38 protein-coding genes and 5 pseudogenes are annotated in these 50,253 nt (G+C 28.6%); 7 read left to right on the forward strand and 36 right to left on the reverse strand.

Annotated elements, in window-relative coordinates:
- Positions 1–843: 843 nt before the first annotated feature.
- From AC6FXG_RS07885 to AC6FXG_RS07895, 3 genes and pseudogenes are all read right to left on the reverse strand, one after another.
- Positions 844–1,062 (reverse strand): annotated as a pseudogene (locus tag AC6FXG_RS07885) (tyrosine-type recombinase/integrase); the annotation flags it as partial.
- The gene (locus tag AC6FXG_RS07890) at positions 1,053–1,676 is read right to left on the reverse strand and encodes a GNAT family N-acetyltransferase (RefSeq protein WP_075574460.1); all 624 of its coding nucleotides are present in this window, start codon (positions 1,674–1,676) and stop codon (positions 1,053–1,055) included. The pseudogene AC6FXG_RS07885 and the gene AC6FXG_RS07890, both read right to left, overlap by 10 nt.
- Positions 1,677–1,873: 197 nt before the next feature.
- Positions 1,874–2,083 (reverse strand): annotated as a pseudogene (locus AC6FXG_RS07895) (MarR family transcriptional regulator); the annotation flags it as partial.
- Positions 2,084–2,664: 581 nt separating this feature from the next.
- Between AC6FXG_RS07895 and AC6FXG_RS07900 the strand changes: the two are divergent.
- From AC6FXG_RS07900 to AC6FXG_RS07920, 5 genes are all read left to right on the forward strand, one after another.
- Complete coding sequence (locus AC6FXG_RS07900) at positions 2,665–2,880, forward strand: helix-turn-helix domain-containing protein (protein ID WP_500572261.1); 216 nt, start codon at positions 2,665–2,667, stop codon at positions 2,878–2,880.
- Entirely contained in the window at positions 2,861–3,520 is a 660-nt protein-coding gene (locus tag AC6FXG_RS07905; RefSeq protein ID WP_500572262.1) for a response regulator transcription factor, read from the forward strand. The genes AC6FXG_RS07900 and AC6FXG_RS07905 overlap by 20 nt, the downstream gene beginning before the upstream one ends.
- A complete protein-coding gene (locus tag AC6FXG_RS07910) occupies positions 3,513–4,490 on the forward strand; it encodes a sensor histidine kinase (RefSeq protein WP_500572263.1) in 978 nt (325 codons plus the stop codon). Before AC6FXG_RS07905 ends, AC6FXG_RS07910 begins: the two co-directional genes overlap by 8 nt.
- Before the next feature lie 99 nt (positions 4,491–4,589).
- A complete protein-coding gene (locus AC6FXG_RS07915; RefSeq protein WP_500572264.1) occupies positions 4,590–5,279 on the forward strand; it encodes an ABC transporter ATP-binding protein in 690 nt (229 codons plus the stop codon).
- Positions 5,266–7,761 (forward strand): FtsX-like permease family protein, encoded by a 2,496-nt coding sequence (locus AC6FXG_RS07920; RefSeq protein WP_500572265.1) that lies wholly within the window; start codon positions 5,266–5,268, stop codon positions 7,759–7,761. Before AC6FXG_RS07915 ends, AC6FXG_RS07920 begins: the two co-directional genes overlap by 14 nt.
- Positions 7,762–7,794: 33 nt before the next feature.
- Here the strand turns inward: AC6FXG_RS07920 and AC6FXG_RS07925 are convergent.
- The 6 genes and pseudogenes from AC6FXG_RS07925 to AC6FXG_RS07950 form a co-directional block, all read right to left on the reverse strand.
- Positions 7,795–8,025 (reverse strand): annotated as a pseudogene (locus AC6FXG_RS07925) (hypothetical protein); the annotation flags it as partial.
- A gap of 1 nt (position 8,026) precedes the next feature.
- Positions 8,027–8,383, reverse strand: coding sequence for a plasmid mobilization protein (locus AC6FXG_RS07930; protein ID WP_500572266.1), 357 nt, complete (start codon positions 8,381–8,383; stop codon positions 8,027–8,029).
- Positions 8,384–8,719: 336 nt separating this feature from the next.
- A complete protein-coding gene (locus tag AC6FXG_RS07935) occupies positions 8,720–10,201 on the reverse strand; it encodes a VapE domain-containing protein (RefSeq protein WP_500572267.1) in 1,482 nt (493 codons plus the stop codon).
- Between the two features lie 117 nt (positions 10,202–10,318).
- The gene (locus tag AC6FXG_RS07940) at positions 10,319–10,681 is read right to left on the reverse strand and encodes a plasmid mobilization protein (protein WP_070640727.1); all 363 of its coding nucleotides are present in this window, start codon (positions 10,679–10,681) and stop codon (positions 10,319–10,321) included.
- Positions 10,674–11,798 carry a site-specific integrase gene (locus tag AC6FXG_RS07945; protein ID WP_500572268.1) on the reverse strand — a complete coding sequence of 375 codons (1,125 nt, stop codon included), beginning with the start codon at positions 11,796–11,798 and terminating at the stop codon, positions 10,674–10,676. The genes AC6FXG_RS07940 and AC6FXG_RS07945 overlap by 8 nt, the downstream gene beginning before the upstream one ends.
- A 1-nt stretch (position 11,799) precedes the next feature.
- On the reverse strand, positions 11,800–11,994 hold the full coding sequence (locus tag AC6FXG_RS07950; protein ID WP_002839721.1) for a hypothetical protein: 195 nt from the start codon (positions 11,992–11,994) through the stop codon (positions 11,800–11,802).
- A 261-nt stretch (positions 11,995–12,255) separates the two neighbouring features.
- Here AC6FXG_RS07950 and AC6FXG_RS07955 point away from each other — a divergent pair, with 261 nt between their 5' ends.
- Positions 12,256–12,687: a helix-turn-helix domain-containing protein gene (locus AC6FXG_RS07955; RefSeq protein ID WP_500572269.1), complete on the forward strand. Its 432-nt coding sequence runs from the start codon at positions 12,256–12,258 to the stop codon at positions 12,685–12,687.
- 48 nt (positions 12,688–12,735) lie between these two features.
- Here the strand turns inward: AC6FXG_RS07955 and AC6FXG_RS07960 are convergent, their stop codons facing one another.
- From AC6FXG_RS07960 to AC6FXG_RS08000, 9 genes and pseudogenes are all read right to left on the reverse strand, one after another.
- Positions 12,736–13,488: an ABC-2 transporter permease gene (locus AC6FXG_RS07960; protein WP_500572270.1), complete on the reverse strand. Its 753-nt coding sequence runs from the start codon at positions 13,486–13,488 to the stop codon at positions 12,736–12,738.
- Positions 13,488–14,288: pseudogene (locus AC6FXG_RS07965) on the reverse strand (ATP-binding cassette domain-containing protein); the annotation flags it as partial. The gene AC6FXG_RS07960 and the pseudogene AC6FXG_RS07965, both read right to left, overlap by 1 nt.
- A gap of 93 nt (positions 14,289–14,381) precedes the next feature.
- Positions 14,382–14,729, reverse strand: coding sequence for a type II toxin-antitoxin system RnlB family antitoxin (locus tag AC6FXG_RS07970; protein ID WP_110057762.1), 348 nt, complete (start codon positions 14,727–14,729; stop codon positions 14,382–14,384).
- Positions 14,730–14,775: 46 nt separating this feature from the next.
- Positions 14,776–16,275, reverse strand: a complete 1,500-nt coding sequence (locus AC6FXG_RS07975) for a ribonuclease H1 domain-containing protein (RefSeq protein WP_500572271.1) — start codon at positions 16,273–16,275, stop codon at positions 14,776–14,778.
- Positions 16,276–16,438: 163 nt separating this feature from the next.
- Positions 16,439–17,962: a recombinase family protein gene (locus AC6FXG_RS07980; protein ID WP_500572272.1), complete on the reverse strand. Its 1,524-nt coding sequence runs from the start codon at positions 17,960–17,962 to the stop codon at positions 16,439–16,441.
- On the reverse strand, positions 17,955–19,697 hold the full coding sequence (locus AC6FXG_RS07985; protein ID WP_500572273.1) for a recombinase family protein: 1,743 nt from the start codon (positions 19,695–19,697) through the stop codon (positions 17,955–17,957). The genes AC6FXG_RS07980 and AC6FXG_RS07985 overlap by 8 nt, the downstream gene beginning before the upstream one ends.
- Entirely contained in the window at positions 19,690–21,408 is a 1,719-nt protein-coding gene (locus tag AC6FXG_RS07990; RefSeq protein ID WP_500572274.1) for a recombinase family protein, read from the reverse strand. Before AC6FXG_RS07990 ends, AC6FXG_RS07985 begins: the two co-directional genes overlap by 8 nt.
- A 98-nt stretch (positions 21,409–21,506) precedes the next feature.
- On the reverse strand, positions 21,507–21,674 hold the full coding sequence (locus AC6FXG_RS07995; RefSeq protein WP_148466085.1) for an aminoacyl-tRNA hydrolase: 168 nt from the start codon (positions 21,672–21,674) through the stop codon (positions 21,507–21,509).
- A 449-nt stretch (positions 21,675–22,123) separates the two neighbouring features.
- A complete protein-coding gene (locus AC6FXG_RS08000) occupies positions 22,124–22,528 on the reverse strand; it encodes a sigma factor-like helix-turn-helix DNA-binding protein (RefSeq protein WP_262347775.1) in 405 nt (134 codons plus the stop codon).
- 268 nt (positions 22,529–22,796) lie between these two features.
- On the opposite strand from AC6FXG_RS08000, the pseudogene AC6FXG_RS08005 reads away from it, so the two are divergent.
- Positions 22,797–23,009, forward strand: a pseudogene (locus AC6FXG_RS08005) (helix-turn-helix domain-containing protein); the annotation flags it as partial.
- Between the two features lie 264 nt (positions 23,010–23,273).
- Here AC6FXG_RS08005 and AC6FXG_RS08010 read toward each other — a convergent pair.
- From AC6FXG_RS08010 to AC6FXG_RS08095, 18 genes are all read right to left on the reverse strand, one after another.
- Positions 23,274–24,191 (reverse strand): alpha/beta hydrolase family protein, encoded by a 918-nt coding sequence (locus AC6FXG_RS08010; protein ID WP_148466087.1) that lies wholly within the window; start codon positions 24,189–24,191, stop codon positions 23,274–23,276.
- 50 nt (positions 24,192–24,241) lie between these two features.
- Entirely contained in the window at positions 24,242–25,291 is a 1,050-nt protein-coding gene (locus AC6FXG_RS08015) for a saccharopine dehydrogenase NADP-binding domain-containing protein (RefSeq protein WP_500572275.1), read from the reverse strand.
- A 203-nt stretch (positions 25,292–25,494) separates the two neighbouring features.
- Positions 25,495–26,868: an ABC transporter ATP-binding protein gene (locus tag AC6FXG_RS08020; protein ID WP_148466089.1), complete on the reverse strand. Its 1,374-nt coding sequence runs from the start codon at positions 26,866–26,868 to the stop codon at positions 25,495–25,497.
- A gap of 14 nt (positions 26,869–26,882) precedes the next feature.
- Positions 26,883–27,554: an energy-coupling factor transporter transmembrane component T gene (locus AC6FXG_RS08025; protein WP_004830229.1), complete on the reverse strand. Its 672-nt coding sequence runs from the start codon at positions 27,552–27,554 to the stop codon at positions 26,883–26,885.
- A gap of 1 nt (position 27,555) precedes the next feature.
- Complete coding sequence (locus AC6FXG_RS08030; protein ID WP_148466090.1) at positions 27,556–28,143, reverse strand: MptD family putative ECF transporter S component; 588 nt, start codon at positions 28,141–28,143, stop codon at positions 27,556–27,558.
- Between the two features lie 13 nt (positions 28,144–28,156).
- Positions 28,157–28,525: a hypothetical protein gene (locus tag AC6FXG_RS08035; RefSeq protein ID WP_004830224.1), complete on the reverse strand. Its 369-nt coding sequence runs from the start codon at positions 28,523–28,525 to the stop codon at positions 28,157–28,159.
- A gap of 21 nt (positions 28,526–28,546) precedes the next feature.
- Positions 28,547–28,822 carry a cyclase family protein gene (locus AC6FXG_RS08040; RefSeq protein WP_148466091.1) on the reverse strand — a complete coding sequence of 92 codons (276 nt, stop codon included), beginning with the start codon at positions 28,820–28,822 and terminating at the stop codon, positions 28,547–28,549.
- 82 nt (positions 28,823–28,904) lie between these two features.
- Positions 28,905–29,564 (reverse strand): hypothetical protein, encoded by a 660-nt coding sequence (locus AC6FXG_RS08045; RefSeq protein WP_148466092.1) that lies wholly within the window; start codon positions 29,562–29,564, stop codon positions 28,905–28,907.
- An 86-nt stretch (positions 29,565–29,650) separates the two neighbouring features.
- Positions 29,651–31,396 carry an ABC transporter ATP-binding protein gene (locus tag AC6FXG_RS08050; RefSeq protein WP_148466093.1) on the reverse strand — a complete coding sequence of 582 codons (1,746 nt, stop codon included), beginning with the start codon at positions 31,394–31,396 and terminating at the stop codon, positions 29,651–29,653.
- Positions 31,389–33,167, reverse strand: coding sequence for an ABC transporter ATP-binding protein (locus AC6FXG_RS08055; protein ID WP_148466094.1), 1,779 nt, complete (start codon positions 33,165–33,167; stop codon positions 31,389–31,391). The genes AC6FXG_RS08050 and AC6FXG_RS08055 overlap by 8 nt, the downstream gene beginning before the upstream one ends.
- A gap of 103 nt (positions 33,168–33,270) precedes the next feature.
- Positions 33,271–33,903 carry an ATP-binding cassette domain-containing protein gene (locus tag AC6FXG_RS08060; RefSeq protein ID WP_222847459.1) on the reverse strand — a complete coding sequence of 211 codons (633 nt, stop codon included), beginning with the start codon at positions 33,901–33,903 and terminating at the stop codon, positions 33,271–33,273.
- A 452-nt stretch (positions 33,904–34,355) separates the two neighbouring features.
- Entirely contained in the window at positions 34,356–38,309 is a 3,954-nt protein-coding gene (locus tag AC6FXG_RS08065) for a condensation domain-containing protein (RefSeq protein WP_316530769.1), read from the reverse strand.
- Complete coding sequence (locus AC6FXG_RS08070; RefSeq protein WP_500572276.1) at positions 38,293–40,419, reverse strand: bifunctional Gfo/Idh/MocA family oxidoreductase/class I SAM-dependent methyltransferase; 2,127 nt, start codon at positions 40,417–40,419, stop codon at positions 38,293–38,295. Before AC6FXG_RS08070 ends, AC6FXG_RS08065 begins: the two co-directional genes overlap by 17 nt.
- Positions 40,416–46,487, reverse strand: coding sequence for an amino acid adenylation domain-containing protein (locus AC6FXG_RS08075; RefSeq protein WP_500572277.1), 6,072 nt, complete (start codon positions 46,485–46,487; stop codon positions 40,416–40,418). Before AC6FXG_RS08075 ends, AC6FXG_RS08070 begins: the two co-directional genes overlap by 4 nt.
- A 12-nt stretch (positions 46,488–46,499) precedes the next feature.
- On the reverse strand, positions 46,500–48,086 hold the full coding sequence (locus AC6FXG_RS08080; RefSeq protein ID WP_500572278.1) for a (2,3-dihydroxybenzoyl)adenylate synthase: 1,587 nt from the start codon (positions 48,084–48,086) through the stop codon (positions 46,500–46,502).
- On the reverse strand, positions 48,086–48,778 hold the full coding sequence (locus AC6FXG_RS08085; RefSeq protein ID WP_500572279.1) for a 4'-phosphopantetheinyl transferase family protein: 693 nt from the start codon (positions 48,776–48,778) through the stop codon (positions 48,086–48,088). The genes AC6FXG_RS08080 and AC6FXG_RS08085 overlap by 1 nt, the downstream gene beginning before the upstream one ends.
- Complete coding sequence (locus tag AC6FXG_RS08090; RefSeq protein ID WP_196934188.1) at positions 48,768–49,520, reverse strand: thioesterase II family protein; 753 nt, start codon at positions 49,518–49,520, stop codon at positions 48,768–48,770. Before AC6FXG_RS08090 ends, AC6FXG_RS08085 begins: the two co-directional genes overlap by 11 nt.
- 162 nt (positions 49,521–49,682) lie before the next feature.
- Positions 49,683–50,054 carry a metal-dependent transcriptional regulator gene (locus AC6FXG_RS08095; protein ID WP_083316583.1) on the reverse strand — a complete coding sequence of 124 codons (372 nt, stop codon included), beginning with the start codon at positions 50,052–50,054 and terminating at the stop codon, positions 49,683–49,685.
- Positions 50,055–50,253 lie beyond the last annotated feature (199 nt).

The following is a 50,253-nucleotide window of genomic DNA, read 5'->3' on the forward strand; positions in this document are numbered from 1 at the left end:
GACATCGAGTCTCCGTGGCCGAGGTGTCCACAATAAAGCGGACGGTACATGGCTATATGAATATCCGTTGGGTAAATGCATTCGTTTTTTATTATCTCTCTGCCTATTTACATATAATTTGTGAGGAAATTTCGATGAGGACCGTGAGATTCACCAATTGTTAAAAAATTTTTTTGGCCGAGATAAATCGGCCGCTACAGAAAAATTTTTGAACTCTTGGGAATCTCTGACACGAGACCTGCTAGCCAATAATAAAGATAAAACTATGCCAAATATTCCTATTTGAATTTCTCCTTTTCATTATTTAAAAAATCTCAAAAAAAATATTTTTTATAAAAGTAATTATGTTACTAAATCTAAAACTATTTAAAAAAAATATTATAGTAAACGGGTATATTTTTATTAAAAAATACTTAAACGTAATGGTTCCATTTAATACGCGTTTCAAAATAAAGAACAAGTTTAATAAAGATAGCAGAGTAAAGATCGCCAGTAACCATATAAAAATCTTGTTGGTAATTTTTGAAAATGTATTCATCGTTGTTCCCACGTCCCAACCAGTGTATTGGGAGCTATTCAGAATTGCAAAACCATATAACGGTATAAAAAATAATAAAAATAAAATTATTCTATCAATATATTTTTCTGCTGTTTTATATCTCATAATCCCCTCTACTAATAAAATTTTAATAGCCAACGTTTAAAAAAACATCTTCTATTAATTTAATTATTGTATCATAAAAATTTTCACTTTTGCAAAAATATGTAATAAAGTCTCTTGTAATAATTCAAATATATAAAATAGCCTTAATGATAAATATATATAAAAAAGGAAGCACCCTTTAGATCACCTATATAGGGAAGTATTTTTTGATTTACACTTGCTTCTTTTGTCCTCCAAGTATTTTCTCTTATTCTTGGTTATCTATCCCTCTTGTAAAGTTCAAAAAACTACCTAAAGCTCATCTCAATCGATTCAGAATGTTGATTTAAAAATTCTTATTCCCATTTTAAAGCTTCTTTTTTCGTTGAAAATCCACGTTTTTTCTTAGTCAATTTTTCTCTCTAAGAATATGCCATAAAATTTTATCTTCGAAGCCACAGTTTTCATACAATTTATCTGGTTTAGTTTTATTATCTACTCTGCCTGAAACTGTGACAAAATTTGCCTTCTTCCTGAGTCTTCGAAGTAGTTCATAAACAATAGCTTTTCCTAACCCTTGTCCTCTATATTGTTCAGATACTTGAATCCAATCTAAATATCCTTCTTTGATTTTATTATCAAATTCAGCAATACCTGTAGCAGCTATAGCATCGTTTTTCTTATCATATAAGCAGATCCATAGCTCTTCATCGTAAACTGGCTTCTTTTTATAAGATTCCAGTTCACTAACTGTTAATCCCTCTTCCTCATAGCATGAATTTATGTGATTTGCAAAATCAGCAGTGCTAGCTTTAGCAAATATAAAGTCATCAGAAATAAACTGTTTGCCTACATAATTTAGATAATGTACTAACTTAAAGTAGACTTCATCAGTGTGTGTTTCCAATAAGCCAGGGTTAAATTCATTTTCATTCAGGACTTTAATATGAGCAGGAGTTTTAAAGTTACATGCCTTCCAAAATGATAAGGCAGAGGCAGCCGTTGGTTTCTCTAAATATTCTTTTTTATCCATTTTAACCTCATTTAGTTATTATCAGTGTAAGAAGTGAATTATAGAATTGCGTTCGCATAATGAATAGCTCTATTAAAAGCATTTGAATATATTATATCATATTGTTAAAACTTCTTACAGGTCTAATATATTTAAATTAAAGCATATTAAAATCGAGCAGAATTGAATTGCAATACCTTAAACTAAAAATAGGATTCTTACCTTACAACAATCCAATTTCCATCATGCTTTGATCCAATTCTTTCTATCATTTTCTTTTCCTGTAAAGACTTAAATGCCCTTTTAATAGTCCTCTTTGTTACGCCTATTTTTTCTGAAAGTTCAATTGATGTCAAGCTTGGATTTTCTATTAGAAGTTCTATAACCTTCTTCTCAGTCTTGTTCAAACCGACATTCAAACCGACATTTTATTGTCGCATTATTTATTTGTTTGCTAAATTATGTACATTATTACATTCAAAAAGACCGCAGCTTTTAACTACGGTCTAATATTTTATACAAATGTAAACCACTTGGAACTATTATTCGATTTATTTTTTTACTTCCAGTACCATTTTAGTACCAGTAGCCATTTTATAACCTCTTTATTCTTATACACACAATTTACGAGGAAATTTCGATGAGATTCGAAGTGAAATAAATTTTTTAGGACGCAGGTGTACTCAAGAGTACATCGAGTACTAAAAAATTTTCTCACGAGAATATCGCGAAATTAACCGCAAATTGCGATTATTCCCATTCTTCTTTTCCAAACGTCCGATATATCACAAACCATTCAAAATACTAGACTCTATTTTTTTTAGTATCACTAAATCCACCCAATTATAGGACGTTTTCAATTTTTTTGTCCCGTCCCAGTCCCAGTACCGGAGAATATAATGTATTATAAGAATCGACTTATTTAATGTACTTAGATTAAATCACTTATAAACATGGTATAATATTATAGAAATACTGTACGAAGTAGAAGATTAATTTGAGGTGAGTTATGGGATTTTCCTATGATAAATTATGGAAAAAATTAATAGATGAAAAGATGAATAAACTAGATTTACAAAAAGCCATAAACACAACTCCTCATACCATAGCTAAAATGGGACGAGATGAGAATGTTAGTATGGAAATACTGAGTAGAATTTGTAGGTATTTTAAATGTGATATATCGGATATATTGGAGTATAGAATTGAAAATACTAATGATTGAAGATGACAGCACAATTGCTTTTGCTGTTAAAACTTACCTAAACAAACATAATATTGAAACAATTATTTATAACAATCTTTCTCAGACAGAAAATCTTAATTTTAATGATTTTAATATAATTCTACTTGATGCCAATCTTCCAGATGGATCAGGCTTTAATTTTTTAAAGTGGCTGAGGGGATTTTCTGACCTTCCTGTAATAATGCTTACTGTAAAAAATGAAGACGAGTATGTTATCAAAGGTCTTTCTCAAGGAGCAGATGATTATATTACAAAACCTTTTTCTCTTCCTGTCCTAAAGGCGAGAATAGACAATGTTTTTAGTAGAAAAATTAAAAAAGTGAATGAGCTGACTTTTGAAAATTTATCTTTAGATCTTATATCAAAACAAGCTTCAATAGATGGAAAAGATTTAGACCTTAACTTAAAAGAGTTTGCTATATTGGAAATGCTTTTAGAAAACCAAAATATAAATCTACTAAGAGAGCGAATTTTAGATTATGTTTGGGGTTATGATTTTTATGAAGTAAATGACAATACCCTAACTGTCACCATAAAAAGACTCAGATCTAAACTTGGAGATTATGGTAGTCATATAAAAACTCTTAGAGGGATAGGATATAGGTGGGACAATGAATAAAAGCAAAAATATTTTACTTGTCTTAATTTTCAATCTAATAATGTCTTTGTTTGTAATTTATCTGAGTCCAAGATTTGATAATCTAACACTTATTGGTTTTTTACTTATAAATATAATTCTGTTTATAGTTATTTCAAAAATTGAAAAGGAAAAAGAGAAAGCTCTTGAGGATAAGATTAATAATATATTTAAACTACTACATTCACTTGATATAAACTCTGATAATTACGAAATTATAGACGATGAATTTGGCAAACTCAGAGATGAGATTATTAAAATTATTATAGAAAACAAGAGAATAGCTGAAAATGCAGAGAAAAATAAAGAAACTTTGAGAGAATATACCGAAGACATTGCCCATCAAATAAAAACTCCATTAACAGGATCTCTATTACTACTAGATTTATTAGAAGACGAAAATGACAACTTTTCCGAAGAATATATAGAAAGACTTAGAGATAATTTACTTAGGCTCCATAATTTGTCTGATATTTTATTAAAACTTGCAGCCCTTGATTCTGGAACAATAGAAATGGCAAAAGACAGTATATCTGCTCAAGAATTAATTGAAGACATCACACAAAAGCTAAAAGATTATTTTATCAACGATAATATTGAAATTCCTTTTTATGGAGATGATTTTGATCTTATATGCGATCAGAAATGGACTTATGAAGCAGCATTTAATGTGATGAAAAATGGTCTAGAAGCAACAGAAGATAGACATATAGAAATTCATCTAAAAGAAACGAACTTATATAAGAGCATATTAGTGGAAGATTTCTCAGATGGCTTAGATAGAGAAATGTTAGAAAAAGTTTTTAGACGTTTTTATAAAGCGGATCCGAATTCAAAAGGCTATGGGATTGGGCTTCCTATGGCAAAATCTGTTATGGAAAGACAAAATGGAGAGCTTTTATATCATAAGGGGAAGAAATCAAATGCCTTTGAACTGAGATTTTATAATTAAATTTTAAGACTGTGTCTAAAAATAAGACACAGTTTTTTTCTAGTCACTTTCCAGTCACTTAAGCCTAATATTATATAGACAAGTTAAGGAGGATACAATATGAATATAGTAAAAACAGTTGATTTAACAAAAACATATAAGGGCGGGGTAGAAGTAAATGCCCTTTCAAATGTAAACTTTGAACTAGAAAAAGGAGACCTAGTTGCCATCATTGGAGACAGTGGATCTGGCAAATCTACACTACTTCATTTACTTGCAGGAGTAGATACACCAACAAGTGGTGATATATTTATTCAAGATAAAAATATTACCAAGTTTAACAAAGATGAAATGACAGTATTTCGCAGAAGGAATATAGGAGTAGTATATCAATTTTTTAATTTGATTCCAAACATCAACGTTCGAAAAAATATTTTACTTCCTCTTTTGTTAGACAATAAAAAAGTAGATGAAGAATATTTAAAGGAAATTTTATCTATACTAGGAATAGAAGGAAAGCTTGATAGGTATCCAAAACAATTATCAGGTGGCGAGCAACAAAGAGTTGCCATTGCCAGAAGTTTGATTACAAGACCTGCAATAATATTAGCAGATGAGCCTACAGGAAATCTCGATAGAAAAAATTCTGAAGAAATCACAGGACTTTTTAGACTAGTAAATAAGAGATTGAACTCTACGATTATGATTATCACCCACGATGAAAAGGTTGCGAATGCATGTGATAAAGTTTATAAGATGATTGATGGTAGGTTAAGTTTCTTGGGAGATGAGTCTTATGAAAATTATTAACGATCTTGCCAGTGGAGCTGTTAAAAATAATAAAAAAGACACCCTAGCCATTAAAATTTCCATACTTTTGGCAGTAATTTTACTAGGAACTGTTATTTTTATTTTCGACTCAATAAACACTGAACAGTATGAATATGTAAAGAAAACTATTGGAGATTATCATGTAAATATAGGTGAAATTGACGAAAATTTTTATGATAAATTAAAAAACGATACAGACATAGAAAAAGTATCTTTTAATAAAATCATTAATACAGACTTAAATGCAGTTATATATGAAAATGGAGATTCCGAAAGTCTTCTGGGCTATGAAATCAAAAATGGTAGAAAACCGGAAAATTCAAATGAACTTTTAGTGCCAGAGAGATTTTTATTAAAAAATAAGGAGTATGATTTAGGTTCTGAGATAATTGAAAATAAAAAGACATATACCATAGTTGGTGTTTACGATGATTATGGATATTCTTTTGAAGATACTATGCTTATAGGTTTAGCAGATAGCAATAAAAAGGATTATCTATTTGAAAACAATGGTGAAATAGAAGCGCAGATTTGGTATAAAAGCATAAGGGACACCTATACAAAGACTCGAAAAATTTTGTCTGAAATGAATATTGATGAGAAAAAAGCCTTAGATATTGGAAGAGTTTTTTACAACAAAGATATTTTAGAGCATAGTATGGTTTATCCCAAAGGAATTATTCCACCTAAAAGCGTAATCAATTTAGCTATAGAAAAATATGGGATGGCTTTCTTTCTCTGCGTACTTTTTGCCTTTATTATATATGGTGCTTTTAATGTATGGAATAATAGAGATTTAAAAGAAATTGCTCTTTTAAAAAGTACTGGGATGACTAAAAAGCAAGTTAGACAAATGATTCGAAAGAAGGCATCTAAACTTTCAATCTTGCCAATAGCTTTAGGGACAGTCTTATCTTGGGCTTTTGCAAATCTACTCCTATATTTGTTGTGGTTTAACAATTCTATCTCTTACAAAAAAATGTCAAATATTTTAGGCGAAAGTCTAAAATCTCCAGACTTTAATTTAGTAATACCAAGTATTGGATCTATTTTAATAATTATTCTGTTATCCTTATTAATGGTTTATTTTTCAGCATTGATTCCTGCAAAGAAAAGCTCAAAGATAAAGGTTATTGAGGGATTAAATGGTATTACAGAAAAAAATATTAAGTTTGGTAAGTCAAAAATAAATGGACCTATAGAAAAGACTTTAGCAAAAGATTATTATAGGTCCTATCGTTCAACCTATCGAATTATTGTAATTTCAATGGCTCTATCAGCCTTTGTACTTACCACAGTTTTAGTTAGCCAGTCATATAGAACTTTGAATGAAAAATATAATTCATATAAAAGTCCTTACAATTTTAACTCTAGTATTTATACTGACGATTTTTTGAATAAAAATTTTGTGAATGATATGGAAAAAGTTAAAGGTATAGAACAATTACACATCTATCAAAGAGTAGATACAAAATTTTATACTGGTGAAAATGAGGACTTTATTTCTAAAGATTTAAAAAAATCTCTAGATAGTGGTAAAAAATCCAGTGATAAACTTTATGCTAGTATCTATGCACTAACAGAAAAAGATTTTAAAAACCTTTTAGAAGTAAATAATATTACAAATGCGACTTATGTTTTAGTGAACAAAGTATCTAAAGATAATAGTACGCCTTATACCTTTAGAGATTATATAAAAATTTCTGATAAGGAATCTGGAAATATTACTTTAAAATATAATGAAAAGGCAAAGGCTATGAAAATAAGAATTGACGAATCTATAGAAGAGATGCCTTATGGATTAGAGGCATATAAGTCAAATGAAATAGCTATTTACACAAGTGAAAGTAGTCTAAGAAATTTTATAGATGAGTACGGAATAGATGAAGCTAATCCTGTATATTATTATTTTGTAAAAATCAAAGCCGATAAAAATAAAGAAAAAGTATTTGAAAATGCCGAAAAGGTGATTTCGACCTATGTTCCAAAATCAGATCATGGCACTTCTACAGAAATTATAAAAGCTGCTATGAATAAAGAACAAACGAGAAATGAAAAACTTTTAAATCTTGGCATACAAATAATTCTTATAACCATCGCTCTTTCCAATGCCTATAATAGTTTTAAAGGCAACCTTAAAGCAAGAGCCAATGATTTTAAACTTCTATCAACTACTGGAATGACAGAAAAACAGGTTGAAAAGATGGTATTTTCTGAAGTAAAAATATTATTTAAAAATATTTTCTTAGCATATATCTTTATGTTTGCTATAGGCATTGTGTTAAGAGCCTATAGGAGTAACTATGAATTAGGCTTTGGAATAAAAGAACTGCTAATAAATATGAATTATACTCCTATATTAATAGTATTTGTCTTTATAATTGCAGGTGTCTTACTTGCAATAAAAAGTGGTCTTAAAACAATAAATGAAAACTCAGATAATACGTTCAAGAGTATATAAGAAAAAGGCTGTGAGCATTAAACTCATAGCCTTTTTTATAGCCCCAAACTTCCCTATAATAAAAAATCGTATTAGAATCGCATACAAAACTGAACTATTACTATCATTGTCTTCTCCTGTTTTCATAAATTGAATATGTGCAGTAGATAGATGACATTTGAATTAAGATAACAAGATTTTTTCATCAGTTTTTTCACTATTAGTAATATAATCTATTGCCAAATTTAGGGTTGATTTTATAGGATGTATTTTTGTAATTGCCATACTAATTGCCAGAACTTTCTTTTGATTTATTTAGAAGTAGAGAATGGATCTGCCATATCTCTCTTGATAATTTTTCTATCTGTTTATTCATTGATTCGATTTCATTCTTGTAAATAACACCAGTTGTATTAGTAGCTTTTGCAATTTGGTTTATATTATTTGTTGCATTTGAAAGTAGCCATTGGAGATCTCTAAATGGTTCTAGGTCTACAATATAAATTTCTTTTTCTAATACACATTTTCTAAGAAAGTGGGACATTGTTTTGAAGTTTGCAAGTTTCATTTTCTTTTCAAAAATTTCTTTTTCTTCATCTGTTAAATATATTTTTAGTTGATTATTTCTTTTTCTATTATCCATATATTTCTCCTTTTAACTTATCTTTTGGGGTCTTAGGGTTCTCCCTAACAAGGAAAAAATCATAAAATTATATAGCCTTAAAAACTATTGATTTTTTGATTTTTTCGTAAGTGGGTACTCACTTACTGTGCTTGCTACTACTAACGAGTTTTTAATCTATTTTTTAATATTTTTTCAAATAGGAATTAATAAGTGTAACTGTAACTCACAAAATAAAAACTTCCAAAATTAGGCGAGCTTGTTTTAAGAGTCTGTGACAACTCCTTATTATCAAGCCATTAATTTATGTAATCCTAATTTAAGAAGATTTATAACAATAGGTTACAGGTTACAAAGTTACATTTGTATCTTTACTTGATTTGCTGTATCTATTTCTAATTGATTTTCTTTTTGCCATTCTTCTGGCAATAAATTCTTGTCAGCTTCTATAAAGTCAGTTTCGTTTTCTATTTTCTTTTCATAATATAGTTTTACTGGAATTGAGACTCCACTTGGTGATATTCTCTTGGTCTTTGATGACCTAACTGGAATCCATTCTTGAAAATAATTATCCATAATTTCTGAAAAGGATTTTGATTTTATTTGGTAGCCTTGCATGGTTAGTTCTTTGAAACAAGTTATATTTGGATCTGCACTTTTTGGCTTATATTCTTCTAAGAAATATCTAATGTCTTCCACATCTGGGTTTAGATATTTGAATTTTTCTTGTTCCTTATACAAGTCTTTTAAAAGATTTTTTGGTATAGTCCATGCGTGAGTCTTGTTTTTAAAGATTTCATATCCAAAGGCTAGAGCCTGGTTAAAATCATCTCTTATAAGAGATATATATTCTTTATCCGAGAGTTTTTCCTTATTATTTTTATCTGGATATATAGTCCTTACTCTTTTATTTGGGTTGCATTCCACAGGCAAATATCTTCTTTCTCCAGTATGATCATTAAGAAAAGTTCTTTCGTTTAATGTCCCTATGAAGATACAAGTTCTAGGCACATCTGTTGCATATTTTTCGTAGGGTATTCTTATCCTATCACTTAATTTTGATAAAAAAGATTTAGCTTCATTAGCCGATTTTGCATTTCTTAAAGCAACAAATTCTTCGATTTCAACGACAGTTTTACCCATAAGGTTCATGACGGCATCCTTGCCTTGAATGTTTTCAATTGTGCAAAACCAATCATCTGTTATGGACAAGTATCTTGCAAAAGTCGATTTGCCTATACCTTGTCCACCAACTAAAACAATCATCTCATCAAACTTAGCTCCTGGATTGAAAATTCTTTTTATCATGCCCAATATCATATGTTGCATTATCCAATTGTTAAGCTCTGTATCATCTGCTCCCAAATACTTTGGTAAAAGTTTTCTAATGGCATTTTTATCTCCATTCCATTTTAAATTTTGAAGATATTGCTTTGGCGGACTCACTTCATATTGGTGAGCTACAAAACGAATAGCTTCCCACATTTTATTGGCGTTATAATTAATTCCAAAATGTTTTTCTATCTCTAAGCCCAGTCTATTGTTTAAAGAATCATCCCAAAGTCGTATTTGATTTTCCTTTATATTTCTTTCTCCGATAATTTTCCCCTGGAATTTTATTTCATTGGTAAATTTATCAAAGAATATTTGTCCCTCAATTATTTTTTGATTTTGACAATATTTGGGATTTAAAATAGCTGTTACAATATTCCCAGTAATTTGTCTAACCGTCCCCTTATCTGTAGTTTGTAAGTCTAAAAAGGCGTAAGTCTGATCTATTTCTGGGAATTTTAATTTAATATCTGTCATAAGCCTTACTCCTCTTCTTTTTACAACCATCTAATCTCTTTATTGTTTTATATTTATTCTCCATTTTATCCTCCTGTCTGGTATAAATAAGACTCCTGTGGTAAAATGAACTTGTCTAGAGAACACTTCTCACAGGAGTGCATGCCTTTACTCTTTGTAGTAGGGGCTTTTTTCTTTTTTGATTTCTTCATATATTTCTAAAATATAGATTAAAATATCAGTTTCATCGTCATTGAGTTTGCCAAACTTTTTAATAGCTTTTGCTAGTTGAAATATTTCCTTGGCTATATTATCAGAAAGTCTATAATCACTTACTAACTTAACTTCGTGATTTAATAGCATTTGTAGAAAATAATCTTGTTTTTTAAGTCCACTGATTTCAATCTTTTTGTTTATTAGATCATATTCTTCTTCAGATACTCTAAAGTTTAAAATTCGATTTCTTTTTCTATTTTTGTCTTTATTTCTCGTTTTTTTAGAAATTTCATCTAATGAATGTCTTCTAAACATCTTTATCATCCTCTTCTAATAAATCTTTCCAGTTATTTGCCTTATTATTTCTTACTTGTGTTAAAGACAGAGCCATTTCTTTTTGCTTACTAGGGAAAAGATGAGCATACCTATAAGTGATATCAATCGATTCATGTCCAACCCTATCAGCTATTGCAGTTGCAGAAAATCCAAGTTCAATCAAGAGAGAAACATGAGAATGCCTTAAATCATGTATTCTAATTCTTTTTACTTGAGATTTCTTAGATTCCCTATCCATTTCATGGTGTAGATAGCTCTTAGAGAAATTAAATATTAAGTCTTTTGGTTTTAACTTATAAAAACTGTCTATATATTCTTTGATTTCATCAGTTAAAAACTCAGGCATAACTATTGTCCTGACGCTTTTTTTAGTCTTAGGTGCTGTTATTACATTTTTTCCATCAATCCTTTGTAAAGATTCATCAATTTTTAATGTATGCCTTTCAAAATCAAATTTCTCTTTTGTTAAGGCTAATAATTCTCCCATTCTAAGGCCACACCAATACAAAAGTTCAAAAGCATAGAATGATTCAGGTTTATCTTTAATAGCTTCTATAAATCTTTCATATTCATCTTGAGTCCAAAATAGCATTTCATCAGCTTCTTTTTCTCCCATAGAACCAACATCACGAGCAACATTAGTTTTTAAATTGTAGTACCTACAAGCATGATTTAAGATACTGGATAACTGGGCATGAATAGTTCTCAAATAAGTAGGAGAGTAGTTTTTCCCATTCTTATCCTTAATCTTCATAAGCTCATTTTGCCATTGAATGATAGTTACATTACTTATCTCATTAAGCATTAAATCACCAATATAGGGAAGTATTTTTTGATTTACAATTGCTTCTTTTGTCCTCCAAGTATTTTCTCTTATTCTTGGTTTTCTATCCCTCTTGTAAAGTTCAAAAAACTCCCTAAAGCTCATCTCAATTGATTCAGAATGTTGATTTAAAAATTCTTGTTCCCATTTTAATGCTTCTTTTTTTGTTAAAAATCCGCGTTTTTTCTTAGTTAATTTTTCTCCTTTCCAGTTGGTATAATAAAACCTGCAATACCAAGTTTTATTTCCACTTTCATCTCTGTATGCTGGCACTTTAAACCTCCTTTGCATTTGTTGGTTTATAGCAATACTTTTCCATAAAGTATTCTCTATTTACCTTTCCTCTTTGTACACGATAGCCTAATTTAAGTAAGTCTTGATTCATATCGTTTATTATCTGATATGCTGTTGTCCTACTTACATCAAGAAATTCTTGTACATCTTTTGCATTCATAAAAATACCTTTCATAATGTCTTCCTTTTATAGTTTGTAAGGTTCTACATCCTCAAAAAGGCGAGCATTAATTTGTATGTCTTACAATTTCCGTTCAATATCGAACGGTATGTATATATAATAACAGTTCGTATTTGTTCTGTCAAGTTTTTTCTATTTATTTTTTTCTAAAATATTCAGATGTTTGCAGATATTTGTAACAGAACAATTTTGTTGAGCTTTTGTTCGTTTTGTGATAAAATATTTATAGTTATTGAGAAATAAGGAGGAGTTAGTTTGATTTCTGGAGAAAAATTAAAAAAGTTAAGACTTATGAGAAACTTAACTCAAAAAGAACTTGCCATTAAGTCTGGTTTGACAGATGCTGCTATAAGAAATTACGAGCTTGGAAATAGATCCCCAAGTAAAGAACAATTACAAAAAATATCTGAAGCACTTGATTGTGATATATCAGCATTAATTAATCATGAACCTAATTCTATTTTTGAAATAATGCATATAATATTTGATTATGAAAAAGACATGAAGTTTAGACCGTTGGCAGATTATGGAGAAATTACTGGACTTTTATCAAATGATGTAGACTTCAATAATTTTCTTATAGAGTGGAATGAGATGAGAAAAAAGCACTACAACGATGAGATAACAGACGAAGAATTTGAAGAGTGGAAGTTATCATATCCTAAAAAATCTAGATTTTTAAAATAAGTATATGTACGCAAAAAGACCGCAGCTTTTAACTACGGTCTAATTTTTTTACATTTCTTTTTTATTAAATATTCTAATTGCAAATATATAAATTATAATTATAAAAAATGTTGTCGTTAATAAGGCAATGATACTGCTGTATAGAGATCCTGTGATCGCAAAATTATATATATAGAAAAATGGGGTAAAGAATTTAAATACAGGTAAGTATCTTCCGACGCTCAATATGGCATATATGGAAAGACTTATAATTAGATTAACCCATGTATTTTTTACTAGTGTAGAAATTAGTGTCATTATATTTATTAATAACAGATATTTCAATATCAATACTAAGCTAACTAAAACATATAAATTGATTGATATATAGACATCATAAAACAATAGTCCTAACCTTAAGATTATTAGAGATGTTATCATGCATAAAATACAAACTATATTCATTATTAAGCTTTTAGTTAATAAAATTTTCTTTCTTTGAATACCTAACGATAGCAAATTATAAATTCTACCTTCTGAAACTTCTTTAACAATATAATCACTAAATATAATGGCAGTTATCAAAAATCCTAATTGTGAAATATACTTACTAAATTGATCTATATAGTTTTTTGCCGATATATTTTTGGTATATTGGTCAAGAATATCCTTTGCTTCGCCCATATTTTCAGGAAATAAAGATTTCATTATTTCTGGAGTATATCTAGTCAATAAAATAGAAAAAACTGAGATACTTATAAAAGATAGCATCAATATTAATAATTTATTCTCTCTATTAATTTCAATCCACTCTTTTTTCATTAAAATATCCTCTTGATTTCTTGTCTGGATTTATTGGGGAGTACATTTTCTGTACCTTTCACTTTTTCTATAAAGTTACTAATGCTTTTTTTCTTATCAAAGCTATAAAAATGTACTTGCTTATTATATAATAAATTTTGCAAATGGATTAGTTCCTCTTCATTTAAATTTTTATTTATTGTTAAAGTAGAATCTTTTACTTCAATATTCTTTCCATCTAAAAACTCTGAAAATATATTTATTATTTCCTTTTTTTCAATATTTTTCATTAAATGAATTTCAAGACTCCCTTCACAAAGCTTATTGAAATTACTTGATGTATCCATATATATAATTTTTCCTCCATCTATAAAAGATATATAGTCAACGATATCCATTATAGAATCAACATCATGGCTACTTATAAGAGTTGAAAAATTTCCTTTTTGTTTCTTTATAAGCTTTAATAATTCAATTTTAGCTAATGGATCTAGTGCTGATGTCGGTTCGTCTAATAACATCAAATCAGTTTCTGAAATAAGAGATAAACCTATAGCTAATTTTTGTTTCATACCTCTAGAATAATTTGAAATTAATTTATTTCCATCATCTTTCGAAAGACCTATTTTATATAAAATGTCTTCAGGACACATTTTTTTCGATTTTTTAGAAACTTGAAAACAAAAATATAAAAATTCTAATCCAGTCATGTACGGGTAAAACATAGGTACATCTGGTATATAAGAAGTTTTTCCCATATGATGAGACTGCCATTTTACAGTCCCATCATATGGGATAATATCAGATATACATTTCATTAACGTAGTCTTACCCTACAATGTCAAGTAATTGATATTAAAAAAGCACCTAAATTTCTTTAAGTGCTTTGATGCGTCATATGGTATACAGTATATTTAACTCTGTGCTATTTTTTTTATTTGTGATTCCGGCAATACAGAATTTCTTAAAAAAGCGGGTTGATATTTTAGAATCTCATTTGCTTTTTCTAGTACATCATTGTCCACATTAACATAGTTATAATGATTTAAATTAATTGTTCCATCTTCATTTAAAGTAGTTTCAATAAAACGATACTCATTCATTCCTGAACATAATATAGTATCTATCAAAAGTTTTCTTGTTTCGTTCGGAGACATTCTAATGGATTTTAAACATCTTGATATTTGAGTTTGGTAATCCAACAATGTTATTATAGCATCAAATCCATCCTTTTTTAAACTATTTATTAAATATGGTTTCATTACAATATCTCCTCCTTCCTCTTAAATCATTTATACAAAAAAGTAACTAAAATATCATATAATATTTATTTATAAATTGCAAGCCTTCCAAAATTAATTCATGAGCTGTTTTTATATCCGTTATAACATGAGTATCCATTGAATTTTCTGACCAATGTGAATATGGATGTCTCATTTTGTTATAGCTACTATATAACTGATTAAGATAATCTATTTGATTAGAACTTAAGCCTACAGCAGATGAATTATATTCAAAATTTCCTGTTGTTTCATTTTCATCAAAGAAAGCAAAATTATTCCCTTTAAATTTGCCATCTTTTCCTGTTCTAGTTGTATTCTTACCCAATTTATCATGTAAAATTCTATGCAAATAAAATTCCATCGCTCTAAAAAGGGGTGTAACCAGACAAGTATAATCCGGCATATAGCCTGTTATTAGTGTATTAAATACTGCGGATAATAAAGTATTTCTAAGTTTTGTATCTTTATCATCAATTGGAAAATTAGGCAATAACGTAGAAAAAGCATTTTCAACCTCCGGCTTCTCTACTGTTAAAGCATGATACGTATTTAGGACTTCTATAACAGCACTATCTGTTGGTAAGTTTTCAATCGCCAATGAAATAATTTTCTGAAACAGCAAACTCTGTTTCCCTTGAACGTAAGATTTATTACCTTTGTAGCAGTTAATAATCACTCGTTGACCGTCAAACACAAGTAACAATTTATCTAAGTAATCTTTTGGACTAGATTCTTCTACCTTAATTTTATCTTTAATATCTTCTTCATTGATTTCATTATTGAGTGATTCTACCATATTAAGCCAATCTTGCTTTTGAAAACCTATAAAATAGATAGATCCATCATTATATGTTTTATACCCTTGCGACAAGAGAGCTTTTTTTGCTAATTCATCCGCTTTTTCATTATACACAATTCCGCTATGAGCTTTTACATGCTCAAATTCTATATTTATCAACTTTGACTTCTCATCAAAGAATTTACTATATTCCTGTGAAATCTTGACTTTAGATTTCCATTCTTTCGTTGCCCACTTTTCAATGCCTTCATAATCATAAAAAATTTTTATTCTTTGTTTATTGCTTTCAATAGCCCATAAAATAGCTTGTTTAACACCTTCAATTTCACCTGCAATATTTCTTGAATCCATATAAGTTGTATCTATAAAAGCCTTATATAGACTGTCTTCTGATTCATTGGTTAAAAGAAGGACACCAAAACTGTATTTTTCTTTTCCATCTGCATCTAAAGAATGGCTGCCATCTACAAAAGCAATTACTTCTCTATCTCGTAAGTTCTTTATTTCCTGTTCTATTTTTTTATTTATTGCAGACGTTTCATCAGATACACTTTTAATTTCTTTTATATCTTCACAAGATATATATCTTATTGCATCTTCCTCAGTAGAAAAAGATTTATACACAGCTCCCGGAAATCCTTTAACCTGTTCCTCCGTTTCACTCCAAGTGCCATATATCCCTGGTGTCTTACCTACCTTTACTGCATAAAATTTTTTCTTCACCATAAATTTTCACCACCGCTATTCTAAATTTTAATAAATTTATCCTCGCTCATATTTGTATTATACCACATTTAGCAAATAAATAGTATCTCCACTATTGACATAGTAGTCATTTTATGATATAGAAATTTTCGTTTATATTTTGTTACAGCTTCAACTATACAAACTAATACTTCTCCATAATTTCTATTTCTCCACTTCTTGATACAATTATTTTATCAATTTTATTGTCTACATAAGCCTTCAATAAACTTTCTTCGTCTAAGACTGTAATATCCGTTTCTTTCCTTAAATCAATCTCCTCTGACTTCAATTCTTCCAACTTACTCTCCAATAATATCTTTTTATCTTGTATAAGAGATTTTTCCTTTAGATACGCCTCTTTTGAAATATTTTTCTTTTTATAGTTTTCATAGATGATTTGTAAATTACTGTTTAATATGGATATTTCCTTTAAAATCTCTTCTTTTACATTCTTGTGTTCTATAACTTTCTCTTCATTTAATGTATTTTGAATCTTAAAATCTTTTAATTTGGGTTTTATAAGTTCAATAATATCTTTCTCTTTGATATTGTTTGGTGTTTTCTCAGCTTTACATAAATTACAATAATAACTTTTATACTTGTGTATTTTATCTGAATTTTTCTTTTGTCTAATATCACTGCGAAAACTCATATGTCTACCACATTCTTTACAAAAAATCTTATCAGAAAAAATAGAACGATTTTTATTTCCTGTATATCCTCCAAAACTTCTTTTTTCTTTTATTTTCTTTACCTCATCAAATACTTCTCTTGAAATAATCGCTTCATGGGTATTTGAAAGTATTTTCCACTCCTCTTCAGGAAGTAAAATTCTTTTTCTTCCACCTATTTTTGTTTCTTTGAATTTATTATATACATAATCTCCTGTATATAGTTCGTTCCTTGTAATCTGTGAGATAGCTGCGTTTGTCCAAACTCTTTTCTTTACCTCACTTCCAGTAATTAAGTTTCCAGTATAATCAGAAAGTTTCAGTTCTTCTTTTCGTTCAGAGCGTGTAATATAACCTTTTTCATTAAATATATTAGCTACTTGAATACAGGAATATCCTTTTAGCAATAAATCAAAAGCTTCTTTAACTATAAAAGCTGTTTTTTCATCAATGATGATACTATGTTTATCTTTAGGATCTTTAATATATCCAAAAGGTGCTGCCCAATTTATATTTTTCCCCTGCGATTTAATTTGCCTAATAGAACTTCTTACCTTTTCAGATAATTCCTTACTGAACAAATCATAATACAATGTCTTAAACTGTGTATCTGTATCTAAGCCATTACCTTGTTCTTTTAAAGAATCATAGTTGTCATTAATAGCAATAAATCGTATTTTTAGAAATGGTAATATATTGCTTAAGTAATCCCCAAGCAAAATATAATCTCTTGAAAACCTAGACATATCTTTTACAATTATAGTTCCCACTTTACCACTCTTTATATCCTCAATAAGCCTTAAAAAGGAAGGTCTATTTGTATTAGTAGCAGAATATCCATCATCTACATATTCTTCTATTTCACAACTTTTTAAAGATGTTTCATTTTCAATGTAGCTTTTTATATAATCTCTTTGATTTACTATACTTACACTTTCATCTACTTTGTGATAATCTTCTTCAGAAAGTCTTAAATATATAGCTATCTTATTCATGCTCTACCTCCAACTGCTTTCCCACATCTTTATCAAGTTTAAACTTAAAATATATGGTAACCTGCTTATACTCTGATATTTCTATATGGCTAATTAATGTATCGACCAATTCTTTATCAACTTCTATGCTTTTAGCATCCAAGCAGCAAAATAGTACATCTATAAATTCTATAATTTCTCTTTTTTTCTTTTTTATACTTCTTATTCTTTCATCAAAAACTTTTAATTCATTTTTTAAGGTTTTTATTTGATTATTTATTTTTTTACTTTCTATTTTAAAATCACTTAAAAGAACCTCTCCTTTAACATAGTTTTCATATTGTTCTTGTAGATTGATCCTAAGAGAAGCAATCTTTTTATTATTTACATCTGTTTTTATAGAAACTTGATTTATCTTTTCAGCACTTATATTTTCTAAATATATTTTTAGTTGTAATCTTTTATCCTTTTTATAAAAGCTTGAAAACAGTCTTTTAAAGGTATCTACTAAAATTTTGTCTAGGTCTGTTTCATATATTCTGACATGAGATTTTTCTAATTTTAATCTGTCTCCACCTTTACAATAATAGCAATAGCAAATCTCATCATGATATTTCAGTCCTCGTGGTCCATATTGTTTTTTCAAATTTCTACCACAAACACTGCATTGTATGAGGTCGTCATACTTTCCTTCTTTTTTATAATCTCTTTGAATTTTTACTCCAACATTTTCTTTTCCGTCTTTTATTATGTTTTTCAGTGAATGGTAAGGTAGATAGTTTTGTTTTTTCTCCTTTATCTCTCTGATATTTTCAAATGTAGTTTTGTCTATTAACCCTTTGTGGGTATTCTCTGTTATAATCCACTCTTCTTTATCACGAAACTTACTTTTCCTACTTGGATCATGTCTATTTGAGTATACTCTTTGAATCAAATTCCCAATATATACTTCATCAGAAAGCATTTTTGATATATAAGAAATATCCCATTGTTTTGTATCTTCTTTATCCTTAAAAATTTTACCTGTTCTCTTGTATTCATCAGGTGTCGTATATGTTTTAGTCAATTCTCTTGCTATTTGCATATTGGATTTACCTTGACTTGCCATATAAAAGATAAGTCTTACTACATCTGCTGCCTTTTCGTCCATCACCAGAACTCTTTTTCCATCAATTTTATCAACCTTATAGCCATACGGAGCCATCGCTCCTATAAAAGACCCTTGTTTCATTTTTATTTCTTTGGAGGCTTTTATTTTCTTTGAAATATCTTTTGCGTATAAATCATTGAAGATATTTTTTATTGCTATTTCATAACTCTGATCTGATTTTATACCGTCTTTGGTATCCAGATTATCATTTACGGAAATAAATCGAACTCCCAAAAATGGAAATACTTTTTCGATATAGTTTGCGATTTCTAAATACTCTCTACCAAACCTTGACATATCTTTTACTATGATACAATTTATCCTACCTGTTCGGATATCTTCCATCATTTCAATAAATGCAGGTCTTTTAAAATTTGTTCCAGAATATTCATAGTCCTTGTATACTCTTAAAATCTTTATATCTTTTTCGTTTGCAGCTTTTATGCAAAGTTCTTCCTGCATTTCAAGTGAATTACTTTTATCCCTGTAAGCTTCCTTTCTTTCCTGTGATAATCTAGCATAAATACCGGCAATGTATATTTTTTCAATCACTTTTACAACTTCTGTTTCTGATTGTGATATATGCCTATTTTTTGTTCTAGCCATAACATACCTCACTTTCAGCAGTTACAAGACTTTTATTCATAACAGTGGGTATAGTTTTTGACTTCCTGCTTTTATCGATACTTTTCTTTTTTATAGTGTTGGCTTTAATGTCAGACTTATCTATTTTTGTCATTTCTTCAAGTAAAGACAATTCTTCGGTATGATTAAACCTAACATCTATCGTTTTATCTTCAGAAATAAAAATTTTATCAATGAGCATCACAACAGACAATCTATCTATTTCCGATAAATTTTTATACTTGTTAATGTCGATGATCCAACTCTTATTTTTGTCAATCTTCTCCTTAGTATATTCCTGTTTTTTCAATCTATACTCGATACTTTCATCTAATTTAGTCAGTTTCTCTATATAGTTTTTTCTAAAAAGTTGATATTCTTCTTTACTAATAACATCTTCTTTTAGGTCAAGGTATAGGGAAGATAAGAGTTCTTCTGTCATTGCTTTTTCTCGTTTTAGTATAGGAATTTGATTGTCTTTCAAATTTTTATTTATATCTATACGCTGAACTTTAGAATATAGATTTTCATTAAATTCAATGTAGGACTTCATTATTTTAGATACTGCTTTTATCAAGGTTTCTTCTTTTATGCTGTGTCTTGTGCAAGATTTTTCCTTGTTGTACTTTGAACAGATATAGAATATCTCTTCTCTTTTTTTATACTTTACAGTCCTTCTAATCAAAGAACTTCCACATTCTTTACAAAAAAGCATTCCTGTAAAAATATCAATTTTGTCCTTTCCACGAGAATTATTCAAATCTCTTTTTAACATAGTATTTGCAATAGTAAAAACTTCTTTACTTATAATTGATTCATGGGTATTTTCTACTCTTATCCATTCTTCTTTCTCTTTTTCTATCTGCTTTTTATTTTTATAACTTAAAGTAACACTCTTTCCCTGCAATGTATTACCAATATATACTTCATTTTCTATAATTCTATTTACTGTCTTTGCTGACCAATTTCCACCTTTTGTATTTTGAAATCCATTACACTTAAATCCTTGACTTTCTTTATATTTTCTTGGAGTTAAAACTCCTAAATGATTTAGTTCATCTGCAATTGCCTTTGAGGAATATCCCAAGAGTTTCATATCAAATATTTTTTTGATAATATCTGATATCTCTTTATCAATCACTAACTTGTTTTTATTCTCCTCAGACTTTTTATATCCATAAGGTGCAAAAGCACTGATAAAGTCGCCTTTTTCTCTTTTTATCTTTTGAGAGCTTTTTACCTTATTGGAAATATCTCGGCAATAGCTGTCGTTTATAAAATTTTTTATAGGCAGTATTAGATGTGTGTCATTCATATACGCACTTTTACTATCATAATTGTCATTAACGGATATAAATCTTATCCCGTTTTCCGGAAAAATTCTTTGTATAAACTTTCCGGCTTCTATATAATCTCTTCCAAATCTTGACAGGTCTTTTACAATTATCGTATCAAATTTCTTATCATAGGCATCCTTTATCATTTCTTTAAAATTGGGACGATCAAAATTTGCACCTGAATACCCATCATCCACATACTCTTTGACCATTGTAATTTGATTTTTTCTTGCATAAGAGTTTATAATTTCTCTTTGATTGGATATAGAGTTACTTTCTGTTTTTTCGCCATCTTCTTTTGATAATCTTAAATACATAACTGCCAAATTTTCTTTTGGCAAATTGTTTTTAAACATAAAAAAGCCTCCTTTAGTTCAATTTACATACAATAAATCAAACCAAGGTTAGGCTTCCACAAAAATATTATAACGCTCCTTATATTTTTTGTCAGCCCCTAATAGACAGAAAATTTTTCTTTGATGTATTCCTCTACTAAATTTTCTAAGCTAAATCCATTTTCATTAAATTTAACTTCTATATTCCAACCATCAATTTGATTTATTATCTGTTTATCTTTTTTATCTGTTTTCATTTCCGTATTTATATTATGTTCATCACACATAATATCTTCTCCTTATCTTCAATATTTTTAAGTTTTTTGACATTGACAAGTGCATTGGCTGCAACATAGGAATTTCACCTCCGCCCCTTTTCAAGATGAGCCGGCTTCAACTGTAGAAGTATCATTATCCCTGTTAATATCATCGCACAAAAGTTGCCACCCTCTTTTTATACAAACTTATTTATCGCTCCAAACCTTATATCCTCCACAAATGTAGGTATTCATTTAAACCAATTATCTTAGCAGGTTTATCTTGGCGTAAGTTGTAAATTGCTCAATTAACAGTTAACGTCTTGTCTTGGTCTATTCAGTTGTCAAGGTTCAAAATCTATATATAACGAGGTATAAAAGTCCCTCTATATATAAACCTTAATTTTTATGCCTCTTGTTTCCATTTTTTTGAATTATTTTTTAATTTCCCATAAAACAAGAAGATCCTTAGTAATTCCCTAATCTTCTCCATCGAGTAGTTTTTTTAGTTTTTGTAATATTTTATTTCTTGATGTGAAAATTTTTTTGGAAGATACATCTTTTTCTTTTGCTAGATCTCGGATTGTTTTTTCTTCAAAATATAAAGCATCGATTATCTTTCTTTCTTCCTCATTTAAGTTATCAAGTGCCTTATATAGATCCCCTATTCTAAGCTTAGTCTCAATTATCTTTTCTACATTTACACTTTTATCTACTATATTTTCTATAGCATCATTTTCGCTTGTAAAATAAAGATCTCTATACTTTCTATCTAGTCTTGATAGATACTCTTCACGATTCTTTAGTTTCTTATATTCTCTATAAATTTCATCGCTTACATATATTTTCTTTCCATCTACATAAATATATTTTTCTTTAGACATCTTGTCCTCCTTTTCTTTTTCAAATTCTTTTTTGAAAATAAAAAAGGAGGACTACGGCATTTAGGCATGTCGAGTCCTCTGAAAAATAGGAGTTTTAAAACTAAAAACTGTTTTCTGTTAAACCTAAAAAGTTAACATAAACATGATATTAAAATAGATAGGTATTCTTATCGTGGTTTTATTTATAGTTTTCTTCATTGATATATCTACCTCCATCCCTTTCAAATATATCACTAAAAGTAGATATATTTGCATTAATTCTGCTTCATTTAAGAAAAAAAACAACTTGAGTATTACAGAATTCACCCAAAGAAAAAGAATGAATATAGCTGAACAACTTTTGTTAAATACAGATCTTGAAATTAGATATATTGCAAAAACAGTAGGTTATACTTCGCCTAGCCGATTTAGTAAACTTTATAAAAGGTTCAAAGGAGTTTATCCACGAGAAGTGAAAAGTATAGTTAATATGGCTAAATAAGATTAATTATAATAGAGGACTACGGTATTTTAATAAATCGAGTCCTCTATGTAGCGGTTTTTTCATCATTTTAAATTTTTCAATCAGAATAACAAACACCCTAATATCCGTTCTAAATTTCTCTAATATAGATAATAGCCTCATCATGTAAAGTATCCTTTAAAAATGTTTGTTTTAAAGTTAATCTCCTCCATCTTTATACTAAATATAGTTCTAAACTCAATTTATAAAAAAACAAAAAAATATTATTTATTAATTGCTTAGTTAATTATTTGAAATAAACTCATTAATTTTATTCATTAAATCTATATTTAAACCACCAGTAATATTTTTTGTAGGATTGTGACCACTATTTTTGAGTAAGATGTATTCAACATTTTTGTTAGTAATCTTTTCCTTTTTTTCATAAATTGAATTACTAATCTTTACAACCATATCATCAATAGATTGAATTATTAAAACAGGTTTATTGAAATTATTAATACTTTTAATTGACTTATTAAAAGATAGCTTACCAAATTTAAGAAATTCAATGATTTTTATGGTAATTTCTATAGGCCAAGTAAAAATTATATGAAAGTTACTTGCTATACTCTTTCTTACAAATTCGGATGGATAATCAAATCCTGAGATGACTACACTATTGTCTATAAAGTTCTTCTTAAACTTTAATGAAGTTGCTACTGCAAATCCACCCATACTATGACCTATTAAAGATACTTTATTGAATTTTTCATTCTTTTCAATATACTCAATAGCTAATAAGGAATCCTCTAAAAACTGAGTAAATCCACCAATTAATTTGCCTGTGCTTTTCCCAGTTCCTTTGATGTCATAACAGAATACAGTATATCCATTTTCTATCCAGAAAAATATCTCTGATTTAAAATCTAAATATGATTCCTCATATCCACATACTAATATTATTAAATGGTTGTTTTCATTAATATTCTTTGGGCTCTTTGGGTAAAAAAATATCCCAAATCTAAAAAAAGAATCATTTTTTTTATCGGAGTTATCAAAAAATACTGATTTTTGATTGACCTCAGAAAAAAGTCCCCCACTATTTACATAGTCTATTCTTTTATTAAATATTTTTCTATGCATTATGCTAATTACTAGAAAAAACATAGCAAAATACATAGTAATAAAAATAACGAAACCATAAATTAAATAACCCATATTTTTTCTCCAAATCTCTTAAATACAATATAATTTCATAATATCTGACATCAAATACGGATGTTAGATATTTTAATATACCCATTACGCAAAAAAACTTTTATTATCTCATAAGCATCAAACATTTCCCAAACTTCGCCTATCCCATGTTTTAAATTTTTATTATGTTTCAACAAATTTATAACTTCTGTTATAACAACAGCTGTAAGCTTATTCCAGTCCAGTTTTGATTCTAAAGTTATTCTTTTTTTATAATTTAACCCATTTGAAAAAATACAATAGTAATTAGTAAATGACGAATTATAGCCTACACTTTCTTCTTCAAATAAGCCTATTAATTCAGAAATATAATTCCTATAGATTTTCTCATCCTTTTCAATAATGCTTTTTGCTTCAATTAGTTTTAAAATGATTTTTTCACTTTTAAATGTATTATAAAAATATGCTGTTTTTATATCAGTGCTATTAATACATTTGAAAAAGCTTTGGTTAATTACTGGTATACAAATAACATCTCCAGATAAATGATTCAGCTTCCTTTTTATTTCCCAAGTTTCCATTTTCTCAATACTATTACCTCTTACAAAAGAACGGAACGAACTTTTATATTCATTTGAAATATCTAATAACTCCTCTATTGCTGATTTCGACATACTTCCACTACCAGAAAAAATGATTTCCAATTTATGAGGACTATATTCTGTATCAATGTACTTAATGAAAACCTCTGTTAATCCAGGATTGCATCCCGCTGAATAAATTATACAATTATTTTGTTTTGTTTTAGGTAATTCTACAGTTTCACTTAGATCAAAAAATGATGGATCCACATAATTTACATTGTTTTCCATGCAAACATTAATAATGTTTGCATTTTTTATACCAGTGCAATTTATTACAACTTGACATTTAGAAATAAAATCATTTAGTTTATCTTTATTTTCAATATCAAAAATCTTGTGCTGTATATTGTTTTTCTTAATAATATTTCTTTTGTTTCTAGTTGCTGCATAAATATAATTATCTTCAGTTTTAGAAGTTTCTTCTAGAACAATTGAACCAATATTCCCACTACATCCTAAAATACCTACTTTATACATTCTTTTTAACCTCTCTATATCTGTCTATGTCCCCATTTTTATTTGTCAATACCTTAATACATTATTCATATTTACAAATTTTATATGTTTTTACCTAGTATTCTTTTAAATTTCTAGTGCAATTATTTACCTATTTTCCTATCATCACAATTCCATGTATAATAAATACTTTACAGTGCTTAATATATTCTCCCTGTTAAATTTTAAAATTCATAAACTCTATCACAAGTAGCGTTTATAAACTCTATGTCATGAGATACTATAAAAATATAGTAACCCTTTTTACTTAATTTTTTAAGTTCCTTAGATACTACTTTCATTCCTTCGTAATCTAGTCCTGATGTTGGTTCATCAAAAATAAATATTTGTTTATCTGATAACACTGCATTTCCAATTACTAACCTTTGTTTTTGTCCTCCTGAAAGTACCATAGGATGCAGTTCTTTAAGTTCAATTAATCCTAATTCCTTTAAAACTTCTTCAATCTGACTATCACTACAATTATTTCCTAAATGACATTCTTCAACTAGACTATTTGTAAACAATTGATAATTTACATCTTGCATAACCATTGCAGATAATTTCTGTCTTTCTTTACTATTTAGCACCTTCCCATCTAGTGAGATTTGACCTTCTGATTGTTTGTGCAGGCCTGCAATACACCTAATTAGAGTAGTTTTTCCTACACCGTTTTTTCCTATAATTCCTAGTATTTCTCCTTCATTTACTCCTAGCTTTAAGTTCTCAAATATTTTTTTTTCACCATAATTACAAGATACATTTTCAATCTTTAAAGAATTGTTTGATATGTTTTGCTTAGTTTCAATTTTTAAAGTTGGTTCTTCTAAGCATCTAAGGCCCATTGATATTCTTTTTATGTCATCTAACTTAAAAAAATCTTTTCCAGAAAAAGATTGTTTAATAACTCCTTTATCTACATATAATACTCTATCTACTAAATCCTTTAAAAAATACAATCTATGCTCACAAATAATTATAGTATGTCCTTCTTTTTTTAACTTCTCTATGATTTCTCTGATTTTTAGAATTGTTGTCTTGTCAATATTTGCAGTAGGCTCGTCCAAAACATAAACTTTAGGGTTCATAGCATAAATAGATGCAAAGGCAATGATCTGCTTTTCTCCACCTGACATTAAGAACATATTTTTGTTTGTCAAATTTTGTATATTCAATTCATCTACAGCTTTTTTATAACTTTTTATAATTTCCTCAGATTCCATTCCACTATTTTCCAAACCAAAAACGATTTCTGCATCTGAATTTGTATGAAAAAATTGTGCTTTGGGATTTTGAAAAACTGTTCCAATTAGTCTGGATAATTCATACATTTCAAATTGATTGGTGTTTTTATCATCAATATAAACCTCCCCCTTCATACGTCCGTTTTCAAAAAAACGTGGGATTAAATTGTTTATAATTCTGCCTATTGTTGTTTTTCCACATCCACTTCTTCCACATAACAAAATACATTCACCATCTTGTATCTTAAGATTTAGATTTTTTACTATCTGTTCCTCTTCTGAATAAGAATAAGAAACATCTTTTAATTCAATCATATCTTTACCTCCTCTTAATATCTAAAATAAACCAAAGCATAGAAAGCAAAAGATATGACACATACAAGCAAATCTCTTCTTTTAAAATGTAATTCAATTATTGAATTTCTTTTTACAGGATTGTCTATACCTCTTACCGTTGCAGCTTGTGATAATTCCTCTATATTTAATGTAGCTCTCATAATAGTGGTAATAATTAATCCATTTAATTTATCTATGGTCGACATCTTTTTTAACTTCATAGTATCACGTGTTTTAGCATAGTCCTCTTTCAAGGCTGGAAAATATCTAAGCGTTATTGATAAGCCTGTTATAATACTTTCTGGAAAATGCATTTTTCTAAGGGCACTAATCAACTCATATAAACTTGTTGTTTTAACAAAAGTATAACCAAATAATGCTACTGATAACATTTTTAAAACATACATTAGCAAAATAGCAAAAGACACAGCAATTAAACTTGGTAACTTTGGTAAGACAAAAAACTCTATCCCATAAAACAGCAAGTATGCAATAACAAATTTTATTGATATCTTGTAAAATCCATTGTATACAGCATATATACAACTCCAAAGCAATAAAAGAAACAATGCAGAAGTTTTTGATACGTTAAATATTGTAAAGTTCAAAATAAAGAGCAGGAAAATCCCTGCTCTTGGGTCTAAATTTAATTTATCTTTATTCATTTTACATAATACCCGCTTTTTTAAAATATTTTTTCATTATCCTCCTTGCAAACAAAGAACCTAGTACTGCACATATTAGAGTCAAAACAAAGACTCCTATCAGTACCACAGGTGAAGTAAATTTTTCTAAGGTATTTATATAGTCCTGTGACATCCCCACCTCTGCTATATGTGCAAAAAATGATTCTTTAAATAACCAAATAGGTAGTGGAGAACCTATCATACCAATAGAAAAAAAGGCAAATGACAAAGTGTTTCCTAAAAAACTCTTATAATTAGTAACTTTTCTTATAATTTCTGCAAGTATACAACCTATTACAAAAGTTGTAAGAATAACTGTTGTAAATTGACCAGTCGCATAGTAAATCAAAACAGTAATAGTACCCATTATTAAAATAGCCCCTGGCTTTTTAACTTTATTACATATCATCATATATGGTATTCCTGTAAAAAGTGCAATTAATGCAGACATTAATATCCACATAACTGGTATCATTCCTGCCACCATAAAGGCAAAATTGATTACAAAATATATGGCTGTATAGATTCCTATTGTTATTAAATCTTTTCCCTTCAACTTATTATCCATTTCTATTCTCCTCCTATATCATTGATTTTAAAAGTATACTATCTATTTCTTCTTCGCAATAGCCTAAATTCACTTTAATCTCATTGCTTTTAAGTATCCCAAAACATATCTCCTTCCACTTTTTAATTATTTGATCATAAGCAATATCATGGTCAATCATATATTTTTCATTTAATATGACTTCTACCTCTCCAATATACGGAGATAGATTTACATTAAAACTTTTTAATGTCTTTTCATGAACGTTAAATGTTTTAAAAATAAAATCATGATCGAACCTCCTCTCTTGATATATAATTTTCGCATATGTTTTTAATCTTTTTTCATGTTCTTTTTGCAATCCAATATAATCTGAAATGCAATTGTTTACATGTTTTAACATAATTTCATTTGTAATCCCAAATTACTCCTTCACAATTCTTTTTAATTCTATTTTATCTAGCGTCATACCATCAGGATCTACATGAGCTGGTACATCAATATGAGTGCCATATTGACCAAGGAAAGTATATTCATGTGCTTTTACTGGATACTCATTAAAATCCAATATTATTTTTTTTAGGGGTTTAAACCCTTTCCATCTATGGCTATTTTCATCAAAACTGTGAGTTAAATCAACCCATTCTAATTTTTTTCGTTCTTCTATTAATTTATTTATCATTTTTACTAATACTTCCATTTTAGCATTTATTAAACTCTATAATAGTAAACCTATAATCATCAATATATTGTTAGTAAGTTAATTTTTAATAATTATTTGTTTATTTGACCACTGGTTTAAACACCATTTCACAAAACCTTAATTCTTTATTCAATCCAATTATCCCTATCTCCTTTATACATGTTTTATCTCCTTTCTCAATTATAATTCCATTATCATTTTTCGTAATAGTATTCATTTCTTGATAGTCCTTATATGATGCATCTATACGTACGTACCCTAATCTATATGATCCATTTATATGATTCACACATAATAGTTTTTGATTTGGCTCATATCTAGAAACAATAAAAGGTAATCTAATATTTTGAAATACAAAAAAACTAAAATACGCTTGTTGCTCTTTATAGTTCTTTCTACTCCAATGCATTGTCTTTTTAGAAACTTTAAACCCTTTGTTCTTAACTTCTTGCTTTGTTTTTTCAATATTAACAAGTGTTTTCCATTTTCCATGTTCAATTGATGTATTCTTCAAATCGAAATCTTCCAATGCAAAATCGCACCATGAGTTTTTCGCCTTATACCAATACCACCATTTTTTTGCTGGGTATCTACCATATAAAAACAATAAACCTAATCCTCCCGATAAATATCTTTTCTTAATGGTAAATATTTCTAAAAAATGTCCATCATCTAACCAAATAAAAAAGTTATTTGATTTATTAATATTTTTAGAACCCCACTCGATTTTAAATCCCATTTCGGTGATTTTTTTTGAAGCCTCTTGTAAATTATCAACCCCTACATGATATGTGACTCAATTTTAGCATTTATTTTATCTCCTTATTATATTTTCCAATTTTCTACTTTACCCCTGATTCTCATAAAACTTCTATATAGTCCCCCTTCTTCTATTAAATCTCTGTGTTTTCCTCTTTGAACAATTTCCCCATCATCCAATACAAGTATTTGGTCTGCTTCCTCTATTGTTACAATTCTATGGGCAATGATAATTACTGTTTTACCTTCACTTAAATTAGATATGGCTCTTTGTATTAAATATTCATTTTCTGGATCTATGCTAGATGTTGCTTCATCTAGGATTATTATAGGGGCATTCTTTAGCATGGCTCTTGCTATAGATATTCTCTGTTTTTCTCCTCCTGATAGGGCTCCACCGCCTTCACCAACAATTGTCTTATAGCCATTTGGTAATTTCATAATAAAGTCATGGCACTGAGCTTTTTTTGCTGCATTAATTACTTCTTCTTTGCTGGCAGTAGGCTTTCCAAATTTTATATTATTTTCGATTGTATCATTAAATAGATATACTTTTTGAAATACTGTACTTATATTAGACAGTAAACTGGACAAACTTAAATCCCTTATATCTACATCTCCAATCTTTATACTACCTTCCTTTACATCATAAAAACGCGAAATAAGATTACATATTGTTGTTTTACCTGAACCTGACGGTCCGACTATAGCTGTTATTGTTTTTTCTGGAATTTTAAAGGAAACATCTTTTATAATAGGTGTCTTATCGTATGAAAAACTTACTCTATCAAAGATAATATTATGATTTTTTAAGGGCAAATCTTTTCCATTTTCATCTAAAAAATCTGCACTCTTCATTTTGTCCAAATTATCTAATGTTTTATCCAGAACCTCTAAAACATGGGTTGCCGAGTTTACATTCTCTACCGAAGAAAACATAATAAAGGAAAATATGAACACTGCAATCATAATAGGCATTTCTATTTGAGCCTTTATAGTCATAATTCCAGCAAGTATCACAATTAAAATTGATGCTAATTTTAACGAAAATAAATGTAAGCAGTTGAAGGGTGTGTACTGGCTTTCAATTTTAATATTTGTCTGTTTGCTATTTAAAATAGCCTCATTGAAGTTTTTAAGACTGGCATTATCTTTGTTAAAGGCCCTAACTATTGGAAGTCCCATCACAAGCTCCATTGTGGCTTCCACCAAATCATTTTGAGCCTTATGGTAAGGAATAGAGTTTTTTTCTGAAAATCTACCAAGCATTGCTAGGAATAGATATGAAGTCAATACCCCCAAAACAGCAATTATTCCCAATTTCCAAGATAAAAAGGAAATACTAAGTATCATGACAGCTGCCATTATATAGCCATTAATGACAATATCTATCATCTTCATAGCATAGTTTTCAAAGAAAGATAAATCAGTAGTTACAGCACTAGTAAGTTCTCCAGGGTTGTTTTCTTGAAAAAATCCAAGTGCTACCCTTTTTAGTACATCACCGATTTGGATTCTTTGGTCAGCGGTTACTTCATAGCCTATGCTTTCTTGATTTACAGCTTTAAGATAAGAACTAGCATATCTTCCCAGTACAAATATAATCATTAGTATTGTAACTGTAATTATTTCTTTGTTTCCATAATTTCCTTCGCCAAAATAGTTTTCAAGAATAAGGTTAAATACATATACAGATAACATGATAGGCATAGAAATAAAAACAGAGTTTAAAAAGGAATAGATGAAGCCTTTTTTCATTCTTTTATTATATTTTTTAGCCCATTTTAAAATTCTACTTGTAGTTTTAAACATATCTTTCTCCTCCTATATTAGATACCGTAGACTTTGTTTTTGCTCCTATATGGGATAACCACATCTCTTTATATAGGCTAGATCTTTCAAGTAGTTCGTCATGACTTCCTACATCTAATATCTTCTTGTTGTTTAAGACAACTATTTTATTTGCATCTTTTACAGTAGACAATCGATGTGCTACTACTATCAAGGTTTTGTTTTTTGTTAAAAGCTTAATTGCTTCTTGTATTTTTTCTTCATTGTCTGGATCTATAAAGGCTGTAGCTTCATCAAGTAAGATTATAGGTGAATTCTTCAACATCATTCGGGCTATAGAAAGTCTCTGTCTTTGTCCGCCTGAGAGTTTACTTCCAAGGCTTCCTACATTTGAGTTGTATCCATCTTCAAGTTCCATAATAAAATCATGACAAGCACAGATTTTTGACACCTCAATTACCTCTTCATCACTTGCATTAGAATTTCCCATTCGTATGTTTTCCATGATACTTTCATTGAATAAGAAATTATCTTGTGAAACATAGCCAATAAAATCATTAAGCTGTTTCAAAGGTATATTTTTAATGTTTTTTCCACCTATTGTTATTTCTCCTTCATCTATATCCCAGTATCTTGAAATAAGTTTAACGATAGTGGATTTACCTGATCCAGATGGTCCAACTATGGCTGTAAAAGAATTCTCAGCTATATCTAAGTTTATATTTTCTAAGACCGTATTCTCATCATCATAAGAAAAAGATACATCCTTGAATTTTATGTTCATTGTGTCAACAGCTACTTCTCTATCCGTTGAAATAAGATTAGGTATTTGTAAAATTTCATTTATGTCCTTTATTGCATATTCTATACTTTTTAACAGATTTACATAGTTTGTAAACTGTGTAAGAGGACTAACTATCCCCAGTGACAGCATTAAGCATATACAAAAATCAGCTGGAGTTAATGAGCCCTTTAAATATAAAATCATTCCTACTGGTAATGTCCCTAGAAATGTTGATGGCAACACAGAACTTGCAAAATTCATAACATTCCATGTTGATTTAAACCAATTTAAGGTATGCTCCTTATATCCGTTTACAGCATCCATATATTTCTGATATGATTGGCTATCTTGGTTAAAGGTTTTTATTACTTCAATACCACCAATGTACTCTACTATTGTAGAATTCATGTATTTATTTGACTTCATCTGAGCCTCATAGAGTTCATTGAAATTTCCCATAAGTTTTTTATATGCGATTAGGGCAAAAGGAACCGTAAGAAGCATTGCCAGTGTCATTTCCCAGCTTATGAATAACATGAAAATTGCTATAGACACTGATAAAAATAAGGCAGATATACATTCTGGTATGATATGGGCAAGAGGCATTTCAATTGTTTCAACCTTATCGACAATAATCGACTTATACTCTCCAATTGTCTTTTTTGACGCATTTCCCATAGAAATATTAAGTAGTTTTTCACCTAATTTTTCTCGAATATTTCTTAAAATTGTATAAGCAGATATATGTGATAATGATGTTGATATTCCATGACAAATATATCTTACAACATAGGAGATGATTGCAATAGCTCCATAACATACGACATATTCTACACTTGCCTTTTGCTCCATAAAAGTTATCATTAGCCTGTACACTGCCCAGTAAGGTATGATACTACAAAATACACCAATAATTGCCATGATTACTGACAAAATTAACTTATCTTTGCAATTCGACGCAAATTCAAAAATTGTTTTTATCCATTTATTATTCAACAGATCCACCATCCTATTCTATTTATCAATACTTTTATATTGTTGCACCATGTCACTAAACCTACTTTATTTTTAATAGATTATAAATAATATTAAATTATACTTTTTTAGCCTTTTATATTTGATTATCACAAAAATAATCCTTTAATTTCTCATTTCCCTTATCGTTTAAAAAATAGGAGTCTTTAATTTTTCCATCTTCCAGATGTATAACATAATCACAAATTTCTAAAATCAACTCATAATCATGAGTTACAATAATTTTAGTTATATCATCTGAAAGTTCCTTTACAAAATCTGAAAACTCAAGCATATTGTCCCTATCAAGTCCAGAAGTAGGCTCATCAAAAATTAAAATTTCCCTTTTAGAGACTAATGCGGTAATTATAGCAAGTCTTTGTTTTTCTCCTCCTGATAAAGTCATAGGATGGGAATCAAATTTACTCTTTAAATTAAATTTATCCAATATTTCATTTATCTTATTATCATCAATTTTATCAGTTGAGATTCGTATCTCCTCATTTACGCTCTCCGTAAATAATTGATGATTAACATCTTGCATTACCAAAAATGATTTTTTAAGCATTTCTTTATTTGTATGTGTTTTCCCATCAATCACAGTTTTTCCATTAAACTTTCTTTCTAAACCGCATAGACACCTTGAAAAAGTGGTTTTCCCTGAGTCATTATTGCCAATTATTGCAATTGTATGATTTTTTGGAATTACACAATTTTTTATATTTAGAATTTATTTATCTTTATAATGAGAAAAAAATAGTTTTCTATGCTTATAAAATTTTTCCCAACTGCAATTTTATTTTTGTTTTCTTTACACATTGTAATATTTCTTGTTCTTAATCCTAAATCCACATAATCAGGTTCATTAATATTTATGACGATAACTCAATTATTCTCTAAAACAGCCAAGATTTTTTGATTTTTTTATATATAGAACTATAACATCAATTTCTGACTGAAATAAATTTATTTCAATACACAGTTATTTAAAAAATTATTTACTTTTGTTGAGTTCAACTCTTTTTTCTCAATTTAAATCTCCCACCTCCTTATCTTAAGATATCTATCAACTTCACCAATTAAACTACTTGAATCTAGACCTATGTGTAATTAAAACAGAAAATAAACATATTAAGAGAAGTTATTTGTGTAATAATTTCTAATAATTATTGTATTATAATACTAAATCTGATTATTAATAATAAGATTAGACACATATTTTGCATTATCCTTATTTTCAACACAAGAAACATGATCCCCTGGAATCTCATGTATACTAAATTGTCCTAAGCAAAACTTTTTCCAATAGTTTATAACATTTTGTTTCTCCATTTGTACTAAATCAAAGTTTTCTTTCGCTGATAAATATCTTACTCTCCCAATGTAAGGAAATGGCTCATAATTTGAGCTGTTAAATGTTGATATATAAGTTTGATAAGTCGTTTTCAAAAACTCATAACCTATTTCTTCATTAGTCACATCCCAAATAGTTTTAGCATATAGCTTCATCCTTTCTTCCAAATCTAAAGAAAATAATTCTCTTAATGAATTAAATAATTTTATATGTTTTGGTTTTTCTCCCAAATATTCTAATAAAGAAATTTCCTTATTAGTCTTTATTGTTTTATATATTTCTGACACCACACTGTTTAGTTCATTATCATCAATGTCTTTAATTACCATGTGTGGGGTTATGTTATAATTTGGCAAGAACATAAGCTCTATAATTTTTTCATCTATTCTCTTTTTAGGAGATGGGTAACTGTCTAATAACACTAAATCATCTATTGCAATATGTTTTTTCATCAAGTGATGTGCTGTTTCTAAAGCTAAACAACCTCCCGAACAATAACCTATCAACTGTACTTTTTTGTATCCTGTAGCAAAGATTAATTCTGAATACTCTCTACTTATCGCTGGAACAAGATCCTCATTACTTACACTGCTATATAAATTACTATCCTTAACAGTAATGCATGCAATACTCGAGCTATTGTCTTTTAACAAATTATCAATAACATATTTCATACTATTCATTGTTCCGAAGCCAGCATGAAAAATTACTCTTAGTAACTCATGCCCCTCATTAAGAATTGTTATTTGCCCAATATTCCCTGTTTTTTTTGAATCTTTGCTTTGCTCTTTAATTTCTGGTTTATCAATAATTATTTCTAATAGGTCTGATATTCTAGGTTTACTCAACAACTGCCTGAAAATCATATCATAATCTATTTTATTATTACCTTCATTATATAAAAGCTCTTTTATCTCATTTGCCATTTGTGCCAAAAGAAGCGAGTCAGCTCCACATTCGTATAAATCACTATATATATTAACCTCATCATTTTTTAATGTGTTCCTAGCCAAGCCACAAATACTTCTAAGCAAAGAATTATTTTCTCCTTCACAATGGATGTTGTTCTCCTCTTTCCCTTTACTTTCAGTTAATTTATCCATTCCTAAAATATTTTTTTTCGCGAAAAAAATTTCAATGTTATTGTAATTAAATTTATTTTTTTCACCTAACGAAAAAATTTTGCTTGATATTTCTTTGCCGTTATGATTGCTAATCACATTAATCCAATTTTTCCTGTTTAAATAAATTGGATTCTTAGACTCTGACTCACTCCTTTTATTCATAAAAAACAATTGTGTCATAAGTATCCAAGGTTCATCAATGACTGGTTCCAATATTATAAGCCAACCATCATTTTTTAGAACTTTTTCTATGTTAGAAATTGTAAAACTTAAATTTTCTGCATTTTCTAATACACCAACAGCAAGAACAATATCATATTCATTTTCTTTTAAATTTTGATCATCAAAGCTTTTGTCTATATCTATTTGTTTGTATTCTACATTATCATAATCATCAAACTTACCCTTTGCATTTGACAAGAAAGACAGAGCTCTATCTGTGAAATCATATCTGTAGTGTAGTCTTTTTTCATTAAACATTTGTAATATAGTTTTCGTAGTGTTTCCTGTCCCTGCTCCTAATTCAAGAATTTTAACGCATTTATCTACATAAGATTTTGTATTCAATATTTCATCTATTGCTGTCTTTATAATCTCGTTATAATATTTGCAAAAAATATTATAACCATATATGGATTCCACAACTCTAAAATCCCCTTGAGGAAAGAGAATGGATATTGGTTCTATTTTTCCGTTAAGAATATCAATAATATTCTCTGAAATTTTAACTATATAGTCTAAAACATCCGGATTTCCAATTCTTTGAGTCCATCTGGATTTCAAAAGAACCATATCTATTTTTTGCTTAAGCAATTTCATTCCATCGTTAAGGACAATATAGTTATTCCCTTTTTTTTCTAGATAACCACATTTTTCCAGATGATCTTCCCATTTATTAATAATCCAATGATAATTATTAATAACTTCTGATTTGCAATCTGAATTTTGGTTACTAAAATCTATATACCCTTTAATCTTCATCAAGGTTCTTAACATCACTTGGTTAGAAAAAGCATCTCTTTCTTTTAATATATTTTTAACTTCCATAACATTAAAAGCATCTTCACTTTTTTGTTTGTCAGAAAAGCTAAGAGTTTTTGATTTTACATTATTAAAATCGTCAATGTCGCCATGATAATTTTTCTGTTTCGATAGATCATCATTAAATAAAGCTTTATTACTTTCTAATCCATTTTTTTCATAAATATATGATATAGGTACATTAAAAAATACTGAGTCAGAAAAACAATTTAATAATTTTAAATAACCTTCTACTATTGATTTTGATAATTTTTTTGAAAAAACACCTGATCTCAAATCAAAGTTAACTATTAATTCTTGATTTATTTCCATAACTTGACAATCCATAAAAACTTGAGGAGTTTCACTTAACCCTTCCTCTTGTAAGTGAATGTATTTATAATCAGATGAACTTACACCTAATGCACTCGTAAAAACAAATGGAAATATACTATTTCTCTTAGCTGTATTCTTCCTAATTGCACGAATAGTTTCTACTCCTGTAAATGTTTCATGCTTTAAATCATCAATAATCTGTTCTTGTATCTTTTCTAATAAATCACAAAAAAGTTGCTTATTGTTTACTTCAACTTCCAAAAGACTCGTTGCTGTAAAATCATTTACAATATCTATCCCATCATATTTTTTTGGTCTATTCATGGTTGTTAAATTAAGAGAAAATTTAGAATTAGAACTCCAGTTGTTAATTATAATGGCCATTATTGTTATCAAAAAAGATGTTTGCGTAAAACCTAATTTCGCTAAATTCGATTTTATTTTAGTCCATTTAATAGTATCAGCTTTAATCTGCATTCTCTCAAATTTATCTTGAATTGTAGTGTTTTGGATTGGTAATATAGGTGAACTTGGGAGCGTAGGGATTCTACTCTCCCAAAACTCTTTATCTGATAAGTATTTTGAGCTTTTCTTTAGAGAAAGTTGGCTCATTCTAATCTCTTTGAGATTGTAAATACTATTTGAAATAGTTACATTATTGAAATAATTATTTTCAAATTCTTTCAATAAAATCCAAATACTAGTCCAATCTAAAATCAAAAAATCAAAAGAAAGGTGAAGTAAGCTGTAATTATCCACTTGACTTACAACTATATCAAATAACGGCCATATATTAGTTTTATATCTTTTCCCCTTCAATCTCTCTCTTGTTGAGTTTACTTTTCCATTTATACCTATACCTTCATTAAATTCAACTGTGTAATACAAGTCTCTTTTTAGTATTTTTTGTGTATTATTTGATGTAAATATTGAACGTAAGGCTTCATGTTCTTTTATTATATTATTCCAAACATCCTCTGTTCTGCTCTTTTCTAATAATGGCAACCTTACTTCCATATAAACATGACTTGAAACCCCACCTAATTCAAAGTGATTCTCTCTACCTAATAAATATGCACTTTGAATTTCTGTTAGAGGAATTTCATTATCCCCTAACACACAAGAAGAATTAATGCTGTCTTTATTTAATATAGTAACAATTTCGTTTTTATATTTTTTTAAAAAATCTATATCCTCTTTTTTAGGTATTCCACTGGTAGACCTGTAATTTAATTCTTCTTTATTAGCAAATACCTCAAGCCCATTTCTGTATAGTTCTATTAACTTACTTTCTATTCCCATGATCTTCACCTCCATTATTTTTTAATATGAATAACTTTTGATTAAAATCTTCTAACCAATCTCCATTCTTTGGTTCAAATGTCAAGAGTTCAAATCCTAGTTTTTTAAACATCTCTATCCATTGATTCATTTTCAAAAAGGTAATGTTTTCTTCATTACGAATATCATCTGCTTCTGTCATCATAAATACTTGGGATATTAAAATTTCTGGCGATTCATCTACAGCCTCTACAATCATTAAAATACCATCATCTTTTAGTATTTTTTTAATATACATTAATGAATTTTCAATGTTTCTAGCGTTATTTAATACCCCTACAGCTATTATTAAGTCAACTTTGCTGCCGACTTGTTTGTAAGATTCATCATCATCTATATTTATAATCCCATATTCTATACCTTTATACTCTCTAAATGCATCTTTTGCTTTTTCTATAAAATAAGGAGATATATCCGTGAAAATATATTTGTCGTATTCTATATTAGATACTATTTTTTCTGTAGTAGATGCTGTTCCTCCTCCCAGTTCTAAAATTGTTATATTTTTTTCGTTTAACAATTCTTTTATATTACTAACTATTAATTCATTCAAGTATATCGCTATTGCTGTTTTAGAATATAATCCTTTAGCAATTTCATCGCCACCCTTTGAAAATAAAATTTCATTGGCATTAACTTTACTATTTAATAAATCATTTAATAGTCTAGCATTTTCCCTAAAATATTGAAACACATTCATCGGCATTGCTTTTGTGTTCCATTTGCTTTCTAGTAAATCCCATTTTCCAATTAGAACATTCCAATCTATTCTTTTCGATTTAATAATAATGCTATCATCTTTTTTTTCTAAATAATTAAAAGACTCCAGATGAAGTATCCATCTTTCCATTATTATCTTATACTTTTCAATAATCCCTATTTTATTAAATAATATCGAAATAGGAATACTATTTTCTGATATGTGTTTAGTTAAATAATAAAACATAGTGTCTCTACTAATCTTATTTAACTCATTAATAGATTCTTTTACGCTATAGCAATTAATTTCAGTACGCTTAAAAATATAAGGATCAATATATTTAGTGGTATCATTCAATTTTGTTTTAGGATATCCTAAGCTCCCCATTAGTTTTTGCCATAACACAGCAATTTCTAAATCATGTTGAATTTCTATACCACTTAATTGTTCTTCATTTATCTCATTAAAAATAAACTTCTTTAAATCATCTTTTACAGCTTTAACCCAGATATTTCTATATATATAGCTCTTATTGTATTCATCAGCCTGATATAGGACTGATATCCAAGGTTTGTTGCATCCCACTCTATAATCACCCTCTAGAAAACTTGGAATAAGATCTATCTCGGGTACATTGGGGGATTGTTCCCAAAAAACTGGTCCTAAAGGGCTTGATAAAACTAATCTTCCCGAAGGATATCCAACTACCATAGAAAAAAGCATACGCATATCTGAATCTAAATTATTCTTTCCAATTTCGTTAAAGGCTTTTACTAAAACTTCCACATTGTTTACATTCATCGACAATATATTGCAACATGACTTTTGCTCAATATATTTGTAATTCTCATTTACTACAGTAGTATCCTTTAAAATTTGTTTTATGATTCCTGATACGGGATATGATAGTTGTGTATTTAAATCCACCATTAAATAGGATGCATGGCTTATCATATTAGCTCTATCGACATTTAGTAAAAAATTTCTAACAGCTGGTAAATTGTTATATAAATTTCCAATCTTAATTTTAACATTATGCGAAATAGCAGTATTATAGAGTTCTGATATTTCCCTTACATGAATTGGCTGCTCAAACAACACATTTATTCTTTTTTTTAATAGCTCCTTGGCAATTTTTACACCATTACCTCCAAATACAGAAGAACCTATGGCAACACAGGCAACATCTATATCCTTTGGCAAACTCTCAACACTAGTAAAAATCTTTAAATTGTAATGATCTGCACACTTAACAGAACGATTACTACCATTAGCTAAAAGTCCAATGACTTCAATGTTTTCCATATCTTTTAGTGCTTCAATATAAAATTGCCCAAACCTAGAACCACATACAATAACCTTTTTTATCATAAGCTTCCCTCAACAATACTTCCTTTTCCCTTAGTAACTATTGCACTCAATTCTTTGATGGAAGGATTCTTAAATATATCAAGCAAGTCTATATCCACTAAAAATACTTCTTGAATTTTATTACGAAGTTGAATGGCTTTTAATGAATCTCCTCCTGCTTCAAAAAACTTACAGTGATTATTCTCCACAGAAGTATTTAGTATCTCTTCCCAAATACCTTTCATTTCTTTCTCTATATCAAAATCACCATTACCTATTTTCTCTATCTCTTCAGCTTGTTTAGATGTGTTGTTAACAGAAAAATACTTATCATTATATTTTCTTGTTCTCATCACTGTGCTTTCTTCGTCAAAAGAATTATCAGCAATTTCATTTAAAATATTTACATACTTTTCAAACATTACATCAAGATTTTTCTTACCTAAAACTTCATCAATGCTATCCCAATAGATTTTTAATCCATCATTATAAACCAACGCTTGATTATCTAAAAAAACTTGTGGAGTTTGGCTTAACCCATACACTATTTTTCCTAAACTTTTATCATCATCCCATGAATTTATCCCTATTCCACTAGTAAATACTATAGGCATTAATACTAATTTATCAGTTTCAACTTTTCTTAGCTCCTTTTGCATTTCTATTCCCGAAAATAATTCATGATTTAGATCATTTATTAATCTTTTTTGTATCTCTTTAAATCTATCCAATAATTTTTTATACTTAGCATTATCGATTTCAAGTAAAAGTAAAGTTGTAAAATCTCCCAAAATTTCATTTATCTCTTTATCTATTTGTGGTCTATTGAATCTCGTAACATTTATTGTAAAATTTTCATTCTCGCTAACTTCTCTTATTGCTTCAGCATATACACCTATTAATAACGATGTTATTGTAAGGTTGTTTTTACTTGCAATATCCTTTATTGCTTCCCACTTAATAGGTTCAATATATGCTTCTCTTCTAATAAATTTTGTTCCTTTTGTAATTGGATTATTTTGATAATTATTTATAATAGGTGCTTTTAAAAATCCATCCACGCGTTTTAACCAATATTCTTTATCCTCAGAATATTTTTGTGTGTTTTTTAATTTATTTGAGTAGTCAACATATTTTCTAAAGGTTGAATTACTAGCTTTATAATCTTCTTTTCCATATTTATATATATTAGACCACTGTTCTAATACATAGAACATGCTCCATCCATCCAAAATTATATTGTCAAAGCTTATATGAATCATATCCGCCTTGCTTTCATGTTGACTAATTCTTATATCAAAGACAGGCCATTGATTTATATTAAGGACTTGCTGCGACATACTGTTGCGAATTGCAACCTCCGAATCCACACTAGTCATTATTTTATAATATGGTACATCTGATAATATTTTCTGCTTACCATTGTCAGTTATAACAGCTCTTAACATGGGATGAATATCTATTAAATGATTCCACGCCTGTTCTAGTTTATCTACATCTATATTCATAGATTCAATTTCAAAATAGCAATGAGTGGAAACACCTCCTAAAATCATATCTTCATTTCTTCCAATATAATAGGCTTGTTGAACTTCTGTTAAGTCAAATTCTTCACCATTAAGAGTATCTTCTATTACACTAATTTTATCCACAAAATTATGTCCTTTGAGCCTATCTTTAACTATTTTTGCCTGACTTTCTATAGTAATATTTTCCATTACATCTTTTATGCTGAATTTGATGCCGTATTTGTTTTCTATTTTAGTTGCTAATCTTGTAGCAATTAAAGAATCACCACCACTAGAAAAGAAATTTGTTCCAGTTGTTATGCGTTTTTCAAAGACCTCATTCCATAAGTTTCTGATTTCTTCTAATTCCTTTTGTCGTAAATTTCCACTAAAATTCGGTCTGGATATTTCTCTATATATATACTTTTCTTCCAATTGTTTTCTATCTATTTTCCCATTTTTATTTTGAGGCATGTTTTCAATAAATACTATATCATCAGGCACCATATAAATAGGTACTTTTCTTTTTAATTCGTCTTTAATAAATTCAGGGTCAACTCTCGACTTTTTTAGCTCCAATATATAAATCATGCTTTCTCCAATAAAGCCTTGTTTAATGCATTTAAGACCTGAATCACTAAAAAGATCATTCCACTCATGAATACTAATAATAGAATCATCATATCCAGCAAAATTATTAAGAATACTTGTGGTTATATCTTGAATTCCTAATCTTTTTTTTGGTTCAACCATTATAATCTTCCCATCATATGCTAAAAGATTTTTTAATTCATTTAATGATTCTTTCACATTTATATCTCTATGAATTGAATTAAATGCTAAAACATACTGCACTGTTCTGTGAAAACTTTCAATGTCATTTTCATGTAAACTTTTGGCACTAAAATCTCCAGATATTTGTTTTAACTTATTAAGGGATTTATCTAAATAAACGTGCATATTATTGTTTGAAATCGAACTTATTCTTTCTGATATCAAATCATCTCTTGAGTCATAATCAAAAATAATATTTTTTTGATTGCAATCCATATCCTTTTGCATGTAATCTAATATATATTCTATTACTTTATTATACCAAGGTAGCATTTTGCTCAAATTAACAGGAGATAACATAGGATAATCATGGTAGAAAAACTCTATCGGATTTATTTTTCCTTGTATTATCCCTAATAGATTGCTATTTATTAAAAGAAGTATCTCATTTAATTTAGAGTTGTTATTTTCAATTCCTATATTCTTGATTTTTTCAAAATTATCATAGTTTGATTTATTTAAACAATAAGTATCTTTACTACTTTTTAATATAATCTCTTTCTTACATAAATTAGAAATCCATAACTTTATTACATTTTTTAAAGAATCAGCAGGATTTATTTTTGATATGATTTCCTCATAAGTTACACAATTGCCGTCTGCAAATATCTTACACTCCTTAATAATATTTAAAATAATTCGATCTACACTTGAGTCCAATTCATTTATAAAAGATTCATAAGCATATTTTTGTGATATTTCTTCATTCCCATCTGGTATTGATACTGATTTCTGATTAAACTCTTCATCGGCAATGCCCTCAACAAAACCTATCAATTTGTTTATATTCCCATCTTTAATAACTAAAGCAACTGATTTATTAACACAATCAAATAAATTTAATGCATTCTCGATCTCCCCAAGTTCAATTCTATGACCTTTAATTTTTACTTGAGTGTCTTTTCTTCCGAGAAATTCAATAGTACCATCATTCCAAAATCTTCCATTATCTCCAGTTCTATACCATCTAAGTCCATCTTCTTCAAAATACTTTCTATTAGTTAGGTCTTCATCTCCATGGTAGCATTTAGCAACACCAACTCCACCAATTAGAAGTTCTCCCTTAACATAATTAGGGCATATTCTACCTAATTCATCTACTACTCTATATACTTGGTTTTTAAGTGGTCTTCCATATGGAATTGATATCCAGTCTTTTGGTATTCCCCTTGGTACATTTAAATAATTTGACCATATAGATGCTTCTGTTGCCCCGCCCATAGCTACAACAATGGAATTTTCTTTTTCGCTTAACTTGTAAAATCTTCCTGGTAGATCTTTTGCTATCCAATCTCCTGATAACATAACAATTCTAAGTGGCAAGCTTTTCTTTTCACCCTCTGCCATAGTTACGAGCATGTCAAAAAGTATAGGTACAGAGTCCCATATACTTACCTTATATTTTTCAATAATTCTAATCCATTCATCAGGATTACGATAATTATCTTCATTAGTTGTTATTAAAGTTCCACCTGTGCCAAGTATTCCAAAAATATCATATACTGATAAGTCAAAGTCTATTGCTGACACCATAAGTAACGTATCATTTGAATTAATAGAATATTTTTTATTTAAATCATTAATAGTATTAATGGCACTTGTGTGCATGATCTCAACACCCTTTGGCACTCCTGTAGTACCTGATGTCATTATTATATAGGCTGAGTCAAAAGGACTTACTTCTATAGGATTATCAAGACCTAAGGATTTGTCTATAGCTTTGTCTAAGTCAATTAAAGAAACTTCTCCTGTATCTAGTTTGCAATTTTCTATTGTTTTATTATCACTGATTACAAACTTTATACCTATTTGTTCGTATATTTTACTTCGCCTTTCACTAGGTTGATTTATTCCGATAGCAATATATGCTGCTCCAGCAAAGAGTATTCCAAATATAGCATAAATTTGCTTGCTTGATCTCGGGAGAGTAACGCCCACATATTCTCCCTTTTTTATTCCATTTTCCTTTAAATATCCTGCTATATTTAAGGATTTTTCATATAAGTCCATATAGGATATTTCTTCTTTAGTTTCTGAATCTATAATTGCAATTTTTTCTGGATTTTCTTTTACATTTTTTATAAATCCGTCATATAATCTTTCATCAGGAAAGTTTAATGGAAGAATTGATTGAAGCTCTTTTTCTCTTGCTTGTTTTTGATTTTTTGGTAGCACATCAAATTTCTCTTTCCAATTTTCTTTTTCTGTTAGCCTTAAAAGTTGTTCTTCTAAAGAATTTAACATGTCATCTAACATTTTTTCAGGGAAAAGTTCATCTACACTGTCCCAGCATAATACTAAATCTCCATCTTTTATATAAGATTGGAAATCTAACCATACTCCTGGGGTTTGTGATACCATATATGTAATTCTGCCCAAAGCTTTACTTGAAGTTTCAGTTTCTAGTGGATAATCTATGTTGCACGCAAAAACTACAGGTGCTACATTAAGGCTTGTACCCTGTGATTTTGATATATCTCTTTGAACTTGTACTCCACTATAAGATGAATGACTAGCATTGTCTATAAAGGTTTTGCTTATTCTATTCAAAGTTTCTAGGAAAGAAATATCATTTTTTCTTTCATGCTCTACTAATAAGATATTTGTAAAGTCTGCTACCATAGCTTTTAAGTTTTCGTTTGAAAGATCTCTATTAAATAATGGTAAGTTTATAAAAAACTTATCTTGGTTAGTCCATCTTTCTAGAATTAAAGCATATGCAGTTAATAAAACCATTGATGGTGTAGATTTATAGCTTGCTGCAAGCTCTTTTATTTTGCTCCATTTATCTTTTTCAATAACTCGTTTTCTTCTAGTAAATCTCGTTTCTTTAATTTGTTCAGGAGCTTTCTTTAATGGTAAATTAGGTCTTTCTATTTCAAATGAGCCTATTTTTTCTTTCCAAAACTCTTGGTCTTTTTTATAAATTTCAGAGTCTACTTCAAGATTATTTATATAGTCTTTAAAGGTATAATTGTTTAGATTGTCTAATTCTTTTCCTAAATACAATTCTCCTAATTCTTTCAAAAGAATACTCATACTCATGACATCGGCAACAAGTAAATCTAAATCAAAGAAAATTTTATTTCTATTATGTGATAGATTTGTAAGTTTTAATCCTGCGACTTCTCCTATTTCTACTCTAAATTTTCTATGCGATAAATTTTCTCGTATTTCATCTAATCTAATTTTGGTTTCTTCATCATCTAAATTAGATAAATCAAAAACTTCAATTTCTTCACTAAAAGGTTTATCTAATATTTCTTGCTTTCCATCTTCTGTGAATCTTGCTCTGAGCATTGGATGTCTATATTGAAGTATATTCCATGCATCATTCAATCTTTTATAATCTATATCTTTTCCATCTATTTCAATATAGGCATGACAACCCACTCCACCTAGAGTTTGATCATCACTTCTGCCTATAAAATAAGAATATTGAACATCTGTAAGATTGAATGAATCTTTGCCATCATTTGATTTCTTATTATCTTTTGAATGCTTCTTAATAATTTTTGAATTAGCTACTAGGTCAAACCATGAATTAAGTGTAGGCTTCTCAATGAGCTTTGCGAAGGATATTCTAAGTCCTTCTTTTTTAAGAATTCCTGAAAGTTGCATTACTTGCATGGAACTTAAGCCTTTTTCTATTAAATTGTCATTTTCTTTTATGTCTGATTTCTTCAAGGTATCTTTTAACCATTTTTCAATTATTAGTTTAATTTCTTTTCTCGCATCAAATTCCATGTTCTGCTCCTTTCACTCTATTCTTTTTAATTTATTTCTATCAATTTTCCCCAAAGCAGTTAGCGGCCATGAATCTATATATTTTATAGAATCTGGTAATTTAAATTCCGCTACATTCTTATTCGCTAGAAATGTCCTGATATCTTCTAATGAGAGTTCGTCCTTCTCATCTTTTAATATGAATACTCCTATTTTTTCTCCCAAAAGTTCATCAGGCACTCCTACAACTTGAACATCTCCTATATTTTCATTAGATAGTAAAATATCTTCAATTTCAGAAGGGGTGATTTTTTCTCCAGCCCTATTTATTGTTTCTGAAATTCTTCCAACTACCTGATAATTCCCATCTTTTAGTTTCCTTGCCTTATCTCCAGTTTTGAAATATAAATCTTTGTCTATACATCTTTTATTTACTTCTGGGAGCTTATAATAGCCATAAATTGTGTAAGAGCCTCTAACTATAAGTTCTCCATACTCTTCATCTTTGACCTCTTCTCCATCTTCATCAACTATTAACAATTCATCAAACTCACTTATAGGCTTCCCTTGAGTTGTAAATATAGTTTTACTATCATCATCTAAAGAAGTTGTCATAATCAGACCTTCAGCTATTCCAAAAATTTGTTGTAGTTTGCAACCAAATTCTTTTTCTATCTTTTCAGCAAGTTTTTCTTCTAAAACTGATCCTCCAACTTGAAGAACCTTTAATGAAGATATGTCGTAATCATCTTCCTTTATAAAATCTATACATATATTTGCCATAGCAGGAACTAAGCCCGTTATCGTAACCTCCTCTTCCTCAATTAAAGGCAAGATTTCATCTGGACTTGTTACTGGGCATAAAACAACTTTGCCGCCTATAAAAAATGTCCCTAATATACCTGGGCAACATAAAGGAAAGTTGTGAGCAATAGGAAGAGAAGCCAGATAAATACTGTCTTGATCCATTTTACATCTCTTTGCAGTTTCTTTTGCTACATAGATATAATCGCAATGTCTCCTTGGTATCAATTTGGGTATACCAGTTGTGCCTCCTGATAAAAGTAATAATCCTATCTCTTTATAATTGATCTCTATTTGTTGAGATAAATAATCTTTATCATCAAGATTGTAAAAATTTTTATATCCTTGATTATCTCCAAGAATATAAACTTCAAAATCTATATTTAATTCTTCCTTTACTTCTCTTATCATATCAACATATGAAAAGCCAAGATATTTATCCTTAGCTATATATGCTTTTGCCCCTGATTTTTCTAATATTCCCTTTATTTCATTTTTCCTATGAGCTGGAAGTGATAATACTGGAATCAAACCAATCTTAAACATGGCAAAAAGGATAATAACAAATTCATGACAATTAGGAAGTTGAAGAACAATTCTATCTCCCTTTTTAAATCCAGCTTTCAATAAACCATTGGCATAATGGCAAGCTTTTCTATTTAATTCTTGATATGAAAGTTCAACATCTCCATCTACTAAGGCAATTTTATCCCCATATTTGTTAGCACAATCTTCAATAAATTCTCCTAAGGTTATATGCGGCCACACCTGTTCATCATAAATTTTTTCTAATTTTTCTTTTAATTCAATGTTCATTAATTTTCCTCCAAGCATATTGCCCCGACATATTTGCCATAATAATTTAATGGCTGTAATCTACTTATTGTATTCCTTTTACTATCATTAATTTCTATAAATTCATTTCCAAAAGAAATTATTTCAATCTCTTTTAAATTCCTTACAAGACCAATACCATCACATTTAAGATAGGCTTCTTTTGCAGTCCAATATCTATAGAAACTGATTATGTTATTATCTATATTTATAATTTCATCTTTAGTAAAACAATTTTCTAACATATCCTTAAACTCAAATTGATAATTTATTTTTTCAACATCTATTCCTACTTCTATTTTAGAAAAAGCTAACAAGACCAAGTCTTCTGTATGGGATATGTTAAACTTTAATCCTAGAGTGTTTTCTACATAAGGCTTATTGTTTTTATCCCTCTTGACTCTTAAATCATTAATTCCTTTTTCGAGTAAACCTTTTAAGGTCAAATTAAGTATTGCCCTTGATGCTAGATAATTAATTTTTGCTATTTCTGATTTATAATCCTTTGATTTTATTATCTCCTCTTTAGTTAAGTAAGGAAGTAATTTTTCTTCTAATAATTTATCTGTATAAGCCTTAATTAGTATTAAATTATTACTAGCTAATTTATCTTTTAAATCTTCTAAGGTAAGAAAATCTTTAGTATTTCTTATCTCATATTCTTCAATTTTCATTTACTTTTATAAACTCTTTTATCTCTTTAATGACACTATCAGGAGATGTGTTGACAAACATATGTTTGCCATCTATATATCTATAAGTGAATTCTTTTGTGGTATAATCTTGCCATTTTATAAGTTCATCTAAAGTCATTTCTTGATCTTTATCTCCCATAAGACCTAGTATAGGTGATTCTAATTTCTCAAATTTTGTGTCTTGATAGTCTTCATCTATTACAAAATCTGCCCTAAGTGTTGGCAAGAAAATAGAAATTAAATCCTTATTATCTAAAATTTCTTTTGGTGTTCCTTCATATCTTCTTAAGCCTTCTATAAATCCGTCATCATCAAGATGATAAATTGGATGAGGTTCTTTATATAATGGTGCTCGTCCTCCTGATATTATTATTCCTCTTGGATTTATGTAATCCGAATTTTTAATTCTTAATGCAAGTTCATAGACTATTTTTGTTCCCATACTGTGTCCAAATAAATAATAAGGTTTTCTAAAATCAAAATTTTCTTTCATATCTTCAAATAAATTATCCACTAAGATGTTAATGTCACTTATAGCCTTTTCAGAAAACCTGTTTTCTCTTCCTGGATACTGGGCAACAAGTAATTTTATATCTTCAAATTCATCTTTCCATTTTCTAAAGGCAGACACCCCGCCACCTGCAAATGGGAATATAAAAAGATTTGCTATTATATTATTTTCATTAATTTCTTTATTTAGTATTTCAAAGTTTTTTGACATAAATTCACCTTTTTATTTGTTTTCTGTTAGTATCGGCTAACTCAAAATTATTATATACCATTTGATAACTTTTATCAATGGGTTTAAGGTGTTTTTAAAAATATAATTTTAAAGATAAAAATAGCATAGATATCTCATTATGCGAGTCATCTATGCTATTTATTATAAATTGTAATCAAAATGTTTTTTTAATTTTTCAAAAGTTTCATCAGAAATAACATGCTCTATAAGACAAGATTCGTTTTCAGCTTTTTTCTCATCTATTCCAAGTCTTATAAATACGTCCGTTAAATATTTATGCCTTGTATACATTTTTTCGCAAAATATTTTTGACTCCTCTGTTAAACGAATTATTTTATCTTCACCATAAATAATCAGCCCTTTATTTTCAAGTTTTTTTAGCATTCTTGTAACAGTAGGTCTTTTATATTCTAAGTAATTAGCAAGATCCATATTTCTTACTTCCTCTTTTTCCAAAGATAAAATATATATAGCTTCTAAATAATTTTCCTCTGCAAATTCCCTGTGTAGAATAGATTACCCCTCCCTCAAAATAAAAATAATTACAATCAAATTTAGTAAATGCGAAATTAAAGAACTTAGAATATGATTTCCTTAATCTTTATACTATCTTATTATACTTATAAAAATCCTTATTTAAAAGTAAATTTTGCAATATTCCTCTAGATTTGTCATATATTATTTATTAACTTCACTTATACTATTAGTATAT

Source organism: Ezakiella massiliensis (genome assembly GCF_059862345.1).

What these genes read in the sequence shown, in the direction of transcription:
- AC6FXG_RS07940 (WP_070640727.1), bottom strand. Translation starts at nt 10,681, where the DNA reads ATGTTTAGAAGACATTCATTAGATGAAATTTCTAAAAAAACGAGAAAT.
- AC6FXG_RS08045 (WP_148466092.1), bottom strand. Translation starts at nt 29,564, where the DNA reads ATGGGATTTAAAATCGAGTGGGGTTCTAAAAATATTAATAAATCAAAT.
- AC6FXG_RS07985 (WP_500572273.1), bottom strand. Translation starts at nt 19,697, where the DNA reads ATGGCTAGAACAAAAAATAGGCATATATCACAATCAGAAACAGAAGTT.
- AC6FXG_RS08035 (WP_004830224.1), bottom strand. Translation starts at nt 28,525, where the DNA reads ATGTTAAAACATGTAAACAATTGCATTTCAGATTATATTGGATTGCAA.
- AC6FXG_RS08015 (WP_500572275.1), bottom strand. Translation starts at nt 25,291, where the DNA reads ATGTATAAAGTAGGTATTTTAGGATGTAGTGGGAATATTGGTTCAATT.
- AC6FXG_RS08075 (WP_500572277.1), bottom strand. Translation starts at nt 46,487, where the DNA reads ATGGAATTTGATGCGAGAAAAGAAATTAAACTAATAATTGAAAAATGG.
- AC6FXG_RS08065 (WP_316530769.1), bottom strand. Translation starts at nt 38,309, where the DNA reads ATGGGAATAGAAAGTAAGTTAATAGAACTATACAGAAATGGGCTTGAG.
- AC6FXG_RS07920 (WP_500572265.1), top strand. Translation starts at nt 5,266, where the DNA reads ATGAAAATTATTAACGATCTTGCCAGTGGAGCTGTTAAAAATAATAAA.
- AC6FXG_RS08050 (WP_148466093.1), bottom strand. Translation starts at nt 31,396, where the DNA reads ATGTTTAAAACTACAAGTAGAATTTTAAAATGGGCTAAAAAATATAAT.
- AC6FXG_RS07935 (WP_500572267.1), bottom strand. Translation starts at nt 10,201, where the DNA reads ATGGTTGTAAAAAGAAGAGGAGTAAGGCTTATGACAGATATTAAATTA.
- AC6FXG_RS08000 (WP_262347775.1), bottom strand. Translation starts at nt 22,528, where the DNA reads ATGTCTAAAGAAAAATATATTTATGTAGATGGAAAGAAAATATATGTA.
- AC6FXG_RS08020 (WP_148466089.1), bottom strand. Translation starts at nt 26,868, where the DNA reads ATGATTGAATTAAAAGATGTTTCTTATTCTTATTCAGAAGAGGAACAG.
- AC6FXG_RS07900 (WP_500572261.1), top strand. Translation starts at nt 2,665, where the DNA reads ATGGGATTTTCCTATGATAAATTATGGAAAAAATTAATAGATGAAAAG.
- AC6FXG_RS07950 (WP_002839721.1), bottom strand. Translation starts at nt 11,994, where the DNA reads ATGAAAGGTATTTTTATGAATGCAAAAGATGTACAAGAATTTCTTGAT.
- AC6FXG_RS08080 (WP_500572278.1), bottom strand. Translation starts at nt 48,086, where the DNA reads ATGAACATTGAATTAAAAGAAAAATTAGAAAAAATTTATGATGAACAG.
- AC6FXG_RS07960 (WP_500572270.1), bottom strand. Translation starts at nt 13,488, where the DNA reads ATGAAAAAAGAGTGGATTGAAATTAATAGAGAGAATAAATTATTAATA.
- AC6FXG_RS07930 (WP_500572266.1), bottom strand. Translation starts at nt 8,383, where the DNA reads ATGGATAATAGAAAAAGAAATAATCAACTAAAAATATATTTAACAGAT.
- AC6FXG_RS08040 (WP_148466091.1), bottom strand. Translation starts at nt 28,822, where the DNA reads ATGGAAGTATTAGTAAAAATGATAAATAAATTAATAGAAGAACGAAAA.
- AC6FXG_RS08090 (WP_196934188.1), bottom strand. Translation starts at nt 49,520, where the DNA reads ATGTCAAAAAACTTTGAAATACTAAATAAAGAAATTAATGAAAATAAT.
- AC6FXG_RS08025 (WP_004830229.1), bottom strand. Translation starts at nt 27,554, where the DNA reads ATGAATAAAGATAAATTAAATTTAGACCCAAGAGCAGGGATTTTCCTG.
- AC6FXG_RS07910 (WP_500572263.1), top strand. Translation starts at nt 3,513, where the DNA reads ATGAATAAAAGCAAAAATATTTTACTTGTCTTAATTTTCAATCTAATA.
- AC6FXG_RS07980 (WP_500572272.1), bottom strand. Translation starts at nt 17,962, where the DNA reads ATGAATAAGATAGCTATATATTTAAGACTTTCTGAAGAAGATTATCAC.
- AC6FXG_RS07975 (WP_500572271.1), bottom strand. Translation starts at nt 16,275, where the DNA reads ATGGTGAAGAAAAAATTTTATGCAGTAAAGGTAGGTAAGACACCAGGG.
- AC6FXG_RS07995 (WP_148466085.1), bottom strand. Translation starts at nt 21,674, where the DNA reads ATGTGTGATGAACATAATATAAATACGGAAATGAAAACAGATAAAAAA.
- AC6FXG_RS08070 (WP_500572276.1), bottom strand. Translation starts at nt 40,419, where the DNA reads ATGATAAAAAAGGTTATTGTATGTGGTTCTAGGTTTGGGCAATTTTAT.
- AC6FXG_RS07970 (WP_110057762.1), bottom strand. Translation starts at nt 14,729, where the DNA reads ATGAAACCATATTTAATAAATAGTTTAAAAAAGGATGGATTTGATGCT.
- AC6FXG_RS08085 (WP_500572279.1), bottom strand. Translation starts at nt 48,778, where the DNA reads ATGAAAATTGAAGAATATGAGATAAGAAATACTAAAGATTTTCTTACC.
- AC6FXG_RS08010 (WP_148466087.1), bottom strand. Translation starts at nt 24,191, where the DNA reads ATGGGTTATTTAATTTATGGTTTCGTTATTTTTATTACTATGTATTTT.
- AC6FXG_RS08055 (WP_148466094.1), bottom strand. Translation starts at nt 33,167, where the DNA reads ATGGTGGATCTGTTGAATAATAAATGGATAAAAACAATTTTTGAATTT.
- AC6FXG_RS08030 (WP_148466090.1), bottom strand. Translation starts at nt 28,143, where the DNA reads ATGGATAATAAGTTGAAGGGAAAAGATTTAATAACAATAGGAATCTAT.
- AC6FXG_RS07890 (WP_075574460.1), bottom strand. Translation starts at nt 1,676, where the DNA reads ATGGATAAAAAAGAATATTTAGAGAAACCAACGGCTGCCTCTGCCTTA.
- AC6FXG_RS07990 (WP_500572274.1), bottom strand. Translation starts at nt 21,408, where the DNA reads ATGTTTAAAAACAATTTGCCAAAAGAAAATTTGGCAGTTATGTATTTA.
- AC6FXG_RS07915 (WP_500572264.1), top strand. Translation starts at nt 4,590, where the DNA reads ATGAATATAGTAAAAACAGTTGATTTAACAAAAACATATAAGGGCGGG.